Below are 57671 nucleotides of genomic sequence, written 5' to 3'. Positions count from 1 at the left end.
GGTCAGAGTGTCGTCCCAGATAAACAAGTCGCCGTTTACCCCAAAAGCAAAATCACCGGCATCGCGGTGCTCGGGCGTCTCGGTATAAATGCCAAAGGCGCCAAATTCGGGCGCGTCCAGCTCAACACTCTCGGTAAGGTAGATATTGTCCACGGCGAGGTTCATCGCCTCGGCCGGAGCCGGGCCGGACATGCTGAACAGTTGTTTAATGGTTTCAAAATCGACCCCGCCAAACTCAGCCATGGGGATCGCCACATGAGTCCACTCACCGGTGCGCTGCAAACCAAACTGATCGCCGCCGGCGGCCAGAGTTACCGAGCCGTCACCGCCCGAGGTACTTGATAGCCCAATCGTAATCGGCTCTACCGACTCGGTCTTCATATCAAAGTGCAGATAACCGTGCTTGTAGTTACGCAAGTTTTGGTCTTTGTGCAACAAACCCATGCCCCACCAGTCGCCTGGGGCAATGTCGTAGGCCAGCGCCGAGCTGCCCTCGGACGGCGCCGTGGTGGCGGTGGTCATGTTGTTCCAGATATACAGGTTGGTATTATCGCCCCAGTTTAGCTCGCTAAACACGGGAGTCGTTTCGGTGCTGACACCGTAAGTGCCCGTGGCCAGAGTATCTTCGGCCCGGTGAATTTCGGTGTAGTTGTTCTCGTACAAACGCACATAATCCACCGCCATTTTGGCCGGAAAGGATGCGGTAATCTGGCTCGGCTCGGTCAGCTCAACAAAATTCCAGCCGCCCACCGCCAAATTTAAAATAATGTGGGCTGGGTTATCGCGAAACTCCGACATGTTAGGGTCGGTGATATCCATGTTAAAAAACTCAATATCATCCACATACATGGTCACCTGCTCGGGCGTCCAATCCATTTTATAGGTGTGGAAGTCATCATTGAGGTTAAAAGGCGTCTCGATATCGGCGGCGGCATCGGCTTGCAGCCAATCGCTCCAATCGCCCGATTCGTGCCACCAGTGCAGCGCGCCAGAGACCGCGTGATTCACAGTGCCGGCATCAATGGCCGCTTTGTAACCGGCCTCCAGAATGTCCCACTCGCCGGATTTAGGCCAGCCATCGATGCCAAAGTTATTGCCCATCATCCAAAAGGCGGGCCACAGGCCATCGGCTAAGTCGGGCAACTTGATACGGGCCTCAATGGTGCCGTAGCGAAACCCAAAGCGGCCATTGGTATGAATACGGCCCGAGGTAAACTCTCTGCCCTCGTAGGCCTCGCGCTTGGCCTCAATAATTAGGCTGCCGTTCTCTAAGTAAACGTTGTCGTGGGAGGCGGTGTAATACTGCAACTCGCCATTGCCGTTGCCGTCACCACCGGTATTAAAGCTCCAGATGGAGCGGTCTAAACGCTCGCCATCAAACTCATCAGACCAAATAGGGGTACTCTGGGCGGTAGCTGCTTGCGCCGCAACGCAAGAGCCTGCAAGCACGATGGCTTGCCAAAGTGGCTTTCTCGAAATCATCATCTTTTTGTCCTGCAATTCGGTTTATAGGTTTTGTAATGTCAGGATTTTTAAAGCTTGCCTGCGAGAGGGTAGCCGCGGGAACTATCCGTTGGCACATTCCGTTGAGGGGCGTCTGGCTTGTTTTTATGACACTTTCCAGACTATGGGCAATTGCAAGAGTGCACCAGCCAGATTTTTGGCGCAACCGGCGCGAGACAAGCCGGACCCTTTTGGCGACAAATAGGATGGCGCCCGGCCGGGCTGTGACCGCCCTCTCACTCATTGCGAATTGAGCCTTAAACCTTTTTTAACAGCTGCTTAATCGGCTCGTTAAAGCTACGGCTTACTTTCAACTGTTCACCGCATTGGAGTAACACCAGGTAGTCACCTTTGCTCAGCGATTGGACGCTGGCGATACGATCGATATTTACAATCGTGGAGCGATGGATACGCCGAAACATTCGCTCATCCAGTGCTGCAACTAGCTCTTTAACAGTGCTGCGCATAATATGCGTCTCATCGTCGGCGTGAATGCACATGTAATCACCGGCGGCATCGACCCAGTCAATCGTATGCTGCGCGATCACCCGCGCCGACCCGGCATCGCGCACTACCAGCTTGGCATCGGCCAGCGAGTGCGCACTGTTTACCGGCGGCGCACTATCGGCGTTATCACTCAAGCGCTGCAGCAGGTCATCAATCGCGCCAATCAGCGGCTGCTTCACCTCGCCCCGCCCCTGCGCCGAGTGAAAGCGTTCTAACGCACGCCCTACGGCGCGAGCGAGCCGCTCTTCATCGAGTGGCTTAGGGATATAATCCACCGCGTGCAAATCAAACGCATCGAGCGCATATTGCTGGTAAGTAGTAACAAATACCACCATTGGCATCACATCATTTTGCAGTGCTTTTATCACCTCAAAACCATTTTTACCGGGCATATGAATATCCAAAAACATTAAATCCGGCTGCAACCTCAGTGTCGCTTCAATCGCTTCACGACCATTGCGACACTGGGCCACTACTTCAATGTCGGGGAACTCAGCCAAACAGGCACTTAACACCCCCAACGCTAAAGGCTCATCATCTACAATTATTGTTTTTAATAGTGTCATCACGAAGATACTTCTAGGTTGTGTAAGGGATTTGAATTTCGACATTCAAACCGTGGGGTTCAACATCGAGCAATTGAAACTGATAGTCTTCGTTAAAAAGTGTTTCCAGTCGCTCACTGATATTACGTAGACCAACGCCATGGCTGGGCACGCTAGTGCTACGCGCTTTACCAAAACCCGGGCCATTATCGGCGACACTTATTACCAGCCAGCGCTGATCGGAAACCCGGGCACTTATCTCTATTTTTGCTCCCTGCTCGGTACCGCCCACCGCGTATTTTACCGCGTTCTCAATCAGCGGTTGTAACAACAGGCTTGGCACCTGGGCCCGACCGGCCTCTCCCTCTATGTGAAAAAATAATTCTAATCGATCAGAGAAACGAATTCGCTCAATGTCAACGTATAACGACATGGTTTTTATTTCATCATTAAGGGTCGTTTTCACATTGGGGTCATACTCAAGCGAATAACGTAAAAACTTACCCAGCCGGTCGATCATCGCGAGAGATTGCTTTTCCTCTTTAAGACGCACCAATGCGTAAATTGAATGAAGCGTGTTAAACAAAAAATGCGGATTTATTTGATAGCGCAACATTTTTAACTGCGCCTCCCGGGCAATAGCTTCGGCCCTTAAACGCCTGATTTGCTCGTGGCGGGCGCGTTCAATATCTTCCAAATGAGCGGCGTGTTCTACTTGCAACAACAAGTAATAATTAAGTCCGTGATACAGCGCCGACCAACACAGGTAAATATAAAACGCACCAAAATACCAACCGCCAAATTCAGCCCAGGTTCCCGTCTCATCGGTTAACCAAATGTAGGTAACAATGCGCAATGCCGTCCACGCAAATGCCGTGAGGCCGGCGAGTAACAGTGCTAGCACCAGACGTACCAGCGCGTTTAAAGGCCAGATGGCGAGATAACAGTAAGCAAGCGCCTGAGACAGCACCAACCCCATGGCCGCCTGCAAAAACATGTGCTGAATATAAATCCACTCGGCGCGCTCATACCAAAGCACCATACCGAGAAACGGAATAACAGAGAGTCCAAACCAAAAAATAAGCTGGCCGATCCAGTACTCGCCTGAATCATCATACAAAACCGGTTTAAAGAGACGTGTTTTTTTCATGGCAGGAACCCAAGCACAGTAGCGCCCAGAGGTGCGCACTCACGGCGGTAAGTATCACCGCCGAATCCCGGCAGCCGTGCGGCTCGAGCGAGAGGGGTTAACCCGAAGCCTGCCTGAGACGTCCGCGAAGGCCCTGGTAAGCGCCGCGCATTATTTATTATTCCTGAGCATGTCCCTGCGCATCAGACGATTATCCCCAGTTTACCCCCGCTGCAGTGGTCGCAACAACTGTAACCAGAACAATCTGGGCATTAACCGGGCTAAACGCCAGATTATGCCGCTCTCACCGTATAATCCGCCATAACAACGTGAACTCTATTGCTGTAAGAATTGCCCGACAGGCATAATAGGGTCGTAGAGTCTGTTCACACTCATTAAACTTATCCGGCACAAGCCATCAATGAATATACGCCAACACTATGTATAAACTGATCGCTCTTTTTACCCTGTTATGTAGCGCGGCTTGCACGCAAAACAAAATGGCTAATCACTATAGCTGTAGCTATGAAACCACAGAAGAAGCCTACGAAAACTGCATGCAGGTCGCCAATGGCATCGATCACGAGACAGCGCATGCGGCGGGTGAGTCTATTAACGAGAAAGGCACTAAGCCTCAGGCAAAGGAATAAAGTCGGTGTCGCCCGGAACATGACCAAATTTTCCCTCACGCCAATCCGCTTTTGCCTGCTCGATTAGCTCGCGGTCACTGGCGACAAAATTCCACCACAGGTGTCGCGGACCGTCCAGCGGCTCGCCCCCAACCACAACAAACACTGCCCCCGTTGCGCTGCGCACGATGATCTCTGCGGCGGGTTTTAACACCGCCATTTGCCCGTCGCTAAAACAGCAACCATCCACCTCGATAGCGCCTGTCACAAGGTAAATAGCCCGCTCGGTATAATCGGCGTCAATTTTTAATACACCGCCCGGCGCGAGGTTAACATCGGCATAAAACAGGGGGGACTGCGTCTCTAACCGGGCGTGCGCGCCAAAACACTCCCCTGCCACAACCCTTACCCGGGCCCCATCGGCCTCAATTTCGGGCAAGCTCGCCACACTGTAATGCACAAATTGCGCAGCACACTGCTCAAACGCTTTGGGTAACGCCACCCATACCTGCAGCCCCATCAAGGTTTGGCCCTGGGCTCGCGCCGTATCCGAGCTGCGCTCGGAGTGGACAATACCGCGGCCAGCGGTCATCCAATTAACCGCGCCGGGGGCGATAAGCTGCTTAAACCCCAAACTGTCACGATGCAGAATACTGCCCTCGTACAAATAGGTTAAGGTCGATAACCCGATGTGGGGATGAGGCCGGACATCGAGCCCTGCGCCTGGGTTAAATGTGGTTGGCCCCATATGATCAAAAAATACAAATGGGCCCACCGCCCGTCGTTTGGGCGCCGGCAAAATACGACGAACCGAAAAATCGCCGATGTCGCGCATGTTCGGAATAATCACGGTTTCAACCGGAACCCCGGCGTCGCCCTGTTGGCGGCAGTCTGGGTCGGCATCAGCTAGCCTGCTCATTGGCGGCTCCTGCTAATTTATTATTGTAAACCGCGAGCACTTGCGCCCGCGGGGTCTCACACTTATGGCGTTAAACGATTGTTAGCCTTAAAGCTTATCAAAATTATCGGTTAACAGGCAGTCGTAGCGCCGCGCATCGTATTCCATTAGCGGTGTCACATCAGATTCATTAATAATGCCGCGCGCTACCGCATCGTGTAAGCGCGACTCCAGGGTCTCGCCCGTTAGCTCACCTTTTGCCTGCGCCCGGGAGAAGTTGTGCCAGCTATCACCCAGCGCCAGCAGCATCTGGTACGTAGTCTCTACCCGCCCTACCGAATCAGTGGGATCATTGCTTACGTAGACATAGCTGGCCAGCTGCTGACGCACGCTGTTGTCTTCCATAATCAAACCACCCAGCCGCCGCACAGCATCATCGGACGGCGCTTTGTACTTGCGGCCAAAGGTAAATGTAGCCAGTTTAAAGACCCAGGCGGCAGGGCGCAGCGGGAAGTTACGATAAAAATCCAACAGCGCCTCTTGAGCTTTATAAAGCGATTGCTCTAAGGCAAATTGCGCGTGGGCGTCTTCATCATCGGTACGTGGGTGCGCGCCGTGAAATTTTAAAATGCTACAGGCAATAAATAACTGACTGTGCACATCACCTAAACGCGCCGACAGTAGCTCGCGGCGCTTTAAGTCGCCGCCCAGTACACCCAATGCCACATCGGCCGCCACCGCAAATGCTGCGCTCATATGGTTAATGTGCTGATACCAGCGGCGCGAGAAATCATCGGCATTAACCGGTGTGGGGCTAAAGCGCGAGCCGGTAAAACTAAACAGCTTGAGGCGGGTGATATTGCTGAGCACATGGCCTATATGCTTCATAAACAGGCCGTCAAAGGTCTCCAACGCCGCATCTTCGTCTTCAGCTTGCAAGGTTTGCACCTCATCAAACAAGTAAGGATGACAGCGCATCGCCCCCTGGCCAAATATCATCAGCGAGCGAGTCAGAATATTCGCCCCCTCGACGGTAATGGCAACCGGTAGGGCGCGATAGGCAAACGCCGTAAAGTTACGTGGCCCCAGCTGAATAGCGCGACCGCTGACCACGTCCATGGCGTGATTAACCGAGGTGCGCATCAGCTCGGTGGCGTGGTATTTGGCCATGGCGGTCATCACCGATGGCGCACCCGAGTCGAGCCCGCGAGTGACTAATTGGCGCATAGCCTCCAGGGTATAACCATTGGCGGCCACTTCGGCGGTGGCCTCTTGCACACCTTCAAACTTGCCCACCTCCATATTAAACTGGCGACGGATTCGGGCGTAGGCGCCCACGGTTAAATAGCTCATCTCGCCACTGGCGGTCGACAGCGCAGGCAGCGATACGCCGCGCCCGGCACCTAAACACTCGATCAGCATACGCCAGCCTTTACCGGCCATAGCGGGCCCACCAATAATCCAATCCAGCGGAATAAAAACATCGACACCTTTGATCGGGCCGTTCATAAACGGCGAGCCGGGGTTATGGCGCTGGCCAATCTCGATGCCGGGATGATCGGCGGGCAACAAGGCACAGGTAATACCGTAGTCGGACTTGTTGCTATCCCCCAACAGGTGCTCCGGGTCTTTTAGCTTAAACGCCAAGCCCACTACGGTGGCAATCGGCGCCAGTGTGATCCAGCGCTTAGAGAAATTCAGGCGCAGACCGACAACTTCCTGGCCCTCAAATTGGCCTTTACAAACCACACCAATATCCGGGATCGAGCCGGCGTCAGAGCCCGCCTCCGGGCCAGTTAAACCAAAGCAGGGAATCTCGGTGCCGTCAGCCAGCCCCGGCAGCCAGCGCTGCTTTTGCTCGTCGGTGCCGTATTTCATCAACAGCTCACCGGGGCCCAATGAGTTAGGCACCATGGCGGTCACCGCCGCGGTAATCGAGCGACTGGCAATCTTGCTCATTACCCGGCTCTGGGCGTAGGGGCTAAAGTCGCGGCCGCCGTACTCCTCGGGGATAATCAAGCCAAAAAAGCCCTCGGCTTTTAAGTACTCCCAAGCTTCGGGAGACAGATCCTGATCTTCAAAAATCTGCCATTCATTAATGCGCGTACACAGCTCGTTAACCTCATTATCGAGAAAGCTTTGCTCTTTTTCACTCAATTGGGGCAGCTCGATATCGACAAACTTTTTCCAGTCGGGGCGGCCGCTAAATAGGTCTTTCTCCCACCAGGTGGTACCCGCCTCCATCGCCTCGCGCTCGGTAACGCTCATGGGCGGCATGGCTTTTTGCAACAATTTGTACACAGGCTGAATAAGTATCGGACGTCGCAGAGCCGGGACATTCAAAAACACCGTCAGCGCGAGCGTAGGCAAAAACAAAAGCCACATCCAGGCCGAGACAAACGTCAGGATAAATGAGCCGGCCACCAGCACCACAGAGCTGAGCAGCAAGGGCACTTGGTAGTAAAACACTACCGTGAGCAAAGCGATAAAGATAACGAGCGACAACAAGAACATAGAGGTTTCTCCGGTTGGTCTAGGTGCCTATACGCAATGACGGCACCCTATAACCATAGACGATTTCACAAACATTATCTTGCTACGGGCCATTACCCAGAGCAGCGTTTTAGAGCTCAGGCACCTGAATTTCACCCTGCAAATACGGCTCAACGACGCCGGCAATAAGCACCCGTGTATCCGCCAGTGTACACTCAAGCCAGCCACCGCGAACAGATAACTGCCGGGCCTTACTACTGGTGCGCTGTAGGCGCTCGGCCCAGTAGGGCATTAGGGTAGTGTAGGCCGAGCCGGTGACCGGATCTTCATCAATACCGGCATTAGGGGCAAAAAAGCGCGCCACAAAATCATCGCTACCCGGTGCGGTCACCACAACGGCAAAATCATGCAACCGCGACAGCGCCCGAAAATCAGGGTTAAGTGCCAGCAGCGCCGCCTCGGTTTTCAGCACCACCATCAACTGCACCCCGTCAAAGCAGGTCTCAATATCATCCTTTTGACAGCCCAGCGCAGAGGCAATGTGACCAACCTCAACGTCTAGCGCAGGGCCGGTAAGCCGGGCCGGAAAGTCCAACTGCCAGCCGTCCCCGTGGCGCTTAACCGCTAACGGGCCACTGGCACTGCTAAAAGCCACGTCGTCGCCTTCTAGCAGGCCTCGCTCAGCCAATACATAGGCCGCCGCCAATGTGGCGTGACCGCACAAATCGACCTCCCGCGCCGGCGTAAACCAGCGGATCGACCAAGGGGTTTCGCCGGTCACCACATAAACCGTTTCGGCAAGATTGTTTTGCGCGGCAATTGCCTGCATTTGCTTATCGGGCAAAGGCTTATCGGTAATGATGACCGCCGCTGGATTTCCGCTAAACGGACCGCGAGCAAAAGCATTTACCACATCCATGGCAAGACGCACGTTTCACCTCCTGTTCAGTCACACACCCTTTGAGTTCGGGTGTAAAGAATTGTTTTTTCGGCATCGCCGCTGTTGGACAGCCACGGCAACGGTTAGTATAAATGAGGCTAGCAATTCTTACATAAAAAGGCGCTTATAATGCCCACTAAATCTCTACCCTGTGTACTGCTTGGCACTGCGCTTAGCATCTGCCTACCCACGCTGGCGGACACCGCTGTAGAGCACTATGGCCAGCTTGCGGTCAAAGGCAACCAAATTGTCGATCGGCAGGCGCAACCGGTCTCCTTAGCGGGGCCCAGCTTATTCTGGAGCAACACCGGCTGGGGCGCCGATAAATACTACAACGCCGAAGTCGTTAATTATATTCAGGAGCAGTGGAACGCGCCCATCATTCGCGCCGCTATCGGCGCCGGTAAAAACGGCGGCATGCTGACTCACCCGGAGGAAAATATCGCCAAGGCGGAGGCGGTCATCGATGCCGCCACCGATCAGGGAATGTATGTAATTCTTGACTGGCACGCCCACCACGCCGAAGACCACCCGAAAGATGCCATTGCATTTTTTCAGCACTTTGCCCGCAAATACGGCGCGCAACCCAATATTATTTACGAAATTTACAACGAGCCTCTGGCCGACACCGATTGGGCGAGTGTTATTAAGCCTTACGCTGAAGAGGTGATCGCCGCAATCCGCGCGATCGACCCAGATAACCTTATTATTGTCGGCACCCAAACCTGGTCACAGGATGTAGACAAGGCGGCCGATGACCCTATAACCGGCATCGACAATATCGCTTACACCCTGCATTTTTATGCCGGCACTCACAAAGCCGAGCTACGGCAAAAAGCCCAGTATGCACTGGACAAGGGAATCGCGCTAATGGTGACCGAGTGGGGAACGGTTGACGCCAACGGTGACGGCGCCGTCGATAGGCAGAGCACCCAGAAGTGGCTAGACTTTATTAAACGCAATCAGCTGAGCCATGCCAACTGGGCACTTAACGACAAAATCGAAGGCGCTTCAATGCTAAAAAATGGCACAGCAGCGGACGGGGCCTGGAGTGATGACGATCTGACAGAATCAGGGCTTTATGTAAAAAGTATTGTCAAAAACTGGAGCGATATCGATTACTCCGGTGACGAGTAAAATTGTTGTCTAACAGAAAATAAAAAAGGCAGACCCTCACCCAAGAGCCTGCCTTTTAACCTTTTATGGCGGGGTTAATGCACAGCTTCCGAGCTGGCTTTAACGCTATTGGCCTTTTCTAATGCCTCCACGGCTAACGCCAGAAACATATAGTTGGTGGCACCACCGCCCATCACATACTCCGTTTGCTGCCAAAAAAACGGCCAAACTTTTAGCTCGGGTAAATCGGGACGAATAAGCGCCGTACCAGAGATCACACCGCCCGGAATATACGACCAATCGGCACGATTAACCCCATAGGCAACCAATGCGGACTGTGACCCCACGCCGGAGGCAAACGAGCTGGTATTGTTACCTGGGTGAACCCCCAACACAAAGTTTAAGGCGTTAACATAAATGTCACTGCTGGCGATATCAGGCCAGGATTTATGCACAAAGTATTGCTTAACCCCAAAGTCCTGAATTCCCCAACCTGCGCCCCAAATATGCGGTTTATAGGGTACGCCATAAGGCGTTTCAGCGGCCTGAGCCTCTACCCGCTTTTGCTGATCGACCACCGCATTATTAATCGCACTCACAAACTCTGGATTATCAACCGCCGTCATTACCCGGCCAATGGCCCAGGCGCTGTTGTCAATATCGGCCACTATTTCCGCTTTCATGCCTGTCAGCGTATCGATATAAACCTGCTTACCGGTGGCTAATATTAGCTCCGCCAAAGCAAAGGCGCGTGTGGCGGTTTTATCTGACTTAGCAAACGCACTGGTGTAAATGGCTTCAGCAGCTTCGAGTGCTTGTTGTGCCAACGCCGGGTTATAGCTTTGCATCACCCGTGATGCTGCCGCCAACCCTGCGGCGACATCCAGCTCGCGGTTAGGATTTTGTTCGGTAAACACCCAGCGATCGTCCGGTGTACCCGAGCGCCCATCTCTAACTTCGCCGGGCTTTAAGCTTGGGTGATACACCAAGTTGTCGGTTTGCGCGGCAGCATCGCCCAACATCACGTATTGACGCTTGGTAGGAACAATAATACCCCGGTACAACCGACCTAAGTTTTCATAACCACCCAACACCGACAATAAGCCGTGCTCAATTTGTTGCAAGGCATCATTTTTTCCGTCGGGTTGGTGAATTTCCACCAGCTGTTTTGCCTGATCGATACTGGTGGCGTCGTAGTTTAAACCAAACTCTTCAACCATCATCGCCAACAGCCAAGTCGTGCCAATCTGAGACTCAACCCGCAAGTCATAATCGCCCGCATCGTGCCAACCGCCTTTATTTAAACCCGGTACCGGCTGGCCAGGCTGAAATTTGGTTAAGGTTTCGGGGCCCGAAATATACCCATCAATGTGGTTGTAATCGACCGGCGCCATTAGCGCATCGTCATGGTGACACTTATCATGCCATACCCGATACTTTTCATTAACGCGCATATGGCACATTTGCACCGGCAAATAATATTCCAGCGTCGGCTGCCAGGCGTGACGCGAGTAAACATCTTCACCAATTTTAAAAGGTTGTGATTTTTGCCCGCGGTAGGCAATTTGATACATGCCAGGCTCGCGCACGTCAGAAAAGTCATAACGCAAATAGTGATATCGTAAAAAACTACCCCAGGGCTCTGGCACCGCTTCTGCCACCGCCTTAGCGCCATCGGCGCCAAGCTTTAACAACTGAACCTTACTCGCTTTGGTATCACTCGCATCCTGCTCAATCACCGCGGTTTTAGGCAAGCTCACGCCATAGCCCAACTGCGAGACCTGAATGACCGGTTGATATTGCCAGTCATCAATAACGTTGGGCGTTACCACCCACTCAATCGCATTGCGGCTCGCCTCGGCCGGTATTAATGAACGGACAATAAACCAGCCATTGTTATGGTTAGCCCGGCCGTCCCACAACTCCAGCTTGCCACCTTTTACCTGCTCGATCTGCAACCTTTGTGCTGCGGCCTCGGGAGCGACCACTAATGAGGTTCCAGTTGCCAAGGGTGCACCTAACCACTCTCCGTGATGTTCAACCACCGGGCCATTCGGCTGATTGGTAAAAATACCAGCGCTGTCATCCATTAAATACGACTTACCAAATAAATCGCCGGGGAACAGCTCGAAATTAAATCCCACCTTACCGATCCATTCATCGGGCAAAGGTTGCGATAAATCAACACTGATTTTAAAGCTGCTCCCCTCTAGCGGCTCGACGTGAACCTTATAGGTAAATTTTAGGTCGGGATAAATAATTGGGTTAAAACCCTTGCGGTTTTTGCTTTCATCGGGGTATGCGAGCGTCTGGGAAATACGTTGGTTTTTCTCGTCGACCAGCGCATCGCCCACACCGGCCGGCACTGGTGACCACTGTCCCGGCGAGGTTTCTAAGCGCAAGTCGCCATTGGCTGCCGTGCGCTCACCATGCTGAATAACGGTTACCCCCGTTTGGTGTCCATCGGGGTAAATATCCGCAAATACCGTAACATCCAGGCCGGGCATAGAGAAATAACCCCGCTCGTTAAGCTCTAAGCTTTCGGCCGCGTGCAGTGTTCCGGCAGTCAGGGCTAAGGCAGAAAGTAGCAATGCTCTCATGGCTTTTCTCTCTTATGCTTTATTTTGGTTAGAAAGGTTAACTCAACCATTGTATAGCGCCTTACCGGCGCTCGAGTTAATAAATGTAACGTTTAGTTTATTGATAAACTACGTCGCGATAACTGGGCGCTAAACGCTTCAACAACTCATTTTGCGCCTGTGTGGGGACCTTCTCGTGCTCCATGGCGCGAATCAAGTTAATCACGATGGCGTTAAACTCCGTGGCCGTATACTGGTGGCCCGCGTGAATCTGCTGCATACTGTCGCCAGTATAAGTGCAGCCGCCATCACTAACACTGCAGATATATTGGGCAAACCCAACGCGAAACTTTTCAATATCCACACCAGAAAATCGATCAACCACCCGGTCATCTTGCGAGATACTAACCAGCAGCTGATAGACAATAGCGTCAACACCTGAAGGGCCACCTAACCGCTGGTATAACCTGGACTCTGGCGAGTGCGACACACAAGACACAATCCCAGCCAGCACCACTATTAAATAGCAAGCACTTAAAATTCTCATCAAAAACTCCCCTGAATAGATAAGTACCAGCCATCCTGACTGGGTAAAGTCGCCACTTCACCCAAATCGACCCACGCGGCTACCGCCGTCACATATTTATTTGGAAACCACGCCACAAAAGCAGTTTGCCAGTCGTCTTCGCTGGCAAACGATAAGTTGTCCGGTTTGTTACGATGCTCTACCCCGAGCAGCCAATGCTTATTATAGAAAACACCACCTGAAAATTCCGCCTGCCACTCACGCTCACTATTCAAATCGCCGCCAAAGCCAACCAAGCCCCCCTGATTAGCCCGGGTATACCGGGCATTCATATTTAGCAACAAATTATAGCCAAAAAAACCACCCAAAAAGACTTTAGTGGCGGCCACGTTATAATCCAGGTCACTGTCATCAAGGGCGCCAGCGGCGGCGGGAATAAAAAAGTCATGATTTTTCTTATACTGCATACCGACACTGATTTGTGGCATGGCGGTATAGAGTACATCACCGGCTACTCTAACTTTTAACCCCACCACGGTTTGTCGAATTGTTTCATCGGTCACGCCCAGCGCCGCAGACAAAGTCTGATGCTGCAGCGTCTGGTCAGCGAGCGATAACTCAAATCGGTTTCGCCAGCTCCAGCTAGCGCCCACTGCGGTCAAATCGTAATCGGACGTGTTCACCACACTTGCAAAGACGGCACCGCCACTTTCCTCCTGCGCCCCATAACCCGACATCACAGCCATTGGCACGATGCCTCCACCGGCAGTACCTTCAATGGTGCTGGCGCCCCCAGTGGCAATAATTCTGCTGCCTTGCCCAGCCATGACAGGTAGCGACAATGCGAACATTAACGCCGCTATTAAGATCCGCTTAACCTTCATGTTGTACCCGCTCCTGGTGCCGATAACGCTTTAACCATTGCTCAAACTTATCGAATGGCAAGGCCTTGCTGTAAAAGTAACCCTGTAAGGTATTGCAGCCATGAGCCAACAACCAATCGCGGCTGGATTCCGACTCTACCCCTTCAGCGGTCACGCTTAAACCAAGCGAGTGACCCAGATCAATCGTTGATTTTACAATTTGCTGGTCGTCCGGATTGCGCTCGAGATTCAGCACGAACGATTTGTCAATTTTAAGTTCACTGACCGGCAATCTTTTTAACTGCGACAGTGATGAGTATCCGGTGCCATAATCGTCAATCGAAAGCTCTACGCCTAACGCGTGTAGTTTTTCCAGGTTTTCTAAGCTCTTTTCCGTCTCGCGCATTATGGCGCCCTCGGTCATCTCAAAACATAAACCACTACTGCTTTGAGATGACCGATGAAGTAAATGCGCAACAAATTCGCACAACTCATTGTCCAGTAAATCGAGCACCGATAAGTTAACCGACAGCTTAAAACCCGGGTACTGTTTGCTAAGTGCAGCAAGCATCACAACCGCCTGCTCAATCACCCAGCGAGTCAACAGGTTTATCTGCCCGGCACTTTCTATAACGCTGATAAACTCCTCCGGGTTAACAAACCCAAATTGTGGGTGTACCCAGCGCACCAGCGCCTCACCACCTAACGTTTGCTTCGCATTAGGCGACACTTTTGGCTGTATATGCAGGGTTATTTCTCCGGCCTCTAGTGCCGGACGAAAATCTGTTAATAGCTGTAAACGGCGCAAGTGATCTTCATCCCAGCCAAGATGATACCCCGACACTCCGGCATGACTCTGCCGCGCGTGATTAAGAGCAAGGTTTGCACGCCGCATTAATAGTTCAGGGCGCATGCCGTCGCTCGGGTAAATGGCGTAGCCGACGTTAAGCTCCGCGCGAATCTCACTGGTATTAATGTGCAGTGGCCGGCTCGAGCTGTTGCGCAGCTGCCACATACTCGCTACGCCGTCCGCTACCGTTGGCTCCGTGACAATCAATAAAAACTCATCACTACCTAATCGCACAGCTCGACCATCCGCCCCGACAAAAAGACGCAGCCGAGCGGCCAGCTCCTGCAACACCTGATCGCCGGTTTCGGCTCCCAAGGTGTCGTTAATTTGCGTAAATTTGTAAATATCGACAACCGCAACCAACGCGACCTTGTCGCTTTGGCTTGCCTCAGCGATTGCCTGCTGCAGTAACGCAAATACCTGCGAGCGATTCGCCAGCCCCGTAAGGCTATCGTGCTGGGCCTGAAACACTATTTGCCGCTCTCGCTCGGCAATGGCGTGCTGCATGCTCGTGAACGCTTGGGTTAATTCTGCGAACTCATCCTTACCCCTCGCCTCAATAGGAGAATCATAATTACCCTGAGCAATGGTTCGGGCAATTCCCGACAAGCGCTTTACCGGCTCAGTCACATTGCGCGCCAACACTAAAGCGATAAACCCGGCAATCAGTAAAAAGGACACTGCCAGTGACAGCAATTGTGTATCTAATATTGAAAACGGTTGTAGTGCCCGGGCCAGCGGTGCCTGCAAAACAGCGATAAGCGTTTGTGGCTGGGTAGCTATGGATACGCTGTTGTAGAGCACCTCACCGCCACGCCATACATGGTTGGGCTCGGCGGTTAGCAGCTCTTGCGAGTCACGCAGCTGTAGTCGTGCATCGGGCTCTAGCGTTCCACTCAGATACTCGTATCGCTGCTCTCCCTGTAGCCAAAAAGAGACATCGAGATCCGTCAGGTTTTTCAGATCTTCGCTGAGCGCCTGATCTATCTCAAAGCCAATGCCTGCCGTACCAATACGTACCGGCGCATTGATGGGAGAAAACACCACTTGATAGAGCGTGCCATCAATCACCAGAGGGGCGTACAGAGCGCCGCTGCCGGAAAGCGCGGCCGTTAATTGCGACAGCGCTTTATAACGCTCTGTGTCTAGCTCGCCACTGCTGGCCGTAAGTCGCCCATCCAGGCCTATAACAAAGGCGAGATCGGCATTGACCCTCGCGGCATGATTACGTAATGCGGAGCGAATGGTGGCGCTTTCACTACTGGCCACGGCTTGTTTAAAACCAAAATCATCGGTGAGCACATTCACCGATTGCGCCAACTGCTTTGCCCGCGTCGTCATCAGCTGCGAAAATAAGCGCCCGCCGCGATCGAGCTCGCGGTAGGCGTCGTCAATAACGGCGTCGAGAATCACCGTGCGGGTGGCAATATATGAGGAAGCTTGCAGTAGCACGACCATGCCCAGCAAGATCAAGATCAACTTAATGCGGTAACGCATCATGATGGCGGTCGCTTATCGATCAAACAGTTTTTCCAGGTCTGTTTTGGGCTGACTGTCGCGCGGGTCCGGTGCAAGTGGCGACAACGTAAAGCTCAGCGAATTCGGGTTTTGGTGAATCACGACTGACTGGACGATCGGCACGGTGCTGCGCGGGTGCTGAATTTCCAGTTGATATTGGCCAGCCGGAGCATCGATAGTCACCAGGCCGCGGCTATCGGTCAGTGCATAGTAGGGCGTGTCTAATACATAGACGTATCCGACCATAGAGTCGTGAATATTGCAGCCAAGCACCACTTGACCGGCGGTATCAAATTTAACCGGTTCGGCCGTTGAGCCATGATACAACTTAAGCTCGAAGCGTTTAGCCGGCGAGAAAGAGTACACATGATGACGAATGTCATCACTATTAGGAAAGCGTATCCAGCTACCCACCTGAACCGCAGCCACATAGGGCACAAACTCCCGGCCCACCTGATCCACCACCGCGTATGTTTCAGCCGGGGCTGTCACCGGCTCGCGGCCATGTAGCGCCACCACGGCATTACTCAGGCCATCACCCTGCGCGTCTTGCACGTGAACCTCGAGCGCGTATACCTTTGCCCCGGCACACAGCCACAAAGTAACAACCAGCCCGGCAATCATACATTTCATAGATTGTTACTCTCCACTCGCCAACATACAGGTATTGCGCCCTGCGGCTTTCGCGTCGTAAAGCGCTTTATCGGCGCGCCCAAACACTAACTCGGCGCTCTCGTCGGCGCCGGCGCGAAACTCGGCAATACCAATGGACACGGTAATGTCCACCGGTGTGTCTTTGTAGTTAAAGGCCGTTTTAGCAATGGCCGCGCGGATGCGATCGAGCACACCAAACGCCTGTTCAGCGTTTGTCTCTGGCATCACAATGACAAACTCCTCGCCGCCATAGCGACCAAAAAAGTCCACTTCCCGCAAGCGCTTGGCGATCGCACTACTCAGCACTTTTAACACCCGGTCACCGGCCTGATGGCCAAGAGTGTCATTAATATTTTTAAAATAATCCAAATCACATACGGCTAAAGTCAGAGGATGACCGTAGCGCTGAAATCGCTGTTGCTCCAGGTGGATGCGTTCATTGTAGGCCTCGCGATTTGGCATGCCGGTCAGCGGATCACTTAGCGCTTTAGCACGCTGCTCTTCAAGTACCTCGCGACTATGCGTGGCCTCTTGCTCCATTTCTCGCACACGGGCCGCCAATAGATTTAGCTGCTCGGTAACCGGGTGATCTCGCTCACTCGCGCTTTGATATTCCTGCAGCGCCGCGCGGATATTACCCAGCCGATTCTGAACCTGATGTTTCAGCGCATCAAGGCTCTCGGCGCGGGCGCTTTGGCCCTCCAACTCGGCAAATTCGCTCAGCATTTTCTGCTGCATTTGGTCACTTGCCTGCTGCCAACCATCGCTTTGCTGGGCCGCGCCTTCAATCACCTGGTAGATATCAACTAACTGCTCATTAACCTCTGTCAGGTAGCCGGTAAAGGCGCGCGTCGCGGCCATGTAGGCGGCCAACACCAAATCCCGGACTTCGCCCAGTGCTGGCAGTAAATCGGCGTTGCTAATGCCCGAGCGCAGTCGGTGTTGCAGCGCGCTAACACGCTCTGGCGCGATGGCTTGGGCCTCAACACTAAGCAACAGCTCGTTAATAATAGCGCGCAAGTTGTCGCTTACCGTTTCACTGTCGCGCAGGGTGGCGTTAGGATTTAACTCAAACAGGGCACGATCGGCTTTGACGGCACTACCACTGCCTTGCTCGGCGCCGGGTGGCAAATGCTCATCCTCTTGCCCGGGTGCGGCCGCAGCGGCCTCGCGCCCATGAGCGTCGCTGCCGGCGCCAAACAAACGTGTGAGTAAACTCGCGGGTCTGGCAGTCTCTTGTACACGCTCTGCCAGCACTTGTTCTTGCAGCTGTTCCAGCGTATGCAGCAGTTCGGGGTAAGCGTCGAGCCGGTTGCGCTGTCGGGTAGCATCCAGGCTAAGACTGCGAAGTTGCTTTTTAAGCGCTCGCTCGGGGGTTAACTGTTGCAAGCGAGCCGCCATGGCCTGCAACGCGGCGCTTTGCTGTGCGGTATTTTTATCACGATAGCGCTCCACATCCAGCAGCGACTGCTCTAACCGCTGTAGGTGCTCGCCCAGGCTGCCTTTATCGTCGGCTCGCAGGCTGCGACGCAAGGCTTCGAGCACCTGGTCTAACTCGGGATGCTGACCTTCGGCCGCGAGGCTAACCCGCGCCAGCGCTTTGGCCAACAGTTGCGACTCGGCCTGATAGGCTTTTTCTTGCTGCTCCTGGGCATCTAATGCATCGAGATACTTATCCCGCCATTTAACGGCCCCGTCGCCAGTAAGCTCAGAATCATGCATCGTTATTGTCACCTGTTACGGTCGATTGCCTCATTATAACCGGCACAAATTTCAACACCAGTTCAGAGCTGTCTAATACCCTATAAAAAAGCCCCGGTAGTGGAACACTACCGGGGCTTTTGCAGATCAGATCAGCTGACGGCGTGACTAGTTTTTCTCGGCACGGATTTTTTCAACCAGATAATCAGTAACTTGCAGCATCTCGTGGTGACCGCCCGCGCCGCTGGCGCTGACGCGATAGCGGCCGTCAACAACCAGCTCTGGCGTGCCGCTAATGCCGTAAGCACGCGCCTTGGCATCGCCCTGACGCAATTGGCTGTCGATACCGAAAGACTCAAATGTTTTGGTGAACTTGTCTTTATCAACGCCGTACTGCGAGTAAAATTCGGCAAAATCTTCAACATTCAGAATGCGCGCTTTCTGAATGTGCAAGGCATTAAACAAATCCATGTGCGAGTCCTCTAACACACCGAGCGCTTTAGCCGTATAAAAAGCGCGGGCGTAAGGCTCCATTTGCTTGGCCCAAACGACGGGAGTCTGAACAACATTGACATCGTCACCTTGCTTTTCACGCCACTCGTGAAACAGCGGGTCAAACCGGAAGCAGTGGCCGCAGGTGTAAGCAAACATTTCGCGCACTTCGATCTTATCGGCATCGTCGGTGCGCACGGGCTCGGCGATCTCCGTGTACTCTTTGCCCTCTTCATAGGTTGGGGTGGCTTCCTGAGCACAGGCGACCAAGCTAAATAAGATGCCGATTAGGGCCACGAATACGCGCATAATTTCGCTCCATTTATAAGTGTTTATCGAAACCATTGAATCACAATGACAGAGTATAGAACCACAATTGAATCGCAAGTTCCGGGACAACCTGAACGCTTAAGGACAAAAAAGGCGACCTCTGGTCGCCTTTTTTACTCGCTCACTGCGGTTAGTGCAAACCCGCAATGTAATTAGCCAGCGCCTTAATCTCGGAATCACTGAGGTTTTTAGCGGCCAGACGCATGATCATTTGATCGCCGTCGTTGGTACGCTCACCCGCCCGGAAGGCGTGCAGCTGCTTCTCGATGTACTCGGCGTACTGCCCACCCAAGCGCGGGTAGCCCGCCGGCGCGTTGCCCACCCCGGTGGGTGAATGACAGCCGGTACAGGCCGGAACACCGGTTTCCTGATTACCGGCGCGGAACGTCCGCTGCCCCAGCTCAAGAGCATCGACAACTTCACCGGAGTTAATTTTAACGGTCATTTCCTTGGAGCCAGTCAGCTGCATGGTTTGCGCGGCATAGTGCGCTGCCAGATCCTGCAAATCCTGGTCGCTCAAGCCGCTTAGCTGGCCGGTCATTTCTGGAATGGCGCGGCCAGTGGTGGCTTTATCGTCACCGGAGGCCTGATCCCAGGCTTGAATGTCCCGCAACTGCTTAAGTATGTATTTTTCACCTAGCCCCGCAATTTTAGGGAAGGTTGGCGCAGGACTGTTGCCATCGGCGCCATGACAGGCGGCACAGACAGCCGATTTGTCGGCACCGGCACTGGCATCACCAGCGGCACTAACGCTTTGGGTCAGCGCTGCGGCCCCCATTGCGAGAAGCAAAGATAAAACATGTTTTTTCATTGGCTAACCTGTGAAGTCGTCATTTTGTGTTGGCGATGTTGCCTTGACTTTGCTTGCCAGGCAGAGGTTGAGGCCCCAAAAAAGATGGCTCAACCCGGTTGCAGCCGGCATTATATACTAACTCGCGAAACTCTGAACAATTCCCCACTATAAGGGCGCCCCGATAGCGAAAAGCCATGAAGGCCAGAGGCGGCTCCGAATTTATAGGGGCACCCTAAACCCGAAACCGGTACACTGCCGACTTAGCACCCCATAAGCCGTAATGACGAGTAACCGCCATGTCCGACATCATCGCTTTTAACCGCGCACAATTTACCCAAAGTGCTCCCAGTATCCGCGAGTGTCCTCCCGAAACCGGACGTGAAGTCGCCTTTGCCGGGCGCTCCAACGCGGGCAAATCCAGTGCGATTAACACCCTGACCAACAACTCTAAGCTGGCGCGCACCAGTAAAACCCCGGGCCGCACTCAGCTGATTAACTACTTTGAGCTAACCGACGACACCCGGTTAGTCGACCTGCCCGGTTATGGCTACGCCAAGGTATCCCTGGCCATGAAGCAAAAATGGCAGGCAAATTTATCGGAGTATTTGCACGAGCGCCGCTGCCTGACCGGCCTGGTGGTGGTTATGGACATTCGCCACCCAATGCAGGATTTTGACACCATGGTTATCAACTGGGCGGTTGAGGTGAATATGCCGGTACACCTGCTGCTCACCAAGGCCGACAAGCTTAAAAAAGGCCCCGCCAACACCACCTTGCTGCAAATAAAGAAGCAACTGAAAGAGGCGCAAGTGGACGACTTAATCAGCGTGCAGATGTTTTCGTCGCTTAAAAAGACCGGGTTAGAAGAGCTTAAGGTGAAACTTTCGGGTTGGCTGTTAGAGGGCGGGCGCGAGTTGCAGCCAGAGGAACACGAGGAGTAGACTGAGGCGCAAGCGCAAACAACTGGCAAAAAAAAGGCCGATAACAATTTGTTATCGGCCACAATACTGACATCCTTGGGGGGTGATGCCAGTTACGGATCTGCATGCTATGCAATCAACCTGTAACTAAGACTAGAACGTTTCTGGTTAGTTCATCGGTAACTGTAAAAATTTGTGACCTACGTCTTAACTCCGCCACCTACAACCGCTCTTCCGAACCTGGACTCTACGCGCCCTACCATCAGCCCCATAAAAAAAGCCCCAACCATATGATCGGGGCCTGATGTCAGCAAGTAATTCTGCCAAGTTGGCATTTAGCCAATAGAGGAGGAGCTCATGAAAAAACAAACTGTTCAATGTGCTGTTACTGAGAGTCGCCTCTACCGGAAAAGTTCAGCTTTTGTTCAGGTTTTTTTAACTTTTATCGCTTTTGGCGCAAAAACCCACCAATTTAGCTCTTAATGGGCCTCATCCCAGCTGTCTCCGGCGCCGGCCTCTACCAATAAAGGTACTTTTAAGTCCACAGCGGCGCTCATTCGTTCCGTTACGCCCTGACGCACAGCCTCAAGATCAGACTCTTTAACCTCGAGCACCAATTCATCGTGCACCTGCATCACCAACCTGGCGTCCAGATCACTCTCATACAACCAATCGGCCACACTCACCATGGCTTTTTTAATGATATCGGCGGCAGTTCCCTGCATCGGGGCGTTAATCGCGGTTCGCTCCGCCGCTTGCTGCAACATTTTATTGCGTGCATTAATGTCGGGCAGATACAAGCGGCGCCCTAAAATGGTCTCGACATACCCGGTGGCGTGGGCGAGCGCCCGGGTATCGTCCATGTAGCGGGCGACGCCCGGGTAGCGCTCAAAATAGCGGTCTATGTAACCCTGCGCTTCATTGCGCCCCAGCCCCAGCTGCTTACCCAGGCCAAAGGCCGACATACCATAGATCAAACCAAAGTTAATGGCTTTGGCACGGCGGCGCATCTCGTCGGTGACTTTATCCACCTCGGTGCCAAATACCTCGGCGGCGGTGGCCTTGTGCACATCCAACCCCTGGCTAAACGCACTCAGTAGGCCTTCGTCATCCGACAGGTGCGCCATAATCCGCAACTCGATTTGCGAATAGTCTGCGGCGAGTATTTTGTAGCCCTTGGGCGCGACAAAAGCCTTGCGTATGCGCCGGCCCTGTTCGGTGCGAATCGGGATATTCTGTAAATTGGGGTCTGCCGATGACAAACGCCCGGTCGCCGTCACCGCCTGATGATACGAGGTGTGAATGCGCCCGGTAGCGGGGTTGATCATTTTCGGCAGCTTATCGGTGTAGGTCGACTTAAGCTTGGCCAGCCCCCGGTACTCCAACAGCAGCTTAGGCAGCGGGTAATCGAGCGCCAGCTCTTGCAGCACCTCTTCGGCGGTAGAGGGGGCGCCGGTTTTGGTCTTCTTTTTAACGGGTAAACCCAGGGTTTCAAATAAAATCACCCCCAGCTGCTTGGGGGAGCTTAAGTTAAATTCAGTGCCGGCAATATCAAATGCCTCGCGCTCAAGCTCCTGCAAGCGCTTTTCAAGCTCCTTGCTCTGCTCACCCAACTGCCTGGCATCCACTAAAGCTCCGTTGCGCTCGATATCGGCCAGCACCGGCACCAGTGGCATCTCGATGTCCATGAGTACCTTGCGCAGCGGCTCGTCTTGCTCTAACTGCGGCCAAATGGCCTCGTGCAAGCGCAGGGTTATGTCGGCATCCTCGGCGGCGTAGGGGGCGGCATCCTCTACCTTTATTTGGTTAAAGGTAAGCTGCTTAGCGCCTTTGCCGGCAATATCTTCAAAGTGGATGGTGGTTTCATTCAAAAAGCGCAGCGCCAGAGAATCCATATCATGGCGACCGGCAACCGAGTTGTGCACGTAGGACTCCAGCATGGTGTCCCAGGCGATACCTTTTAGAGTAATACCGTGATTGGCCAGTACATTGCGGTCGTATTTTAGGTTTTGCCCCACTTTGGCTTTAGCGGCGTCTTCCAGTAGCGGCTTCAGCTGCCCCAGCACCCAGTCGCGATCCAGCTGTTCGGGCGCCTCTAAATAATCGTGAGCCAAGGGCACATAAGCGGCGCGGCCGGGCTCGACAGCAAACGATACTCCCACAATCTCGGCACTCATAGCCTGCAGGCTGGTGGTTTCGGTATCAAAGGCAAACAACTCGGCGGCCTTTAAGCGCTCGAGCCAGGCATTAAAGTCAGCCTCGCTTAACACGGTATCGTAGTGAACACTTACTTTCTCTTTGGGCTCTGATTCACCTGCCGGAACGTCTGGGTCGGCATCCAGCTCATCGAGCCAGGTTTTAAACTCCATCTCTTCAAACAGCGCTTTTAGCGCGGCTTTATCGGGCTGGCCCAGCTCGATGTCGTTGACCTCTACGTGCAGCGGTACATCCACTTTAATGGTGGCCAACTCGTAAGATAAATACGCCTGGTCGCGATGCTCAACCAGCTTTTCGGGCATCTTTTTCGCGCCGCGAAAATCCAGCTCGCGGATTGCCTCCAGGTTGTTGTACAGGGCATCCAGCCCACCCACGCCCTGCAGCAGCGCCTTGGCGGTTTTTTCACCCACCCCTGGCACACCGGGAATGTTATCCACCTTGTCGCCCATCAAGGCTAAAAAGTCGATCATCAACTCGGGGCCAAAGCCGTACTTTTCTTTCACGCCGTCTTCATCCAACGCACTGCCGGTCATGGTATTGACCAGCGTTACCTTGTGGTTCACCAGCTGCGCCATATCTTTATCGCCGGTAGAGATCACTACCGGGCGGCCGCCGTCTTTGGCTTGCAGCGCCAGTGTACCGATCACATCGTCGGCCTCTACACCCTCCTCTACCAACAGCGGCAAGCCCATCGCTTTAACGATATTGTGGATCGGCTCAATTTGCGGGCGCATATCATCGGGCATCGGTGGGCGCTGAGCTTTGTATTCCGCAAACAGCTCATCGCGAAACGTTTTGCCTTTAGCGTCAAACACCACAGCGACTGGGCTATCGGGATAATCTTTTAGCAACCGTCGCAACATGCTGATCACACCTTTTACCGCCCCGGTCGGCTGGCCACGGGAATTATTTAACGGTGGCAGCGCGTGATAAGCGCGGTACAAGTAAGAAGAGCCGTCCACTAAGACGATGGGGTTTTGATCGCTCATAAATTTGTCTCGTGTAGCGTATTCGTGGTGCTGGTGCAGAGTCGCCCCAAAGGGGCTCAGGCCTATTCAGGCTTTTATTCGCCCAAAGCCGGCCAGGGCAAGCGCAAGGATACACCAAAGGCTCGCGCATCTCTTTGACCATTCACGCCCACCGCCATCGGTTACCGCAAGTGTTACCGATCAAAAAACGCCCACTTCACCCAGTAAAACCCGAAAAAACGAAGACTTAGAGCACACTTCTCTATTATTTTACAGATAAATCAAGAAGTGCTATGGACTAAACCGCCCACTGTGTTACCATACGTAACAGATGGTAACAGACCGCCACAAGCGGTCGATTACGATAACCGTAACGCGACACACCGCCGCGTTACGTCACCTAAACCAACGGAGGGATCTTATGAAGACCTATGGTGTATTACTGGCAGGATTACTTTTTGCCACCGGCGCAATTGCAGATAACGCCACCGAGCAAGCTGATAACAGCCTTACCCTGGCTGCCAATCAAACGGCTCAAGCCATCAATGTTAAATCAGAGCAAGATTTGGCGGACAACGAACTGAAAGTGATTGATGTTGATTTTACTGACAAAACCGACGCGATTGCCGACAAGTTAAGCGCCAAGATCAATGAGAAGTTCAACGAAAAAATGCAACAAGAGCTGAGCCTGTAACAACAGCTCAGCCTGAAGCACGACCAACTAGCGCCCACGCGTTAGCTTAGGTTGCGCGCTACAGCGTGATTGGACAGATCGATAACGATACGGAAATCGGCGTAAGATTTGATGATTGACAAGATTAATGACTGATTGAAAAGCTTTGGTTGTTCACCAAGCAGAAACCCCGCGGCGGCCAAGCCGGGCAACGCGAGTTACTGCAGAATGTGAACAGCCAACGGTTTTTTTGTCGCTACACTCCAGACTTTTCCCCCTACGCATTTGCCCCTTGCAAACAACCCGCTAATACCGCTGCCAACCCTGTCATTAAGCCGCGATAATCCAGTATTGATACGTCGCTGGCCAGCGGATCCAGGATGCCGGTGCGCAAGCCTGCACGCTCCGCTAACGCCGAAGCCGCCGCTGTGTCGGCATAGGGCTCGACAAACAAACAAACCGCTTCGCTCTGCAAGTGTTTTTCCAGCTCGTATAAGTGCCTTGCACCGGGCCGCCGCTCGGGCGTTAACGTGACATAATCGACCTGTTTTAGCTGGTAACGGGCAACAAAGTGGCGATAACCGTCGTGATAAACGGCGAACCCCCGATCTTTAACCGGCTCAAGCTGGAGCGTTATTTGCCGATCCAGCACAGCCAGCTCTTCGGCAAACTGCGCCGCTCGCCGACTAAACACCTGTGCCTGTGCCGGGCGCAACTGACCCAGACGCTGTGCCAGCTCGCGAGCAATAATGAGTGCGTTATCGGGGTTTAGCCAAACATGCGGGTCCCGATCGTGCTCGTGGGTGTGACCCTCGTGCCCTGCTTGCGCCGAGTGCCCGGCACCGCGCGCGGCAGGCCAGACAATCGCGTCGAGCTCCGCCGCCGTCACAACGGTGTGCGGGGCTAACCCCGCCAGCGGCTTTTGCAAAAAACCCTCTAAAGCGGGCCCTACCCACAGAGCTAAATCGGCGCGACGAATCAACCGCATATCCGATACCCGAAGGGCGAACTCATGGGGCGAAACCCCCGCCGGCAGCAGTGTTTGCACCTGAGCCTCGTCACCCGCAATTCGCTCGGCAATTAACGCCAGCGGCTTAATACTCACCATTAGCTGTACCGGTTGCTCGCGCGCTATCGCGCCGGACGCCAGTAACGCTAGCAATAATAGAAATCTGGCGCAGATTGAGCGGGACATAAAGTAAACCTGAATAGAATAAACCTGAGGAGAACGGCAAAAGACATAATAGTTATAGTATAACATATCGGTTATACTCAGCTCATGGAAAATACTCCCCTAGCATTTAGTACCCACAATCATCAGCACTGCGTCAGCGATGCGCTGCAGGCAGCGGTTGAGCTGTGTGCCGAGCGCGGCGCCCGGTTAACACCACTGCGCAAACAGGTACTGGCGTTAATCTGGCAGAGCCATAAACCCCTGGGCGCTTACGCCCTGATTGATTTACTGGCCGCCGAGTCCACGCGCCAGGTGGCGCCGCCTACGGTGTACCGCGCGCTGGATTTTTTGCTGGAGCAAAAGCTGATCCACCGCATTGGTGCGCTCAACGCTTTTATTGGTTGCCCACACCCGGACCACTCCCACGCCAGCCATTTTTTGCTGTGTGATGAGTGCGGGCGCGCCGAAGAGATTCACTCGCAGACGGTTAGCAACAGTATTCAGCACGCCGCCGGCGAGGCGGGCTTTGCCGTGGTGTCGCAGTCACTCGAAGTGTTTGGTTTATGCCCCGACTGTCAACCGGACAACCGCGCCCCGTGAGCCAACCCAAGGTGTTACTGCAAGCGCGCCAGTTGTCGGTGATTCGCAACCAACGCCGTTTGGTGGATTGCGCCGACCTAACCGTGCACGCGGGCGAAATCGTCACCCTGATTGGCCCCAATGGCGCCGGCAAAACCACGTTCGTGCGCGCGCTGTTGGGCTTAATGCCTTATAACCGTGGCGAGCTAGTACAGCAGCCGGGTTTGCGCATAGGTTACATGCCACAAAAGCTGCATATCGACCCCAGCCTGCCACTGACGGTAAAACGCTTTTTAGCCTTGGGGGGCGGCAAAGCCGCCGACATTAATCACGCCCTCGCTCGCACTGGCGCCGCACACCTGCCAGAGCAACACCTGCAAGCGCTCTCCGGCGGCGAAACTCAGCGGGTTTTACTGGCCCGCGCCCTGTTGCGCAACCCGCAATTACTGGTGCTCGATGAGCCCGTTCAAGGCGTCGATGTCGCCGGCCAGGCGGCGCTTTACGCCCTGATTAACGAGCTGCGCCACGAGCTTGGCTGCGGCGTGCTGTTAATCTCTCACGATTTACACCTGGTGATGGCAAACACCGACACGGTGGTGTGCTTAAACGGCCACGTCTGTTGTCACGGCCACCCGTCACAAGTGACCGCCGATCCGGCGTACCTTGAGCTGTTTGGCCATCGCGCCGAGGCGCAAATCGCACTCTATACCCATCATCACGATCACGCCCACGATGCCTGCGGCGAATTGCATCACGATCACACAGCCGATGCCGATCACCGGCACGAGCCTAAGGACCGCCGCCCCCATGCCTGAGTTTTTACTTCTGGCGCTGGCCGCGGGGTTAGGCGTCGCACTCGTATCCGGGCCGCTGGGCTGTTTTGCGGTCTGGCGCCGAATGGCTTATTTCGGCGACACCATGGCCCACTCGGCGCTGCTGGGCGTTACCCTGGGGCTGTTACTGGATATCAACATTAATCTCGCCGTAGCCGTGGGATGCTTGCTGATCGCCCTGCTGTTAGTGGCGCTGCAGCGCGGCAGGCAACTGGCCACCGACACCTTGCTGGGGATTTTGTCGCATTCGACTCTGGCGCTCGGTTTAGTGGCCATCAGCGTAATCAGCCCCGGTCGCATCAACTTAATGGGTTACTTATTTGGCGACATCCTCGCCACCACGGCCATGGATGTTATTACCATCTGGCTGGTAGGCGTGCTGGTGCTGGCGGCACTGATCTATTTATGGCGGCCGCTGCTATCGATTACCGTGCACGAAGATCTGGCCCACGTGGAGGGCGTGCCCGTTACGGCTGTACGCACCGCGCTTATGTTATTGATGGCACTGGTCATTGCCATTGCCATGAAGGTCGTTGGCGTATTGCTGATTACAGCTTTGTTGATTATTCCCGCCGCCACCGCTCGGCGCCTGGCGCGCACGCCCGAACAAATGGCCCTGTTAGCCAGCGCCATTGGCGCACTGGCGGTAATCGCCGGGCTTGCCGGATCTTTCTATTGGGATTGGCCCGCCGGGCCCGCCATCGTACTGGGCACCAGCGCGGTGTTTGTGTTGTCGCTGCTAAAAAAGCAGGCGCAGTAACCCGGAGCGACCGCCGTTTTTAACCCAAGTTCTACGCTTGGGGCGATTGTCACCAAAGTTTCACCAAATTGTCGCCTAACCGTCACCGCTGTTTTTCACACTTTGGGCCATCAGACAGCTGACATAGGCGCCAAGCCATGACGACGACTGCCCGCGAGTCTCTCACTGCAACACCCGCATCATCCTCACCTCAGGCGGCTAAGCCGACCGCTAAAACCACCCAAAGCGCTGTGATCAAAGGCCGCACTATCTGGATCTCCGATCTGCATCTGGGTTACCGCGACTGCAAAGCCGAGTACCTACTGGAGTTTCTCGACAGTATCCAGTGCGACACCCTGTATTTGGTTGGTGACATCATCGACATGTGGGCGCTTAAGCGAAAATTTCGCTGGCCCAAAGAGCATTACCAAGTAATGCTTAAACTGTACGATATGGCCAACAACGGCACCCGCGTTATTTATGTGCCGGGCAATCACGACGAGCCCATGCGCCGCTTTGCCGGCAATTTGTTTGGCCCCATCGAGATTATCGAAGAACACGAATACACCTGCGCCAACGGTAAACGTTACTTGATTATGCACGGCGATGCCATGGACGCTTACATCAACCTAACGCATATAACGCGATTTTTTGGCGACATTGGTTACGGCTTACTGTTGTTTATCAATCGCTGGGCCAACCGCTGGCGCAAATGGATGGGCCGGCCCTATTTCTCGCTGGCGGGAATGATTAAAGACAACATCAAAGGCGCGAAAGACGCCATTGAAACCTACCAAAAAGAAGCCACCGACGAAGCGCGCCGACGCGGCTTTGACGGTGTGATTTGCGGCCATATTCACTACCCCGCGCTCACCGAGAGCAACGGTATTCGCTACTGCAACACCGGCGACTGGATCGAAAACTGCACCGCGCTGGTCGAAGACTACTCCGGCCACATGCGTTTGCTGCACTTTAGCGATCAGCTGCAGTGGCGGGATCAGAAAGATTCATTAGCGGTAGGACAGGTTGCCTGATAAATAAAGCGAAGCGCGTAAACGCAGCTAAGCCTGTACCTTAATAATAACCCGACGCAGTAACTTCCTGGATGAGGCTTGCACGGGTATAAGGTAAAAAGAAGTGGATAGCGGCGAGAGTAATCGTTCAAAACGGGGAAATCCTTTTCCCCGTTTACGTCCGTTAGAGAAAAACTACCGATCTAAATAATTCATCAGCCAGGTCATCGCAGGACGGGGCGAGCCGTTGTCGTAAATCAATCCGCTACCATCAACCCATGTGCGGCCAACCACATACCCCCAGAGCGTAATGCCAACCACTGACGGGTGATCATAGAACATCGGAAACTGCTGTTGCATGATCTGCAACTGCGCCTGGTCATTAGCTTCAGCAATGTCGTATTCCGAGATATAAATCGGCACGCCGAGAGCGGCAATGTTGTTCAGATTGTTGCGCAAATCACTCAAGGACCAACCTTCCAACCCATGGGCTTGCAAGCCAAGCGCATCGACGACACCCGCCTCGACGGCGGGGCGAGCCATGGCGATAAACTCGCTGTTGTTCCAGCTCAAGGCATTGTAGTCGTTAAGAATCAGAATTGAATCCGGGCAATACTGCCGCGCGAGCTCAAACACATTTATGATCCAGTCACTACCGAACGCTTGCTCTGCATACTGAGCCGGAGCGTGGCCAGGGGTAGACTCGTTGACCACATCGATCATTTCCGTATTCGGGTAACGGGTGCAATAATCGCGAATCCACTCCTCAATTTCTGCGCGCTGCTCAGCCGGGCTCAAAGAGTCAATCCAGCTCGGGTACTGGCTGCCCCAAACAAGCGTGTGCTGCTTAAACGGAATATTGTTTTGTTGGGCGTAATTGTAAGCCGCATCTAGACCGCCCCAGTTGTACTGATCGCGCGATGACTCGACCGATCCCCACTTGCCTTCGTTTTCGGGGGTAATTTGATCCCAGTACTGCACAAAATCAGATCGAACCCCGCCAGAAGTGGTGATATTGCCCACAAAGAAGTCATGGTCAATTGCGCCGCCGCCCACGTCACCGATTACCGAAAAGTCATCGGCGTAGTAACTGGCACTGGTGCTATCGGATTCAATAATAAAATGCTGAAACGCCGTACCACTCTGGCTGTAAGTGCCGCTTAGCTGTGTCCAGCCGCTGGCCGATACCGTGGCCTCGGCCACACGGGTGTACTCCTCGTAAGTGGACGAGTCGGCGTCGTCAACGCGCTTTGCCGTCAAATAAACCGTCGCACCGGCAGACCCGGCCGCCATTTTTACCCACACAGACACATCATAGTCGTTGCCATTCGCCAGACCGGCTGGCGCAAATGTCAGCCCGTGCCAGGTATCTGTGCGGGCGGAAATCAGCGCACTCGCTGCACCACTGCGCGCCTGCTGAGTACTGCGGGTAATATCACCGGCGGTAACGGACCAGTTAGTTAAACCACTCTCCACACCACCGTTGTCGGCAATGTTATCGCCACCGGGCACGCTGGAAGACTGCTCACTGGACGACTGACTGCTTGAGGAACTCACCGACGATGACGCGTTACCGCGCTCGACGCACAAGCCAATATTGGAATCAGTTTGGCCCGGTTGCAGTATGTTATTCCACCCCGCGCCCGAGACTTGCAACATCGTTCCGCTCTGGCTCCATTCGCCATTCCACAGATCGGTCACCGTGCCATCAACAGCAATACTGAGGGTCCAATCTACGGCGCTGGCGGTGTTGTTGGTAACGTTCAGCGTGGCACAATAACCGCCGCCCCAGTCGTTGGTCAGCTCAATGCTACCCACCACATTGCTATCGGCGCCCCCATCGGACGACGACGCATCCGAACTGCTGGAGCTGGCACTGCTTGAGGAGCCACTACCCCCGGTGAACCGATACCAATTCAAATTGTGTCCAGCGGTAGAGCGAAGATACACATCGTGCGTGCCCGTAACGCTGGCAAACGCGACCGACTGCGTTTGCCAGCTTTGCCATCCGCCCGTGTTGCTCACCTCAAGGGTTGCTATGGGTTGGTTGCCCACATCGTCGAGCACAATCTCTAAGCCAGAGTTGATGTTGGCAGCGACGCGAGCATCCATACCCGTGGCACCGGAGCCAAAATCAACATCCGAGATTTTCACCCAATCACCCGGGCCCATCTCTAAATTAAGTGTGCCTTCGCTTGCAGGAGCGGCTTCAATGCCATTTTCAGTATCGAAAGTTTCGGCCTGATTGAGGGCAAACGCGTCTACCGCGGCGATCTGGGGTACGCCCTCTGGGCCGGCGACAACTGGCTGGATAGAACCGTTGCCATTAAAGTACAGCCGGTCAACATTGATCGAGCGCTGATAGGTACTGGCACCGCGCTCGTTGGCGACAGCGCGGTTGTGATAAAAGATGTACCACTGGTCTTCAAACTGCACCAGTGACTGGTGATTATTATTGTTATTGTTTTCCCACGGGTTTGGCAAAATCGTACCCTGGTGGGTAAACCCGGTGGTTGGGTTGTTACTGGTCATGTAATCGATGCTGAGGCCACCACTGGTATTCGTGGAATAGGTCAAATAATAAGTGCCGTTGCGCTTATTCATCGAGAGCGCTTCAAAAAAGTTAGGCGCGTCGATCGATATAGCCGCACCGTTAGTACTCACCATGTCATTGTTTAACCGAATGACTCGCGCATTGCCGGGGCCACCGCCACCAAAGTAAAGATAAGCCTGGCCGTTATCATCGATAAATACACCCGGGTCAAACACCCAGTCGACGTTAGCGTTGGGGGTATTGCGATCCACCAGAGGTGCACCCAACGGGTCGGTATAGGGGCCTTCCGGGTTGTCGGCCACTGCAACACCAATCGCATTCGCGCCATCGGGGTAGTACAAATAATAGCGGCCATTGCGCTCAATAAAGTCCGGCGCGTAGGCCAAATTCGCCCACGGACTATCGGATTGTGAATTCCAGATAATGCCGTGATCTTGCCAGTTGACCATATCACTGGACGAGAACAGATAATAATCGACCAGCTGGCTATAATCGGATTGGTCATCTTGATCGTGCGTTACCACCACATAGACCCGCCCATCGATGACTCTGGCAGCGGGGTCTGCCGTGTAAACATGAGAAACTATTGGGTTGTCCGCTAAAGCGCTTAGCGGTATCGCCGCGCACAGGCCGGCAAATACAGTAGAGGTTAATAACCTCGTGGGCATCAGCTTCATTTTTTCACCTATTTTATTAAATATTATGGCCGTGACTGACACATCGGCCACGGCTAAGGAGCAGTGAGCATAGAAAAATGAAGCTAGGTAAGATGGCAATTATGGCTGGGTTCTTAGCACTATGTAGGATGTGACAAAAATGCTGTCATTAATTCAAAAAATTATCCGCCAACAAAAAGAGTCTTGCGCCACACTATAAACAGCGGCCCTTTTCACGACACAGGGTTTGAAACGTTTTAGGCGTACAGCCATATTCCGCTTTAAACAATTTGTTAAAATACGAGACGTTGTTGTAACCCACCCAATAGGCCACTTCAGAGATATTTGCCTCTCTGGACTCGGACAATAGCCGCGCCGCCTCGGTCAAGCGCAGCTTCTTTAAATAAGCGGTGAAGGTAAGGCCTAGCTCCTCTTTCAGAATATCGTTAATCTTGGTCCGGTTAATCCCAAGGGTGGCAGCGGTGTTTTCAAGGCTCAACTCCGAGCTGGCATACTCAGTGGCAACGTAACGCAGCAGTGTATCTTTTTCTTTGTCTCGCTGAGGCTCGATCGAGAGCTTTTTATAGGCCATTAGCGGCTGGTCTAACTTCACCTTTTCTTTTAAGCCGCTCGTAAGCGAGCGCACATACAGCCGAACCGCCCAGACCGTAAACAACAACCAACCAAGCGCTGTGACCGCTATCGCCGAATACAGATAAAACGGCTGAGTACCCTTGAGCACTACATCGGCAATTCGCACCCGAGAAGTCTGATCCATTGGGCTCTGCAGCGAATTCACAAAAGCCAACCCCATGGTTTTATCGAGCTGATAGCCAGTATCACTGACCTCAAAGCCATAGCGATCCAGCCACCAGTAGGGTGTGCTCAGCTCATCAAAATCGATGGTGACCTCTTGCCAGTGCGCATTGCAGGAAAACGCCAGCGACGACACTCGCCGGGTTTCCGGCCGGAAGGGGTCGGTGACCTTGTCGTCAAAACTGAACAACACAAACAGCAATACATTGCGCGGGTCACACAACACCCTAAACGAGGCGTGGTCATACGCCGTAAGGTCAACCAGGCGATAGGCGAGGTCGGGCTGAATAAAATAGAAGGAGTAGTGCGTGTAAGGGAACAGCTGCTCTGAGTCCAGAGTGAACTCGTAATCAATCGTACCGACCTCGCTTTTAAGCTCCAGCCGGGTATCGCCCACCGGAGCCACAGGCTCAATGGCCGGCGCCCAGGGCAGCGCCGGATCTTTAGCCGGGAAGAGCGCCACACTCGTCCGTGATTGCAGAAAACCGCTATAGATAACCGCGATTGTCAGCATCAAGAGTATCAGTAGGGCCACCGAAGTCTTGCGATAGAATAGCAACATTTTATTTGAGTTTTTATCGGTGAACGAGCGTTATTATGTGCCAAAGCCCGCAATAAGTATTATTACCATACCATTGATGTCGACCATAAAAATAGCGGTGGTACACCTTTTCAGCAACTCGCCATTCGCAACACCTACCGCGCCTACCACTCGTACCGCTAAAGCCACACAGACGAGTTAACCCACCGGCAGCCGCTCAGCAAAACGTCCTTTTAGCTAAGCCTTCAGCCCGCCGCTGCCTTGTGCGCAGCGTCACACAATAAAACTATAATATTATAAATAAGCGCATCTATAGGTTAGTCTGTCTCCGCCGACTGACCCGGCATCACAATAACCCCCTGTGGGAAACACAATAACAATCGCAGTACCTGGCCCTTTGGGCGCTAAGGATGATTGGCCAAGCTCTCACCGGGCTCATAAATCCGATCATGATAGGGATAGCTTATGTCTCGTATAAACCGTTCTATTTTTATTCGCTCTGCACTCACCGCCACCTTAGTGGCACTCTCCGCGCAAGCACTGGCCGACGCCGAAGTCACTTACACCAACGGTAGCTGGCTCGCGCGCGTCGAGGGCAACAGTGTTTACAACGGCAACCGTTACTTTGATGCAATCAATGCCGCCATTAACAATATGGGCTCTGGCACCGTCAATATTCGAAACTCGGGCGCCAGCGGCAGCGATGGCGGCCAGGTCTATGCAATACGCCCGCAAGCCGGACAAACGCTGGATTTTCACGGCCATCAGGTAAACGCCAACGGCGGCGAGCTGGTGGTGCCCGTGTACTGCGACCGGCGCAACAACATTACCGTGCGCAATCTGCATGTGGTGGGTAACCCGCGCTATGGTGTTTGGTTCCGGGGCTGCTCTAACGTCACGCTCGAGAACATCACCATGGATTTGAGCAACAACAACCCCGTGGGCCTCGGTATCCGGGTAGACTCCTCTACCGCACCGGCCAGCAACTTAACCGTGGCCGGCAACATCAATATTAACGGCGCCAAAGGTCACGGCCTGGAAACCTACGGCATTGATGGCTTTACCATCGGCGATGTTACCGTCACCAACAACGGCGGCTCGGGCGTGCTGTTAAACAACTCGCGCAACGGTACCGTGGGCAATGTCACTGGCCACTACAACAACTACGGCGGTGGTTACGCCACGTTCCGCGTTGCCAACAACAACGGCCCCAACGTCACGGTTAACAGCGTTTACTCACGCAACTCTGGGCGCGGTTTTTTTAGCGTTTCCGGCAGTAACGGCACCACCGTTAATTATGTCGATATCGAATCCAGCACGTCCCATGGCATATTTCTCGAAGACGCCAGCAACACCCATGTGGTGAGTGGCCGCGTGGCCAACGGCAACCCCAACTGCCAACTGGTACGCACCAACAGCTCAAGCTTAAACGTATCGGGTTGCGCGCAAGTGGGAACCCCGCCGGGTAACGGCGGTGGCGGCAATAACAACGGCACCGTTAACGGCGTGTACCGGATCGTACCGCTGCACAGCAGCAAAGCCCTCGACACCGCCAATTGTGGCAACGCCGATGGCACCAACGTACAGCAATGGAGCTGGCTCAATAACGACTGCCAAAAATGGAACATTTCTCAGGTCGATGGCGACTACCACCGCATTTCTCCCGCAAATGCACCAACCTTAGGGCTGGATATCGACTCACTCTCCACCGCCAATGGCGCTAACGCAATGCTCTGGAATTACTGGGGCGGCGAAAATCAGCAGTATCGCTTTCAAAGCGCTGGCGATGGTCGCTGGAGAATCATCAACCGGCTGAGCCAGAAATGCCTCGACGTCAACGCCAATGACACCGCCGATGGCGCCAACCTGATCCAATGGGAGTGTTTGCCCGGGGCGACCAATCAGCAGTATCAGTTGATTGCGCAATAGCTAAAATACAAACCCGCAAGAGGGCGGATAAGCGCCCTCTTAGCGTATAGTTTCCGTAGAATTTATATAACTAACCATTCCACCCCAATGTGACGATTCCCGCGTAAAATATCTGCCAATACTGAATAGCCGAACATGAGGCAAAACTAAAATGGACGACTCTAAGCAAAAGATTGCACTTTTCATCGACGCAGACAACGCGCCGGCAAACAAGTTTGAGGATGTGCTCAGCGAAGTTGCTAAATACGGAGTTGTAACCATTAGAAAAGCATATGGCAACTGGAAAAAAGCTTCAATCAAACCGTGGGAAGATCTTTTGCATGAATATGCCATTCAACCTATACAGCAATACGACCTATCTAAGGGAAAAAACGCCTCCGATATTGCACTAGTCATTGATGCCATGGATGTCATGTATACAAAAGACATTGATGTTATGTGTTTTGTATCTTCCGATTGCGACTTTACACCGATGGTAGTTCGAGCTCTGGCAGAAGGAAAAGTCGTGCTGGGGTTCGGTGAGAGAAAAACACCAGAGCCGTTTGTAAATGCCTGCTCCAAGTTTCTATTTTTAGACCAAGATCAAAGCACCACTGACTCAAACCAAGAGAAACCAAAAAATATTAAATCCGACACAAAACTAATTAACTTGCTGCGCCAAGCCATTGCCGCAACCGCCGAAGATAATGGCTGGTCGGCACTGGGGCCTGTCGGATCTCACATATCCAACAAAACATCATTCGACACCAGAAACTACGGTTATAGAAACTTGAGCAGCCTGATAAAAGCCATTGATCTTTTTGAAATTAAACGAGGCCCCAATAACTCCTACCTAGTGCGGGACCTAAGAAAGAGAAAAACATAAAGCTCGATAGCCGGTACAGTCATCCTGCCAAGTTATCCCGCCAAGCCATAAGAGTTATGTAAACTTTTCATATTTCATCACATTACTCATACCTCCCTTCTATAGATTCAGTAAAAAATAAAAGCTAACGCTCGTTAGCTTTTTTACACCTAATAAAATGGTTATTAAAGGTGCAACTTCTGTAATATGATGCCTTTCTAACAGGGCATAAATTCGAATACAATCATCTATCGCTATTCATTTTTCACACCGTAACGTGCAGTGGCGCAGCCTTTGAGATAGAAGGAAATCCTTATGATGAAAAAGATAACAACAGCAACGGCCTCAGCTTTACTAGCAGCAACAATGATCAGCTGCGCCCACCACTCCGAAGACAGTGGTACAGCGGCGCAAGGCAACCCCCTTAACTTTGGCAAAGGCTTACGTACCGCCGACCCCTCTGCCCATGTCTGGAACGACGGCAAAATGTATGTGTACACCTCACACGATGAGGAGTGTCAGGAAGATTTTTGGATGAAAGACTGGTACGCGTTTTCCTCTACGGATCTACAAAACTGGGAAACTCATGGGCCATTGCTGTCGGTTGACGACTTAAGCTGGGCAGACAACTACGCCTGGGCGCCAGATGCCGCCTATAAAAATGGCAAATACTATTTAGTGTTCCCGGCCGGCACCGGCCACAAAGATAGAGTTAACCCACAAAACAGCACCAAGTGGATGGGCATTGGCATTGCCGAAAGTGACTCACCCACCGGCCCGTTTACAGATAAGATTGGTGCGCCGCTGTGGACATCGCCCTACGCCAATGACCCAAGCCTATTTATTGACGACGACGGCCAGGCCTATTTGTACGTGCACGCCAAAGACCACGATTACCATGTCATCAAAATGGCGGACGACATGCGCAGCACAAAAGGCGATTTAGTCAAAATGGACATGGGTGGTTACGAGCCAAAAATGGAAGGCCCCTGGGTATTCAAACGCGGCGATAGCTATTACTTCACCATGCCAGAAAATAACCGTGTGCTCAGCTACTATATGTCAAAGTCGCCCACCGGGCCCTGGGAATACAAGGGCGAAATCATGGGGCAAGAGCACAACAGCAATAATCACCACTCCATTGTGGAGTATCAAGGCCAATGGATTCTATTTTATCACCGTTGGTTAGACATCGACTCAGCCTGCGGCCGTCAGCGTCACAGCGCCGCTGAATACCTGTATTTTAATGATGACGGCACGATAAAACCGATTAAACGAACGGACAAAGGTGTTAGTGATTTTTCTACAAAAGTAAAATCTAATTAGTCGCCCTGATAAGCTAGATGTAAAAAAATAGCCGGCGGTGTGAACACCGCCGGCTATTTTATCGGATAGCTAGGTAAGACTAGAGGCTATCAATAAAATCATTCACTTCTTTTTTAGCCTCTTCCTTAGACTTGCCGTACTTGGACTGAATTTCTCCGGCAAGCTTTTCTTGGTTGCCTTCGATACGGTCAATATCGTCATTGGTCAGCTTGCCCCACTGGGCTTTTACACCGCCTTTCAGTTCATGCCACTTGCCTTCAAATTGATCACTGTTCATGGTAATTCCTCATGATGATTAAGCTTTAAAAATCACACTAAAACTAGTATGATTATTCCTGTTGCTTTACTAAAAACCCTTTCGAGGTTGTACATGAGGTATTGCATGTGGCGTGCCAAGCATAGGCAACCCGCTAAAAATCGGCTAAGGGCCGCGAATGGCGGCCCGTCTGAGAGGGGAAACAACTTTTTTCTGAAACCATACAGTATCGGTCTTTGTATTTATCTTACGTAAAACCTTATTTATTTGTAATTTTTACGGATAGACCGGGGAGACTGAAGTTTAATAATCGTTACTCGTTGCCACACGTTTTGCGCAAAAACTCGTCCACATCATTTAAGGTCGGCGCCAAAAAACCTAACGGGCGGCCCATCGCAGCCAAAAGTTTTACGTGCGTGACACCCTCGTAGGTTTTGCGCGTCACGGGTACGCCGGCAGATTGCAGTTTTTTCTCAAGCGAGATCGCCGACTTAGGCGTGACGGTTTCATCGTCGGCGCCATGCAAAATCAGCGTGGGAGGATTCTGGCCCCGCACATGATTGACCGTTAGCGCGTCAACCTGTTTCGATTCATCGTCACCAAAAATCTCCGTCCAGCGTTGTTTTTGGGTGGGCAAAAAATAATCATGCGGGCCGGCCAGACTCACATAAGCGTCGATAATATCGCTGGACAGCCCCACTGCATTCAAATATTTCGGATCATAGCTGATCAAGCCAGCAATCATCGCCCCCGCTGAGTGCCCCATCATGATTAAGCGACGCTTTTGACGCAATTCGCTGAGCGGCTTACTGGCCAGCGCGTGGGCGACATCTTCAACAAATACCGGGTAAGTGACCTCGGGGTAGAGCTGGTAATCGGGGACGACGACCGTGTAGCCTTTGCGGGCCAGCGCCGCGCCGACAAAACCGTATTGCTCTTTGGCGCCACTATCCCAGCTACCGCCATAGACAAACACGATCAGGCAGGCGTTATCGTTTTGCTTGGGCCGGTAGATATCCAGCTGCTGGCGTGAATGCTCGCCATAGCTAACATCGGATTCCGCTCGGTAGCCTCCGGCGCCATTCACGGTATTTAAAACATCGGTACCACTGCAACCGGCCAGTAAAACCATAAGTATTAAGCATCCGACTCGAGTGTATAAATGCGGCAAGCAACCCTCCTAAACGTTACCTCGCTATCAATCAGCGATGCTAAGCATACGTCGTGCCCACCCTTATGGATTACCTCAAAAGAAGCTCATTACACGTTTTTGCGAAGCAGCGGCTCGCCGTGAAACTCGATGCCGGCCCATCCGTGCTGAATAAAGTTGCGGATATTGCCGTGGTCGGTGCCCTCTGGATGAGCCAAAACATCATCCCGGTAATAACGGCCAAAACAGGCCAGGGTTTGCGCCTCCGTCAGACCATTGAGCTTGGCAAACGCAAAGATTTTGCACGAGCCTTCATTACTGCCGGCGGCGTTTTCCAGCTCGCCATTGGTGAACGCCGTTGGCGTGTAATCGTAAAAGGCATCGATAATGGCCATAGTTTCGGCAAACTCAATGTTAAGTGGCTCGCTGGTGAGTTGCTCTAAAAAGATATCGGGTGTCATAACTCAGTCTTCACTCGGGTTTAGGTAGAACCGCTAATTGTAGAGCCGCGACCCGGCAAGCTCAATCGCATGCCAGCTCAAAATATAAACAGGAAATACTCACAGCCGTCTTTCCCCAATGACCTGTCATCGCAAAAATAAGCACTATCACTGGTTAGAGAATGTAAAACGGCATAAAATACCGCCTTTGTAGAAAAATGAAAGACATCCTCGGGGTGGCCAGGCGGTGTTAGCCGTCGGCCTGAGACGCAAACAGTGCGGACCCGTTGAACCTGATCCGGTTAATGCCGGCGTAGGGATTGGACTATTTGCACAGCAATAATACGCCCACAGCCAGAGCCTTTGGCTGCCAAGCACTAACAACGTGCCCCAATTACGACGCTATGTTAAGCAGACCGGGTCTCCTACACATTACCGGAGACTCCACCATGACTAAAACCCTAACCTTAAGTGCCCTTACCCTGGCGATAGCCGCGCAAACCCATGCCGCGGACCAAGCTATCGAAGAGATCATCGTCAGCGCCGACTTTCGCGCCGCGCCTTTGCAGGATATCTCCACCAGCGCCAGCGTGATTGGTGCCGACACCATTAAAGCCCGCGGCGCCGAGCACTTAGCCGGCATCTTAAACACCGCCCCCAATGTGAACTTCTCCACCGGCGCCTCCCGTGGGCGGTTTTTTCAGATTCGCGGTATCGGTGAGCGCAGCCAGTTTATCGAGCCGGTCAACCCGTCGGTCGGCCTGTTAGTTGACGGTATCGACCTCACCGGTATTGGCGCTGCCGCCACGACGCTGGATATCCAGCAAGTCGAGATTTTGCGCGGCCCGCAAGGCACTCTCTACGGCGCCAACGCGCTGGCCGGCTTAATCAACATGGTATCGGGCACCCCCACCCAGGACGTTAGCGGTGAGCTGTCGGCCACCGTGGGCAACTACGAGACCTACACCACCAGTGCGATATTAAGCGGCCCTATCAGCAATGATGTTGGGTTTCGGGTAGCACTGGAGCAGCACAGCAGCGACGGCTACCAGGAAAACGCCTTTTTAAATATCGACGATAACGCCAACATCGACGAGCAAACCGCGCGCGGCAAGCTTAACTGGCAAGTCGGCGACGCACTGGCGCTGGATTTTACCGCTATGTACGTCAACGTCGATAACGGCTACGACGGCTTCTCGCTGGATAATACCCGCACGACGCTGTCCGACAACCCCGGTCACGATCGGCAAGAGACGCTGGCTTTCTCCGTCAAAGCCAACTGGCAATTAAGCGATGAGTTCCACGCCGTAGTGCTGGCCAGCAACGCCAACTCAGACACCGAATACGGTTACGACGAGGACTGGGCCTATCCCGATATCTGTGTCGATTTCACCTGTGTTTACGACGGCTACAATTCTTTTGACAATTACCAGCGCGAAATCGACAACAGCACGCTCGATGTACGCTTGGTATCGGATCACGAGGCCGGCGAGCTGGGCTGGGTGGCGGGTGCTTACTACCGCGATCAATCCGAACATTTGCGCCGCGAATACACGTATTTAAGCGAAGACTTTTTAAGCGACTTTAGCAGCGACAACACCGCGCTTTACGGGCAACTGGAAATCCCTTTTAGCCAGACGCTACAACTGGTCACTGGCCTGCGCTACGAACAGCGCGATGCCAATTACCGCGATAGCGATGGCGTTAGCTACGAGCCCAGCGACGATATGTTGGGCGGTAAACTCGCGCTGGAGTACCGCCCCGATGAATCAACCCTGTGGTATGGGCTTGTCTCGCGCGGCTACAAAGCCGGCGGCTTTAACGCTAATAGCGACATACCTGCCGAAGACCGTGAGTACGACCCCGAGTTTTTGTGGAACTACGAAGCCGGCCTTAAAACCACCAGCCAAGATGGCCGCTTGCAAAGCCAAATCGCGCTGTTTTACCAAGACCGCGATGATCTGCAAACCAAGCAATCGTTAGTACAACCCGACGAAGGCGATATTTGCCCCTGTAGCTTTATCGACTACACCACCAACGCCGCCGCCGGCACCACCTACGGTCTAGAGGCCGAAGTAAACTGGCAAGCCAGCGATATGCTGAGTTTGTTCGCCAGCTTAGGGCTGTTACGCAGTGAGTTTACCGACTTTGTAAGCTTCGCCCACGCCGAGGCTGACCCGGACAGCGGCACCCCATACGACCTTAGTGGCCACGATTTACCCCACGCGCCCCACTACCAATTTACCACCGGCGCGGTTTTCAACATTACCGACCACTGGTACGCGCGCGTCGAGCTAGAGGGCAAAGATAGCTTTTATTTCTCCAGCCGCCACGAGGCGCAGTCGGAGTCCTACGAGCTGTTAAATGCCCGCATCGGTTACCAAACGGCGCAGTGGGAAGTCGCGCTGTACGGCCGCAACCTCACCGACGAAGACACCCAAACCCGCGGTTTTGGCAGCTTTGGCAACGACCCGCGCGACGGCTATAGCACCAAGCCTTACTATCAGTTTGGCGAGCCGCGCTTAATTGCCGCCACCGCCAGCTACCGGTTTTAAGTAAACTGGCCCAAACCCAACCATCAGAGAGCCACTATGCAATTATCCGTAGAACTCAGTATGTACCCGTTTAACGGCGATTATCTGCCGCCGATTAAAGGGTTTATCGACTGGCTCAATGAGCAGCCGGGCATCCGGCTGCAAACTGTCGCCACCTGTACCATCATTACCGGCGATTACGACCGGGTGATGGACGTACTGCGCGACGGCTTTAAAGTCAGTATGGAGGAACACGGTAAAGCAGTGTTTGTGGCTAAGTTTTTACCGGGCTTTGCCGCCCTGCCCGAGCAGGACGCATGAGCGACGGCGTAACCGAGCAAGTAGCCAGCGCCTGGCAGGCGATGTCGGGCTGGGAGATCGCCGCCGTTATCTTGGCGATTGCCTATTTGTTGTTGGCCGTGCGGCAAAACAGCCTGTGCTGGTACTGCGCGCTGGCCAGCACCGCGATTTACACCGCCCTGTTTTGGGATGTACAGCTGCTGATGGAGTCGGCCCTTAACGGTTACTATATGTTGATGGCTGTGTATGGCTGGTGGCAGTGGCACCACGGCGGCGCGCGCGATACCACGCTGCCGGTGCAACGCTGGAGCGGCAAAAAACACGCCCTGACCATTGTAACCATTGCGCTGCTCACCCTTACCTCCGGCAGCTTACTGCACCAATACACCGGTGCCGCCTGGCCCTATGTCGACTCGTTCACCACCTGGGCCAGCGTCATAACCACCTTTATGGTAGCCCGCAAAGTGTTAGAGAACTGGTTGTATTGGATGATCATCAACTCCACCTCAATCTTCTTATTTATTGACCGTGGCCTGTACCTAACCGCCGGTTTGCTGGTGACTTACTTAGTGATCTCGGTGTTTGGCTTTATCAGTTGGCGGCGGGACTACAATAACCACATTGATGCCACCACCGGGGCGGCACGTGCCTGATACAATCAGCTTACAAGCGGCACTGGCCAGCTGGCGCGAGTGGCCCCTACCCATTAGCGCCCCGCCCAAAGTGCTGGGCCCGGTGCCCGGTGGGCGCACCAACCGCAACGTTAAAATCGAAGCGCCGGGTATTAACGGGCCCCTGATATTGCGCCTTAACAACCGTCGCAGCGCGGCGCTGGGCATTGACCGCGACGCCGAGGCACAAATTCTGTTTAGCGCGGCCAACGCCGGTATTGCCCCGCAGCCCTTATATCAGGACCCGCAGCACCGCTTTGCCCTACTGCCGTTTATTAAGGCGCGGGTATGGCAGGCGGCGGACTTTGCCAACACCCAACAACGAGCGCGGCTGCTGCGCCTGCTGCGCTCGGTGCGCGAGCTCAGCCCGGCAACGGCCACCCGCTCTTATCACGCCTACCTCACCCACTATATGCAGCAGCTCGAGGCCGCCAACGCCGTCACCCCAGAGCTAAGCCAGCGCTGGAGTGAGTTTGTGCCGCCACTAAAAGCCTTTGATGCAGCGCCCTGGCCGGCACAACTCACCCACCACGACCTGATCCCCGAGAATGTGCTCGACACCGGTGGCCGCCTGTACCTTATCGACTGGGAGTACGCCGCCATCGGCCACGCCGATATCGATTTATGGTGCATCGACCCCGCTTTGGTACACGAACCCTTTATCCACGAGCTAGCCCGCTGGACCAACGATTTGTGGGAGCGCGTGCTGGCCCTACCCACCAACCAACAACCCAACGCCCCGGCATAGGCTTGGTTCTGGCGCTACACTGAAGTAACGTCAATTTTTGTCAACAATCGCAGGATACGCCCCACCAAACCCGGCGCAATGCTATGATGGTCACAATGACCATAACTAGATAAAACAGGACACCACCGTCATGCTCCGACTGTATCGAACACCCAAATATTTTGTGCTGCTTGCCAGCGTAATGCTGGCACTACTCTGCACCACCGCCCAGGCCGAAGACGGCTACCGAATGTGGCTGCGCTACGACGCCATCAGCGACACCAACCAGCAACAGCAATACCGCGAGCAGCTGCAACAAATTGTCGGCAGCGCACAATCGGCCACCCAACAAGCGGCCCGCGATGAGCTCGTGCGTGGTCTCAACGGCTTGCTGGCACAAAACACCAAGCTCAGCCAAAGCGCCGATGCCAGCGGTAGCCTAATTATCGGCACCCCTGCCAGCTCGCCCGCCATTGCTAAGCTCCAGCTGGATGCGCAACTTAACGCCGTGGGGCCCGAGGGCTATATCATCCAGCGCGCAACGCTGGCCGATAACCACAAGGCCACGGTAATTGCCGCCAACAGTGATACTGGCGCGCTTTACGGCGCATTTCATTTGTTGCGTCTGCTGCAAACCCACAGCGATATCAGCGACGTTAACGTGCAGTCGTCACCCTCGGTGCAACACCGGGTGGTCAACCACTGGGACAACCTCAACCGGGTCGTCGAGCGCGGCTATGCGGGATTATCCCTGTGGGAGTGGGGCAACCTGCCCGAGTACCAAAGCAACCCGCGCTATGTTGATTACGCCCGCATCAATGCCTCGCTCGGTATTAACGGCACCGTTATTAATAACGTCAACGCCGACGCGCGCATCTTAAGCGATGCCTTTTTAGCCAAGGCCGCCGCGCTGGCCGAGGTATTCCGCCCCTACGGCATTAAGCTGTATTTGTCGGTTAAGTTTAATTCGCCCATGTTGCTCGATGACTTTGACACCGCCGACCCGCTCGACCCCAAGGTGCAACAGTGGTGGCAAGAGCGCGTTAAAAAAGTGTACGAGTACATCCCCGACTTTGGTGGCTTTTTGGTTAAAGCCAACTCAGAGGGTCAACCCGGCCCGCAAGATTTTGGCCGCAACCACGCCGAAGGCGCCAATATGCTGGCCGACGCACTGGCGCCTTACAACGGCCTGGTGTTTTGGCGCGCGTTTGTATATGCGCCCGAGCAGGGCGACCGGTTTCGCGAAGCCTACGACGAATTTAAACCGCTGGATGGTAAATTCCGCGACAACGTAATTGTGCAAATTAAAAACGGCCCCATCGACTTTCAACCGCGCGAGCCGTTCTCGCCGTTATTTGGCGCGCTGCAAAAAACCAATATCGCCCTCGAGCTGCAAGTTACCCAAGAGTACTTTGGTTTTTCCAATCATTTAGCCTATCAAGGCCCGTTGTTTGAAGAAGCGCTGCAGGCCGACACTTACGCCCAGGGCAAAGGCAGCACCATTAGCAAAATCTTAGCCGGTGACGTGTTCGACTATAAACACACCGGTATGGCCGCGGTTATCAACCCCGGCACCGATCGCAACTGGACCGGCCACACCTTTGTGCAAGCCAGCTGGTACGCGTTTGGCCGCATGGCCTGGAACCTTGATTTAAGCTCCGCCGCCGCTGCCGATGAATGGGCGCGCATGACCTTTAACAATCAAAAAGAGGTGCTAAACCCCCTTAGCGACATCATGGCCATAAGCCGCGAGGCCGGCGTTAACTACCGCATGCCGCTTGGCTTAACCCACCTATACGCTCAGGGCCACCACTACGGCCCGGCGCCGTGGCACGATAAATCTGGCCGCCCCGACTGGACTGCCTTTTACTATCACAAGGCCGATAAAGACGGCATCGGTTACGATCGCACCAAAAGCGGCTCTAACGCCATCGAACAATACTTTGGGCCAATAACCCAACAGTTTGCCAAGCCTGAAACCACCCCTGAAGATTTAATGCTTTGGTTCCATCATTTACCGTGGGACTACACCATGCAATCGGGCAATACCCTGTGGCACGAGCTGGTAAATAAATACGACGAGGGCGTCGCCCAAGTGCGCGCCATGCAAACCCAGTGGCAATCACTCGAAGGTAGCATTGACGCCGAGCGTTTTGCCCAGGTACAAGCTCAGTTAAAAGTACAACTGCGCGACGCCATTTACTGGCGCGACGCCTGCATCAGCTACTTTGCCAGTGTTAATGGTTTAGCACTGCCCAAAGGCTCGCCCGAGCCGGCGCATTCGCTAGAGTTTTACAAAAGCCAGGAGAAAATCCGCTACGTACCCGACGCCTGGTATCCATTCCCATCCGGGCACTGATGCCGCACAAAGCGATGGCCCGGCACTCGCCGGGCCACTCGTTATAAAAGCTTAGACTCAAAGCCTTATCACCCCCCCAAGCACGCTGAAACAAAACTGCAACAGTTGTTTGGCAAAATCTTACCGCTCAACTAAGCTCATAAAAGCTCATAAAAGCTCATAAAAGCTTAGGCCCTCACACTCTGGTAAGAAACTCTAGGTGCCTCTTGGTCACTAGCTCGCAAAGTCTTGTCCGATTCACCATTAAAGCTATCCCACCGTTAGTCATACTAGGCCTTACGCTTGGTTATATTCTCGCGGTGATCAACCCTGTGCCTCTCTCGGATGAATGGCGCTGGATGCAGGCTTTGCTCATACCCTTTATTGAAAGCGATATTAATTTTTGGCAATACATTACCGGCGAATACTCTTTTTTAGGGCACTCGCACTATTTAACGCTGTTGTTTATCTATATTGATTATCAAATATTCGGTCTCGACTATACCCACATGGCCTATATTGGCTTAATCGCCTACTTACTCACTTGGGGCCTTTTGGTTTGGTATTATCTTGCTCTGCATCAGTATCAATTAAACACTCAGGGTTATACCTGTTTATTGCTGCTTACGCTTGGCTTTGCCAGCCCACTATCGGACTTCCCCTGGGGGCTAGTACTGTTTGAATACTTGTATTTTTTATTCGCACTCGCCCTACTGTGTCTGTTTGACTTAACCCTGCGCCATAAATTTAGCTTTTACGGATTTTTAGTGGCGTTTGCAGCAACGGTTGTTTTTACCGAGACAATTGGCTTAATGGCCGTGCTTACCGTACTGGGCTGGAGCCTTTTGCATAGCGCGCTTAAGCAATACCCATGGCGTAAAACAGCAACACTTTGGCTTACCTTTACTCTTATATTGTTAGCGCAATACTTGCTGCTCGGCTCGGGGATAGAAGGGCGCTCCAGCTTTAGTGAGTCTGCGGTCTCGATGTTAAGCAGCCTTGACTCTGTCTTACAATCGCTGTTTATCACCTTTTCTCTGCCACTCGCTGATCAAACTTTATTGTCTGAATCGTCGGTATTTCATGGGGATTACCGTATCTGGCAGGTATTGATTGGTATCGTGGGGTTGTTAATAACGCTTACGGGGATGGGCTATTACATGTTGGGCGGCGGCTTAAAAAAGAGTCAGCTACCCCTATTGTTATTTTTATTTTCGCTGGTGGCCTGGGTAACGATATTACTGGCAAGATACCAAGACGCCGGCGCTTATATTTTTGATGCGCGACGCTTTGCCCGATTTTTTACGGTCTATTACATCGCCGCGGCAATCGGTTTATCATTAAGCGACAAAAAGTCCGGCGGTAAAGCGGCCGCCGCACTAACACTGCTGCTCGCTGTGTTTTTTTCTTACGCAACTGTCACACAACACGCCCGGGCGAAGCACGTCGAGCACTACTTCACCAACGCCGAACAGGCCATAAAAAACACGCCGACCGACAAGACGGCTTTGGCAAACTCGATTCCACGCTGCAAAACCGAGCCATGCGCCGAAACCATTGCATTCTTACGCGAGCATCAACTGAGTCTTTTTAAATAATGCTACTACCTAACCACCAACATATTCAGGCAGCAGCATCACCCTATAACAGCCTCTGAGATCAAAGCTGACACGAATTATTACCTTGCAACTTATACCCCCAAGCGCGTAATCGCGTGAATCACCCCGCGCAACTCAGCCAAACCGCGCATACGGCCACTGTAAGAGTAACCGGGCTTCACTCCCTCGGCTTTTTCTTCGTCGGCCATTAGGTGTCCGTGATCGGGGCGCATGGGGATGGAGGGCATATCTTCACCGGCCTGCTGGCGACGACGCTCCTCTTTTAAGAGCGCGCTGATCAGCCCGACCATATCGTTATCGCCATCAAGGTGATCAGACTCAAAAAACGAGCCGTCTTCTTCGCGCTTAACATTGCGCAAATGCACAAAGTAAATACGCGAACCAAACTCTTCGGCCATAGCGACCAAATCGTTGTCACAGCGCGCGCCATAAGAGCCGGCGCATAAGGTTAAACCATTGGCCGGGCTGTCTACCGTGGTCAGAATTTTACGGGCGTCTTCGGCCGTTGAGACCACGCGGGGCAAACCAAACAACGAGAACGGCGGGTCATCCGGGTGGATACATAACTTAACGCCGCTTTCCTCGGCCACCGGCACCACGGCTTTTAAAAACTCCATTAAGTTGTGGCGCATGCCCTCGGTACCAAGGGCGATAAATTGCTCGATCGCGACTTTTATAGACTCGCGCGTGTAAGAGCCTTCACCCCCGGGCAAGCCGGCGATAATGTTTTTTTCAAGCAGCAGCTGCTCTTGCTCGCTCATGGCTTCAAAGCGGCTTTTGGCTTTATCGAGTACCGCCTGGGTGTAATCAGATTCGGCGCCGTCGCGCTTGAGCAGGTACACGTCGTAGGCGGCAAAATCGGTAATTTCAAATCGCAGGGCCTGACTGCTATTGGGCAGGCGATAACTTAAATTAGTGCGAGTCCAGTCAACCACTGGCATAAAGTTGTAGCACACCGCCGCTATGCCCGCTTTGCCCACGCTTCTGATGGACTCTTTGTAGTTTTCAATCAACTGCAAGTAATCGCCACTGCGGGTTTTAATATCGTTGTGCAGCGGAATACTCTCCACCACATTCCAATTTAACCCCGAGGACTTAATCAGCTCGTTGCGGGCGATAACGTCTGCGGCGGGCCAAACGTCACCGGTGGGGATTTCGTGCATCGAGGTAACGATATGCGTTGCCCCCGCCTGCTTAATTTTCTCCAATGATATGGAATCTGTTGGGCCAAACCATCTCCAGGACTCTTGCATTGTTTTTTATCCTACCATTTTATCGATTACTATCAGCCGTTCTGTATAGGCTTTGTTGCTGACGAAGTAAACCACGCCTGGGTTAAATAACGTTAACCAAACAGGCGTGTTTTGCTGGCGCTTACTAGTGGATTCGCCCGTCGATGGAAATACTGCCATTCATTGACCGGGCCGTAACAACCACCGGTAGCCACCATAGGAGCCAAAACTCGACGATACACCAATAACTGGCGTACAGCTGAGGTATCACAGCCAGACGGCGATCAACGCCGCACAGCCTTGCGCCGACAGTAAAATAATGCCACCCCAGCTTTCAACGCACGACCGTCTATTATCTGATACTGGCAAGGCTCTGCTAAAACGTCCAGCCAAACAATTGCTCGTCCTCGTCTTGCGTGTTGTAAGGGGGTGCTCGTGATACTAACAGTGCCCTACCGAGGCTATTAGCGGTTAGCTATCGATGATAGCAGCCTGATGCCGCAATGTCGTTGCGCAAACTCTTCAGATTACACATCGATTGCCTTAAGCCGCATTTAAAAAATTAACTTTACATATAATATATACTGAAAGAGCCCATTGCGATCTTACTTCTCAGGATTTTCGCCCTACTGCTCTGCCTGACGTTTACCGCCTGCGGCAGCTCTGGCGGGGGCAGCAACCCCAGCGTAGCCCCGCTATCGTCCAGCTCATCGTCCACCGCAAGCGCCAACGCTTCCAGCTCGATCAGCTCGGCCGCCCCCGCATCACCCGGCAGCTCTAGCACAAGCTCGGGCGACAACAACCCACTTACCAGTGTTGCGCTAAGCCAGCGTATGGGCACCGGCTGGAACCTGGGTAACACCCTGGAGGCCATCGGCAGCGAAACCGCGTGGGGTAACCCCAAAGCCACCCCCGAGCTTATTAACGCTGTTAAAGCGGCCGGCTTTGATACGATTCGCCTACCGGTTGCCTGGAGCCGCTTCTCCGATGAGGCCAATTTTATCATTCAGGAGAGTTGGCTAGCCCGGGTTGAGGAGGTGGTGAATGACGCACTCGAGGCCGACCTGTACGTACTACTCAACCTGCATTGGGACGGCGGCTGGATGCAACCCACCTACGCCGAGCAGGCGTACGTTAACGAGCGACTCGCCATTATGTGGACGCAAATCGCCAACCGCTTTAACAGCTACGACGAGCGCTTACTGTTTGCCGGCACGAACGAGGTGATGGTCGAGGGCGACTACGGTACGCCTACTGAGGAGTACTACACCGTACAAAACGGCTTTAACCAAGTGTTTGTCGATACTGTGCGCGCCACCGGCGGCAACAACGCCTCGCGCTTTTTAGTGGTGCAGGGTTTTAACACCAACATCGACCACACCGTAAACTTTGCCGCCGTCCCCAGCGACCCGGCCAACGATAAACTGTTAATGGAAGTGCACTACTACGACCCATTTAACTTTACTTTAAATGAGGACAGCACCGTTACCCAGTGGGGCGACGATGCCGCCGACCCGGCCAAAACCGAAAGCTGGGCCCATGAGGATCATCTAAACGCGCAGTTTACAAAAATGCAGGACACCTATGTCGCCCATGGCGTGGGCGTTATTCTGGGCGAGTACGGCGCCATCCGTCGTGCCGACAATACCGAACACGAAGCCTATCGTATTGCCTGGAACCGAGCCGTTACCGAATCGGCCTTAGCCCATCAAATGGTGCCCGTTTACTGGGATAACGGTGTTACCGGCAATGGCGGCTTAGGGCTGTTTAATCGCAGCACCGGGGCGCAGGTGTACCCCGAGCTGATTGAGGCGATAACAAGCGCGGCAGAATAAAGCGCTATTACCCACGCACAAAAAAGGCGACTTGCTTAGGGTCGCCTTTTTTATTTCGTATATCCAAACCTCTATAACTATGCACCCGCGCTCTGGTAGCCGGAACGAGCTGGACTGCGTAAATACACCGTATTGAAGGCGTAACGTGTTATATCTCACCCGAATGGCACTTACTTAGCAGACTGTTAGCACTGAAGCCCCGGCTTTTGTCATTCCCGCGCAGGCGGGAATCCAGAGCCCCCGGTATTTAAACCCACTGGATCCCCACCTGCGCGGGAATGACGAGGCTTAAGTAAGTGCCATTCAGATCTCACCCTTCATTTCTTTACCGTAAAGGTGACGCGCTGGCGATGTGGTCGACGCGGGCGCATTAAAAAAGGGGCGTGGATTTATAAGCCCGCGTCGCCGGGCGTGGCGAGTGACTTTTTTGTGTGGGAAATAAAACCAACGCCGCCCTAGCAGGCTATTGTAAAACCCCTTACGTACTCAGGCTTTCAGGCTGGTTCGTAATCTAGGCGCCATTTTGAAGGTGTGTGTCCACCCATCGAAACGTGGCAACGACGAGTACGGGCCAGCCTGAAAGCCCCGTGGGGCGTGGTCTGAAGCGCACATCTGCCGCGCCTTATCTCTAGCAAAGGGAACCACCCTGTCCGTCGAGACAATGCACAGCAGCTGCACGCTTCAGGCCACGCTGAGCATGCAAGGGGTTTTACAACAGCCTGCAAGATTGCCAACCCCGCCACATCATGGCACAGTAAGCCACATAGCGCGTAAGGGGTATGGTTGAAAACCAAACCTGCCAGAAGGCAGGCACCACTCCCTCAGAGATAGCCAGTCAGGAAGGTGAGACAACAAAGAGCAAAGCCCAGAGCGCCGTCAGTCTTTTCTCTCCTTTTTAGCCTGCCAATCATTCGCGGAACACTTAATGTAGCGCGAGGTGGTTGATGCATTTTTATTGTTTGAAATGTAAAACCTTACTCGCCTGACTTGTGTTACACAGCAGCACCGCTATAACTCTATGAAATTACTGGAGTTTTTATTCTTTATTGGGTGCATAAAAGACCTTATAGAGTCTCGTTAAACACAAGGGCTTCTTTTTGTAGTCGTCGAATGCCAATAAATATTCTCTAAATTATTGATTTTATAAGTTTTTTGTCGAAAAGTAATAAAAAGAGACATGAGCTTGTGTTGTTTAAACGAAATTCCGCCTAATACTGTTATGCCGCTAGTTGTATATCGAGGATGCTCTAAGGAATGAAATGGTAAGTACTGGAATTTCTGAATTCACTTTTGGGTATGGTTTTTTATATGAGCAAACCCAAGCAAATTGGAGCTCGTTGACTGCCGCCCCAATATTGCCAAGTCTCCAGAAAGAGAAGGATGAGGGCTGGGATGCGCATCTGCCATTGATAGGCACTGATTTCTATTACCAATTTAAGCTCAGCGACTATTTGTCCAATGGAAATGCAAAGTATATTAAAGATGGAACTTACATATCGCCCTATTATAGGTTTTCTTTGCACAAGCGTGACTACAATAAGCAGCACAATACATTAGTTAGGCATGCCAAAAACCATCCAAATACATTTTATGTTGCGCCTGAGTTTTCAGGGATAGAAAAATTTAATAGTGCCTTTCTGAGTAGACAGCTACTATCAAACTCTAGGCTAATTCCATTGAACGAATGCAAAGAGGAGCGCAACGCTGATCAGCATCATATTACGTTCCAACCTGGCAACAGAACCTGGAAAGTCCACTCAGAGGTGAGTTCTTTTGATTCTTCCAGAAGAGGAGATGAGATAGAAGCCATCTACCGGGAGTCGTCCATTCATTGGCGAGAGATCGACGAAAACTTCGCGAAAGAGATTTTTCTTAGCGTATCAAATCGAATAACTGACTCTGAGGTGGAGTCTGCTCTAAAATCAGCGAATGAAGAACTTCTCGATATCGAGCAAAAGAATAGAAATAGGAATGGCTATCTAAGGCGTGCTGCAGACCTGCTATCCATTAACTTCGGAGTCGCACTTGTTGTTGTAGGATCTACCGAGTATAAGCAGCATAACAAGAAAAATCCGGAGCACGCGTAAATTCGCCTCTGTTTTGGGCGTTATGTGCGCGAGCAGTTTTTATGCTTCATTCGGCTATTAGTTAATATATCAGATAGCAAGATTAGATAAAAAAGGATCGTATAGTTTTGAATTCTGGGAAACACGTTACAGTACAAAACCAGATATCCACAATGTCTGCGGATGAATGGGAAGAGTTTATTGAGGAGTGGATGAGTCATAGGTCGTCAGATTATTATGACTTTGAACGACTTGGTGGCGCCGGAGATCAGGGTAGAGATGTAGTCGGCTACGTAGACAATCCTGTTGGAAACGATGTCTATATTTGGGATAACTATCAGTGCAAGCATTACGCTGCCCCACTGTCTCCATCAAAAATATGGAAGGAGATCGGAAAAATCTGCTACTACTCTTTTGTGAATGACTACCCGTTTCCAAGGAAGTATTATTTTATAGCCCCTTTGGGGATTGGAACGAAGCTTTCTAACTTACTAAAAAAGCCTGACGACTTGAAGAAAGAGCTGTTTGAAAAATGGGAAAACTACTGTAGAAACGACATAACTGAAATCAGTAAAATTGAATTAACAGATGAACTAAAAGAATATATAGGAAACCTAGATTTTAGCGCCTTTGACAAGATCGCTACAATTAAAATCATTATGGAACATAGTAAAACTCAATTTCACGTCGTGAGATTTGGAGTTCCATTACCAGAAAGGCCTATTACTCCAGAAGTTCCTGAAAACGTAGGAAACAATGAGATAACCTACGTGACAAAGTTGCTTTCTGCATACGATAGTCATGCTGAAGAAAGTATCACCAATGTGGATGAGGCTAATAATCTAAAACCCTACAAAAAACATCTAAAACGATCTCGCGAAGATTTCGCTAATGCTGAAGCATTAAGGAATTTCTCAAGAGATACTATGCCAAATGGCTCATTTGATAGCATTCAGAATCAAATTAAGAATGGGATATCTGACATTTTAGATTCGAGCCATACAAGTGGCTTTGAGAAAGTGAAAGATGCGGTTAGTGAAGCTAAAAAGCTTCAGCTTCCACTTACTCCACTAACATCTTGCCTTACAGTTAATGATAGGGGCGGCATTTGCCATCAGCTGGCCAACAAAGATGACGATGTATCATGGTGTGAAAATGAGTAATTTATCAAGTTTGTTTAATTCTCCCATGGAATCAGGCCTACGTAGTTTGACGCTTTTAGTAGCCGCTTATCCACATTATTATGATCTTGAGAGATTGGTAATTTATGACTACCTGTTAGTTCATTCTGGGGATGTTGAGAATGGTCCCAAAAGCATACACCCAGATACGCCCCACCGGTCAGGCGAGATTTTAATAAAAAGGCCAATTATCGAAAGCGGGCTCAAAAACATGATTGCCAAGGGCTTAATCGAAGCCAGATATTCTTCATCTGGTATCACGTACGCTGCTACAGAAGTTAGCTCACCATTCTTGGACTCGTTGCAAGCCGGCTATACACGAAAAATAATTGAAATTGCAGACTGGGTTTTTGAAACATTTGGCGGGTACAGCATTGAGGATTTAAAGGGACTAGTAAATGACAAACTTGACGTTTGGGGTGGTGAATTCGTCAATGAGTCCATTGTTCGTGGAGAGTTTTACTTATGAATAATGGATTAGAAATAAAAAAACTAATTGCAACAGGCATAACTTGCAATGATGCGAGTATCAAGTTTTCGTCAAGCACACACGTAATAATTGGGCCCTCAAATACCGGTAAATCATATATCTTTCAATGCCTTAAATATTTATTGGGCAGCACAAAAAAACCTAAGAAAATTAAAGAGTCCTATGATTATGATGACTGCTACTTAGAAATATTCTTGGCGAATGAATCCACAAACACCATTCGTAGAAGCTTAACCGGCGGTGATGCGTTTTTATATGAATGTAGTTACGCTGAAATCCCTGATTATATTAATGAGCCGGAAATCCTGATCGTAGGAAGGAAAGCTACGAAAAAGAATCGAACGCTTAATTCGTATTTCTTGTCAGTCTCAAATCTAAAAGACAAGAAGGTTAGAAGGAATAAGAGCGGAGTTGCCGATAATCTATCATTTTCTTTCTTAAGGCATCTATTTCTCATTGACGAGATTTCAATAATTAAAGAGGATTCTCCTGTCTACACAGGTCAAAACGGGGAAAAACCTAAAGAGGAGTCAGTATTAAGAGTTCTGCTGACAGGGCAAGACGATAGCGGCATAGAATCTAAACCAAAACAGAAGGTTATTGACAACAGAAAAGGCCGCATGGAGGTTCTTGACAGTCTGATTGATGATTACCAAAGAGAACTTTCTGAATTTGATGTTATATCTATAAACCCAGATGAGCTAGGTGAGCAAATAGAGAAGTTAGGAGCCTCAATTGTATTTGAAAACGAGAGGCTAGAAGCACTCTACGAAAGGGTTGATGTATATGAGTCAACAATTGATAGCTATTGGACGAAATGGAAGGAAAGCGAGTCAAGATTGTTAACCGTTAATGAACTCATCTCTAGGCTTGCGCTTCTAAACCAGCACTATGATAGCGACTTGTCTAGACTTGAGTCACTGCAAGAGGCTAGCACTGCTTATACTAGCTTAGACATCGGACTATGCCCAATTTGTAACTCTGAATACGATTTAGAGAATCATGACGCTTGTAGTTCAGAGGATGTTGATAATATTTTGTTGGCATCCAATGCGGAGATTGCAAAGATAGATTCATTAAAGAATGAACTTGGAAAGACTAGAGATAATCTTGCTCTTGAAAAAGACAGTTTGCTTGTGGAAATCGAGAATAGTAAGTCAAACCATAACAGGGCCCAGATAGATAAATCACAATTCATATCAGAGTTCATCAAGTGCACTGTAAATAATCTAGATACTCTGCGAGTTACCCTTAGGGATCGTAAACATGCATTTAGGTTGGTAACGAAGTTAAATGATCTAATGGATCAAAAGTCGCTATATGAAGTTGAAATCGACCCTATGGATGGTGACTATAACTTTGATGAGCTGACTACCTCTACTACAAGTGATTTTTGCATGATTGTTCAGAAGCTGCTGAATGAGTGGGGATACGGAGAAAATACGTCAGTATCATTTAGTGAGGATACCTGTGATTTAGTAATTGATGGTTATGATAGAAACCTAGCGGGTAAGGGATATCGTGCCTTATCTTATTCGGCATTTAGTATCGGACTCATGCATATATGCTTAAAAAACGACCTTCCGCATAGTGGAGTAGTAATATTAGATTCCCCTTTGTGTACTTTGCGCTCAAGGCATGTTAAGAAATCTCCAGAAATAGACAATAACGACATCATCAGCGATGAAACTAAAGAGGCTTTTTATACTAGCATTGCTAAATATAAAGGGCTTGGACAAATTATTATTTTAGATAATGATGGGCCATCCAATCCAAAATCACTTGATATTGGATATACCGAATTCACAGAAGATAGAACCGTAGGGCGATATGGTTTTTTTATCCCAAAGAGTAATCAATAGGGCTGACGGTCTAGTCAATGGAATTTAAACACATAACAAGAAGCTACAAACTGACTCCGAAAACAGTCACTTTTTGTGCAAAAAAACCGCACAAAAACCGCCAGTTTGCTACGCAGTTGAGCTTGGCGTTAAACGTAATCCAAGGATTGAACATTGAAAGAGGAACATAGGTCTTATTTGCTAGAGCTGGATTATGGGAACCGGAAGGGAGAGCGAGACTTTGTAAAGGATATTTTGTCTCGATACGACAGAAACGCTTTGGTGGGATCACTCCTTTTCGTTAATAACAATCCGTATCACTTCGAGCTTCTGTGGCTTCTAAACTTCGAGAAATCACATGAAGATTTTGATAAGTATTTGGCTAGTAAATATCCGACTACGAGAAGAGCTTATAACAGGTTTGTTGATGATCTTTTGGCCTCGATGGAGAATAAGTCGTACAACGTTATTTCCGTGAGTACTCCGGAAGACGCGGATACCAATATGACGTCTGAAACAAATGGGGCGTTTTTCTTTCCAGACAGAGATGTATTTTTTGGTGTATGGGGAAAACCAGTCACTATGGATAAATTCACAGTGTTTTTATCTCATTCCAGTAAAGACAAGAAGTTTGTAGATGGCGTCTTTAATGAGCTTCAAAAATCTGAAGTTCGTGCTTGGTATGACAAAGAGGAAATTGCTCCGGGAGAAAGTATTACTGACAAAATAAATGATGGGCTAAGGAATTGTAATTTTGGTCTTATATTTCTTTCAAGAAATTTCCTAAACGTAAAATCAGGATGGACGATTGCTGAGGCAAATTATTTTATGCAGCAGAGAATGAGAGATAGTTCAAAAAAATTCGTGATCATCAATATCGATGTTGAGCATTCTGACATGCCTCCTCTAATGCAAGATTATAGATATATCGATGCTTCAAATGATGGATTTATGGATGACATAAAGAAAGCGATTAGCCATCACCAGAAAAACGTTTAACTAACGCGTCAATTAGGACACTCGCAAGCTCGCGCCTATTACGCGGTCGATAACTAATAAAGGAATCACCTATGGAAGATTGAACGACTGGGGTCAGATACCCTCTTGGAAATCAAGCGCTGATAACGGAATTTTCGCATTAAA

At 51.9% G+C, this 57671-nt stretch carries 47 protein-coding genes and 1 riboswitch (1 of these 48 running past the window's edge); of the genes, 24 read left to right on the top strand and 23 right to left on the bottom strand.

The features are described from left to right. The 3 genes from AAC019_RS11545 to AAC019_RS11535 all read right to left on the bottom strand — a co-directional run. On the bottom strand, window positions 1-1485 hold the 5' portion of the coding sequence (locus AAC019_RS11545; protein ID WP_339899052.1) for a glycosyl hydrolase. It extends 2832 nt beyond the left edge of the window; 1485 of the gene's 4317 nt are visible here — the first part of the coding sequence; the start codon lies at window positions 1483-1485; the stop codon falls past the left edge of the window. A gap of 275 nt (window positions 1486-1760) precedes the next feature. After that, window positions 1761-2576, bottom strand: coding sequence for a LytTR family DNA-binding domain-containing protein (locus AAC019_RS11540; protein ID WP_339899051.1), 816 nt, complete (start codon window positions 2574-2576; stop codon window positions 1761-1763). A 13-nt stretch (window positions 2577-2589) separates the two neighbouring features. Further along, the gene (locus AAC019_RS11535) at window positions 2590-3705 is read right to left on the bottom strand and encodes a histidine kinase (protein ID WP_339899050.1); all 1116 of its coding nucleotides are present in this window, start codon (window positions 3703-3705) and stop codon (window positions 2590-2592) included. A 479-nt stretch (window positions 3706-4184) separates the two neighbouring features. Here AAC019_RS11535 and AAC019_RS11530 point away from each other — a divergent pair, with 479 nt between their 5' ends. Next, window positions 4185-4334 (top strand): hypothetical protein, encoded by a 150-nt coding sequence (locus AAC019_RS11530; protein ID WP_339899049.1) that lies wholly within the window; start codon window positions 4185-4187, stop codon window positions 4332-4334. Here AAC019_RS11530 and AAC019_RS11525 read toward each other — a convergent pair. The 3 genes from AAC019_RS11525 to AAC019_RS11515 form a co-directional block, all read right to left on the bottom strand. Beyond that, window positions 4312-5232 carry a pirin family protein gene (locus tag AAC019_RS11525; RefSeq protein ID WP_339899048.1) on the bottom strand — a complete coding sequence of 307 codons (921 nt, stop codon included), beginning with the start codon at window positions 5230-5232 and terminating at the stop codon, window positions 4312-4314. The two genes, AAC019_RS11530 and AAC019_RS11525, sit on opposite strands and share 23 nt — an antisense overlap. Before the next feature lie 87 nt (window positions 5233-5319). Continuing rightward, a complete protein-coding gene (locus AAC019_RS11520) occupies window positions 5320-7725 on the bottom strand; it encodes an acyl-CoA dehydrogenase (protein WP_339899047.1) in 2406 nt (801 codons plus the stop codon). A 109-nt stretch (window positions 7726-7834) separates the two neighbouring features. Further along, entirely contained in the window at window positions 7835-8635 is an 801-nt protein-coding gene (locus AAC019_RS11515) for a PhzF family phenazine biosynthesis protein (protein ID WP_339899046.1), read from the bottom strand. A gap of 138 nt (window positions 8636-8773) precedes the next feature. On the opposite strand from AAC019_RS11515, the gene AAC019_RS11510 reads away from it, so the two are divergent. Beyond that, complete coding sequence (locus tag AAC019_RS11510) at window positions 8774-9781, top strand: glycoside hydrolase family 5 protein (RefSeq protein WP_339899045.1); 1008 nt, start codon at window positions 8774-8776, stop codon at window positions 9779-9781. 74 nt (window positions 9782-9855) lie between these two features. Here the strand turns inward: AAC019_RS11510 and AAC019_RS11505 are convergent, their stop codons facing one another. The 8 genes from AAC019_RS11505 to AAC019_RS11470 form a co-directional block, all read right to left on the bottom strand. Next, complete coding sequence (locus AAC019_RS11505; RefSeq protein ID WP_339899044.1) at window positions 9856-12360, bottom strand: glycoside hydrolase family 9 protein; 2505 nt, start codon at window positions 12358-12360, stop codon at window positions 9856-9858. A gap of 97 nt (window positions 12361-12457) precedes the next feature. Continuing rightward, window positions 12458-12886, bottom strand: coding sequence for a group 1 truncated hemoglobin (locus AAC019_RS11500; RefSeq protein WP_339899043.1), 429 nt, complete (start codon window positions 12884-12886; stop codon window positions 12458-12460). After that, window positions 12886-13749, bottom strand: coding sequence for a DUF3034 family protein (locus tag AAC019_RS11495; RefSeq protein WP_339899042.1), 864 nt, complete (start codon window positions 13747-13749; stop codon window positions 12886-12888). Before AAC019_RS11495 ends, AAC019_RS11500 begins: the two co-directional genes overlap by 1 nt. Beyond that, entirely contained in the window at window positions 13739-16078 is a 2340-nt protein-coding gene (locus AAC019_RS11490; RefSeq protein ID WP_339899041.1) for an EAL domain-containing protein, read from the bottom strand. The genes AAC019_RS11495 and AAC019_RS11490 overlap by 11 nt, the downstream gene beginning before the upstream one ends. Window positions 16079-16090: 12 nt before the next feature. Then, window positions 16091-16729 (bottom strand): methylamine utilization protein, encoded by a 639-nt coding sequence (locus AAC019_RS11485; RefSeq protein WP_339899040.1) that lies wholly within the window; start codon window positions 16727-16729, stop codon window positions 16091-16093. Window positions 16730-16735: 6 nt separating this feature from the next. After that, window positions 16736-18472, bottom strand: coding sequence for a diguanylate cyclase (locus AAC019_RS11480; RefSeq protein ID WP_339899039.1), 1737 nt, complete (start codon window positions 18470-18472; stop codon window positions 16736-16738). Window positions 18473-18619: 147 nt separating this feature from the next. Next, complete coding sequence (locus tag AAC019_RS11475; protein ID WP_339899038.1) at window positions 18620-19252, bottom strand: thiol:disulfide interchange protein DsbA/DsbL; 633 nt, start codon at window positions 19250-19252, stop codon at window positions 18620-18622. A gap of 151 nt (window positions 19253-19403) precedes the next feature. After that, window positions 19404-20084, bottom strand: a complete 681-nt coding sequence (locus tag AAC019_RS11470) for a c-type cytochrome (RefSeq protein ID WP_339899037.1) — start codon at window positions 20082-20084, stop codon at window positions 19404-19406. Window positions 20085-20362: 278 nt separating this feature from the next. On the opposite strand from AAC019_RS11470, the gene yihA reads away from it, so the two are divergent. Both yihA and AAC019_RS11460 read left to right on the top strand, forming a co-directional pair. Further along, on the top strand, window positions 20363-21007 hold the full coding sequence (gene yihA, locus AAC019_RS11465) for a ribosome biogenesis GTP-binding protein YihA/YsxC (protein ID WP_339899036.1): 645 nt from the start codon (window positions 20363-20365) through the stop codon (window positions 21005-21007). A gap of 336 nt (window positions 21008-21343) precedes the next feature. After that, window positions 21344-21469: a hypothetical protein gene (locus AAC019_RS11460; protein ID WP_339899035.1), complete on the top strand. Its 126-nt coding sequence runs from the start codon at window positions 21344-21346 to the stop codon at window positions 21467-21469. Here the strand turns inward: AAC019_RS11460 and polA are convergent. After that, window positions 21466-24192: a DNA polymerase I gene (polA, locus tag AAC019_RS11455; RefSeq protein ID WP_339899034.1), complete on the bottom strand. Its 2727-nt coding sequence runs from the start codon at window positions 24190-24192 to the stop codon at window positions 21466-21468. The genes AAC019_RS11460 and polA overlap by 4 nt on opposite strands. A 400-nt stretch (window positions 24193-24592) precedes the next feature. On the opposite strand from polA, the gene AAC019_RS11450 reads away from it, so the two are divergent. Then, the gene (locus tag AAC019_RS11450) at window positions 24593-24865 is read left to right on the top strand and encodes a hypothetical protein (protein ID WP_339899033.1); all 273 of its coding nucleotides are present in this window, start codon (window positions 24593-24595) and stop codon (window positions 24863-24865) included. Window positions 24866-25121: 256 nt separating this feature from the next. Here AAC019_RS11450 and AAC019_RS11445 read toward each other — a convergent pair whose 3' ends face one another. Beyond that, window positions 25122-26039 (bottom strand): zinc ABC transporter substrate-binding protein, encoded by a 918-nt coding sequence (locus AAC019_RS11445; RefSeq protein WP_339899032.1) that lies wholly within the window; start codon window positions 26037-26039, stop codon window positions 25122-25124. 84 nt (window positions 26040-26123) lie between these two features. On the opposite strand from AAC019_RS11445, the gene AAC019_RS11440 reads away from it, so the two are divergent. From AAC019_RS11440 to AAC019_RS11425, 4 genes are all read left to right on the top strand, one after another. Continuing rightward, window positions 26124-26618 (top strand): Fur family transcriptional regulator, encoded by a 495-nt coding sequence (locus AAC019_RS11440; protein WP_339899031.1) that lies wholly within the window; start codon window positions 26124-26126, stop codon window positions 26616-26618. Continuing rightward, complete coding sequence (znuC, locus tag AAC019_RS11435; RefSeq protein ID WP_339899030.1) at window positions 26582-27412, top strand: zinc ABC transporter ATP-binding protein ZnuC; 831 nt, start codon at window positions 26582-26584, stop codon at window positions 27410-27412. The genes AAC019_RS11440 and znuC overlap by 37 nt, the downstream gene beginning before the upstream one ends. Next, window positions 27405-28190, top strand: a complete 786-nt coding sequence (gene znuB / locus AAC019_RS11430) for a zinc ABC transporter permease subunit ZnuB (RefSeq protein ID WP_339899029.1) — start codon at window positions 27405-27407, stop codon at window positions 28188-28190. The genes znuC and znuB overlap by 8 nt, the downstream gene beginning before the upstream one ends. Before the next feature lie 137 nt (window positions 28191-28327). Further along, on the top strand, window positions 28328-29203 hold the full coding sequence (locus AAC019_RS11425) for a UDP-2,3-diacylglucosamine diphosphatase (RefSeq protein ID WP_339899028.1): 876 nt from the start codon (window positions 28328-28330) through the stop codon (window positions 29201-29203). A 174-nt stretch (window positions 29204-29377) separates the two neighbouring features. Here the strand turns inward: AAC019_RS11425 and AAC019_RS11420 are convergent, their stop codons facing one another. Together AAC019_RS11420 and AAC019_RS11415 are read right to left on the bottom strand one after the other, a co-directional pair. Next, entirely contained in the window at window positions 29378-32413 is a 3036-nt protein-coding gene (locus AAC019_RS11420; protein WP_339899026.1) for an endo-1,4-beta-xylanase, read from the bottom strand. Window positions 32414-32606: 193 nt separating this feature from the next. Beyond that, on the bottom strand, window positions 32607-33722 hold the full coding sequence (locus AAC019_RS11415; protein WP_339899024.1) for an AraC family transcriptional regulator: 1116 nt from the start codon (window positions 33720-33722) through the stop codon (window positions 32607-32609). 492 nt (window positions 33723-34214) lie between these two features. Between AAC019_RS11415 and AAC019_RS11410 the strand changes: the two genes are divergently transcribed. From AAC019_RS11410 to AAC019_RS11400, 3 genes are all read left to right on the top strand, one after another. Continuing rightward, window positions 34215-35678 (top strand): RICIN domain-containing protein, encoded by a 1464-nt coding sequence (locus tag AAC019_RS11410; protein ID WP_339899022.1) that lies wholly within the window; start codon window positions 34215-34217, stop codon window positions 35676-35678. Between the two features lie 151 nt (window positions 35679-35829). After that, window positions 35830-36543 (top strand): NYN domain-containing protein, encoded by a 714-nt coding sequence (locus tag AAC019_RS11405; RefSeq protein WP_339899020.1) that lies wholly within the window; start codon window positions 35830-35832, stop codon window positions 36541-36543. Window positions 36544-36837: 294 nt separating this feature from the next. After that, a complete protein-coding gene (locus tag AAC019_RS11400; RefSeq protein ID WP_339899019.1) occupies window positions 36838-37848 on the top strand; it encodes a family 43 glycosylhydrolase in 1011 nt (336 codons plus the stop codon). Window positions 37849-37927: 79 nt separating this feature from the next. On the opposite strand, the gene AAC019_RS11395 is transcribed toward AAC019_RS11400, so the two are convergent. The 3 genes from AAC019_RS11395 to AAC019_RS11385 all read right to left on the bottom strand — a co-directional run bounded on the left by AAC019_RS11395 (window position 37928) and on the right by AAC019_RS11385 (window position 39715). Next, complete coding sequence (locus AAC019_RS11395; protein ID WP_041522041.1) at window positions 37928-38125, bottom strand: CsbD family protein; 198 nt, start codon at window positions 38123-38125, stop codon at window positions 37928-37930. A gap of 292 nt (window positions 38126-38417) precedes the next feature. Further along, on the bottom strand, window positions 38418-39236 hold the full coding sequence (locus AAC019_RS11390; protein WP_339899017.1) for an alpha/beta hydrolase: 819 nt from the start codon (window positions 39234-39236) through the stop codon (window positions 38418-38420). Window positions 39237-39364: 128 nt separating this feature from the next. Beyond that, a complete protein-coding gene (locus tag AAC019_RS11385) occupies window positions 39365-39715 on the bottom strand; it encodes a HopJ type III effector protein (RefSeq protein WP_339899015.1) in 351 nt (116 codons plus the stop codon). Between the two features lie 201 nt (window positions 39716-39916). Further along, window positions 39917-40032: riboswitch (TPP riboswitch) on the top strand. 111 nt (window positions 40033-40143) lie between these two features. Between AAC019_RS11385 and AAC019_RS11380 the strand changes: the two genes are divergently transcribed. The 6 genes from AAC019_RS11380 (at window position 40144) to AAC019_RS11355 (ending at window position 47862) form a co-directional block, all read left to right on the top strand. Continuing rightward, complete coding sequence (locus AAC019_RS11380; RefSeq protein ID WP_339899013.1) at window positions 40144-42249, top strand: TonB-dependent receptor; 2106 nt, start codon at window positions 40144-40146, stop codon at window positions 42247-42249. 36 nt (window positions 42250-42285) lie between these two features. Further along, a complete protein-coding gene (locus tag AAC019_RS11375) occupies window positions 42286-42549 on the top strand; it encodes a YkoF family thiamine/hydroxymethylpyrimidine-binding protein (RefSeq protein WP_339899012.1) in 264 nt (87 codons plus the stop codon). Beyond that, a complete protein-coding gene (gene pnuC / locus AAC019_RS11370) occupies window positions 42546-43181 on the top strand; it encodes a nicotinamide riboside transporter PnuC (protein ID WP_339899011.1) in 636 nt (211 codons plus the stop codon). The genes AAC019_RS11375 and pnuC overlap by 4 nt, the downstream gene beginning before the upstream one ends. Further along, entirely contained in the window at window positions 43174-43947 is a 774-nt protein-coding gene (locus AAC019_RS11365) for a phosphotransferase (protein ID WP_339899010.1), read from the top strand. Before pnuC ends, AAC019_RS11365 begins: the two co-directional genes overlap by 8 nt. A gap of 130 nt (window positions 43948-44077) precedes the next feature. Further along, window positions 44078-46285 carry an alpha-glucuronidase family glycosyl hydrolase gene (locus AAC019_RS11360; protein WP_339899009.1) on the top strand — a complete coding sequence of 736 codons (2208 nt, stop codon included), beginning with the start codon at window positions 44078-44080 and terminating at the stop codon, window positions 46283-46285. Between the two features lie 311 nt (window positions 46286-46596). After that, window positions 46597-47862 (top strand): hypothetical protein, encoded by a 1266-nt coding sequence (locus AAC019_RS11355; RefSeq protein WP_339899007.1) that lies wholly within the window; start codon window positions 46597-46599, stop codon window positions 47860-47862. Between the two features lie 92 nt (window positions 47863-47954). Here AAC019_RS11355 and uxuA read toward each other — a convergent pair whose 3' ends face one another. Together uxuA and AAC019_RS11345 are read right to left on the bottom strand one after the other, a co-directional pair. Beyond that, a complete protein-coding gene (gene uxuA, locus AAC019_RS11350) occupies window positions 47955-49136 on the bottom strand; it encodes a mannonate dehydratase (protein WP_339899005.1) in 1182 nt (393 codons plus the stop codon). A gap of 547 nt (window positions 49137-49683) precedes the next feature. After that, complete coding sequence (locus AAC019_RS11345; RefSeq protein WP_339899003.1) at window positions 49684-49956, bottom strand: hypothetical protein; 273 nt, start codon at window positions 49954-49956, stop codon at window positions 49684-49686. Between AAC019_RS11345 and AAC019_RS11340 the strand changes: the two genes are divergently transcribed. The 6 genes from AAC019_RS11340 to AAC019_RS11315 all read left to right on the top strand — a co-directional run bounded on the left by AAC019_RS11340 (window position 49949) and on the right by AAC019_RS11315 (window position 57527). Continuing rightward, window positions 49949-50950 carry a glycoside hydrolase family 5 protein gene (locus AAC019_RS11340; protein ID WP_339899002.1) on the top strand — a complete coding sequence of 334 codons (1002 nt, stop codon included), beginning with the start codon at window positions 49949-49951 and terminating at the stop codon, window positions 50948-50950. The genes AAC019_RS11345 and AAC019_RS11340 overlap by 8 nt on opposite strands. Window positions 50951-52209: 1259 nt before the next feature. Then, window positions 52210-53037 (top strand): hypothetical protein, encoded by an 828-nt coding sequence (locus AAC019_RS11335; RefSeq protein ID WP_339899001.1) that lies wholly within the window; start codon window positions 52210-52212, stop codon window positions 53035-53037. Between the two features lie 107 nt (window positions 53038-53144). Continuing rightward, window positions 53145-54179: an ABC-three component system protein gene (locus AAC019_RS11330; RefSeq protein WP_339899000.1), complete on the top strand. Its 1035-nt coding sequence runs from the start codon at window positions 53145-53147 to the stop codon at window positions 54177-54179. Next, window positions 54172-54666 (top strand): ABC-three component system middle component 2, encoded by a 495-nt coding sequence (locus tag AAC019_RS11325; protein WP_339898999.1) that lies wholly within the window; start codon window positions 54172-54174, stop codon window positions 54664-54666. The genes AAC019_RS11330 and AAC019_RS11325 overlap by 8 nt, the downstream gene beginning before the upstream one ends. Further along, window positions 54663-56549 (top strand): hypothetical protein, encoded by a 1887-nt coding sequence (locus AAC019_RS11320; protein ID WP_339898998.1) that lies wholly within the window; start codon window positions 54663-54665, stop codon window positions 56547-56549. The genes AAC019_RS11325 and AAC019_RS11320 overlap by 4 nt, the downstream gene beginning before the upstream one ends. 153 nt (window positions 56550-56702) lie before the next feature. Beyond that, the gene (locus AAC019_RS11315) at window positions 56703-57527 is read left to right on the top strand and encodes a toll/interleukin-1 receptor domain-containing protein (RefSeq protein WP_339898996.1); all 825 of its coding nucleotides are present in this window, start codon (window positions 56703-56705) and stop codon (window positions 57525-57527) included. Window positions 57528-57671: the final 144 nt, after the last annotated feature.

The organism is uncultured Gilvimarinus sp. (genome assembly GCF_963975215.1).
In the GTDB taxonomy this organism is placed as follows: Bacteria; Pseudomonadota; Gammaproteobacteria; order Pseudomonadales; family Cellvibrionaceae; genus Gilvimarinus.
The sequence above is the reverse complement of the archived record's forward strand: the minus strand, read 5'-3'. Positions and strand labels throughout refer to the sequence as shown.

Bases quoted from the DNA above. Each gene is read 5' to 3' on its own strand.
- AAC019_RS11510 (WP_339899045.1), top strand. From the start codon at position 8,774: ATGCCCACTAAATCTCTACCCTGTGTACTGCTTGGCACTGCGCTTAGC.
- AAC019_RS11360 (WP_339899009.1), top strand. From the start codon at position 44,078: ATGCTCCGACTGTATCGAACACCCAAATATTTTGTGCTGCTTGCCAGC.
- AAC019_RS11400 (WP_339899019.1), top strand. From the start codon at position 36,838: ATGATGAAAAAGATAACAACAGCAACGGCCTCAGCTTTACTAGCAGCA.
- AAC019_RS11410 (WP_339899022.1), top strand. From the start codon at position 34,215: ATGTCTCGTATAAACCGTTCTATTTTTATTCGCTCTGCACTCACCGCC.
- AAC019_RS11405 (WP_339899020.1), top strand. From the start codon at position 35,830: ATGGACGACTCTAAGCAAAAGATTGCACTTTTCATCGACGCAGACAAC.
- AAC019_RS11490 (WP_339899041.1), bottom strand. From the start codon at position 16,078: ATGATGCGTTACCGCATTAAGTTGATCTTGATCTTGCTGGGCATGGTC.
- AAC019_RS11500 (WP_339899043.1), bottom strand. From the start codon at position 12,886: ATGAGAATTTTAAGTGCTTGCTATTTAATAGTGGTGCTGGCTGGGATT.
- AAC019_RS11445 (WP_339899032.1), bottom strand. From the start codon at position 26,039: ATGTCCCGCTCAATCTGCGCCAGATTTCTATTATTGCTAGCGTTACTG.
- AAC019_RS11535 (WP_339899050.1), bottom strand. From the start codon at position 3,705: ATGAAAAAAACACGTCTCTTTAAACCGGTTTTGTATGATGATTCAGGC.
- AAC019_RS11525 (WP_339899048.1), bottom strand. From the start codon at position 5,232: ATGAGCAGGCTAGCTGATGCCGACCCAGACTGCCGCCAACAGGGCGAC.
- AAC019_RS11390 (WP_339899017.1), bottom strand. From the start codon at position 39,236: ATGGTTTTACTGGCCGGTTGCAGTGGTACCGATGTTTTAAATACCGTG.
- AAC019_RS11470 (WP_339899037.1), bottom strand. From the start codon at position 20,084: ATGAAAAAACATGTTTTATCTTTGCTTCTCGCAATGGGGGCCGCAGCG.
- uxuA (WP_339899005.1), bottom strand. From the start codon at position 49,136: ATGCAAGAGTCCTGGAGATGGTTTGGCCCAACAGATTCCATATCATTG.
- polA (WP_339899034.1), bottom strand. From the start codon at position 24,192: ATGAGCGATCAAAACCCCATCGTCTTAGTGGACGGCTCTTCTTACTTG.
- AAC019_RS11375 (WP_339899012.1), top strand. From the start codon at position 42,286: ATGCAATTATCCGTAGAACTCAGTATGTACCCGTTTAACGGCGATTAT.
- AAC019_RS11495 (WP_339899042.1), bottom strand. From the start codon at position 13,749: ATGAAGGTTAAGCGGATCTTAATAGCGGCGTTAATGTTCGCATTGTCG.
- AAC019_RS11380 (WP_339899013.1), top strand. From the start codon at position 40,144: ATGACTAAAACCCTAACCTTAAGTGCCCTTACCCTGGCGATAGCCGCG.
- AAC019_RS11415 (WP_339899024.1), bottom strand. From the start codon at position 33,722: ATGCTGACAATCGCGGTTATCTATAGCGGTTTTCTGCAATCACGGACG.
- AAC019_RS11395 (WP_041522041.1), bottom strand. From the start codon at position 38,125: ATGAACAGTGATCAATTTGAAGGCAAGTGGCATGAACTGAAAGGCGGT.
- AAC019_RS11385 (WP_339899015.1), bottom strand. From the start codon at position 39,715: ATGACACCCGATATCTTTTTAGAGCAACTCACCAGCGAGCCACTTAAC.
- AAC019_RS11480 (WP_339899039.1), bottom strand. From the start codon at position 18,472: ATGCATGATTCTGAGCTTACTGGCGACGGGGCCGTTAAATGGCGGGAT.
- AAC019_RS11325 (WP_339898999.1), top strand. From the start codon at position 54,172: ATGAGTAATTTATCAAGTTTGTTTAATTCTCCCATGGAATCAGGCCTA.
- AAC019_RS11460 (WP_339899035.1), top strand. From the start codon at position 21,344: ATGAAAAAACAAACTGTTCAATGTGCTGTTACTGAGAGTCGCCTCTAC.
- AAC019_RS11475 (WP_339899038.1), bottom strand. From the start codon at position 19,252: ATGCGCGTATTCGTGGCCCTAATCGGCATCTTATTTAGCTTGGTCGCC.
- AAC019_RS11530 (WP_339899049.1), top strand. From the start codon at position 4,185: ATGGCTAATCACTATAGCTGTAGCTATGAAACCACAGAAGAAGCCTAC.
- AAC019_RS11425 (WP_339899028.1), top strand. From the start codon at position 28,328: ATGACGACGACTGCCCGCGAGTCTCTCACTGCAACACCCGCATCATCC.
- AAC019_RS11450 (WP_339899033.1), top strand. From the start codon at position 24,593: ATGAAGACCTATGGTGTATTACTGGCAGGATTACTTTTTGCCACCGGC.
- AAC019_RS11520 (WP_339899047.1), bottom strand. From the start codon at position 7,725: ATGTTCTTGTTGTCGCTCGTTATCTTTATCGCTTTGCTCACGGTAGTG.
- AAC019_RS11340 (WP_339899002.1), top strand. From the start codon at position 49,949: ATGGGCACCGGCTGGAACCTGGGTAACACCCTGGAGGCCATCGGCAGC.
- AAC019_RS11505 (WP_339899044.1), bottom strand. From the start codon at position 12,360: ATGAGAGCATTGCTACTTTCTGCCTTAGCCCTGACTGCCGGAACACTG.
- AAC019_RS11335 (WP_339899001.1), top strand. From the start codon at position 52,210: ATGGTAAGTACTGGAATTTCTGAATTCACTTTTGGGTATGGTTTTTTA.
- yihA (WP_339899036.1), top strand. From the start codon at position 20,363: ATGTCCGACATCATCGCTTTTAACCGCGCACAATTTACCCAAAGTGCT.
- znuB (WP_339899029.1), top strand. From the start codon at position 27,405: ATGCCTGAGTTTTTACTTCTGGCGCTGGCCGCGGGGTTAGGCGTCGCA.
- AAC019_RS11420 (WP_339899026.1), bottom strand. From the start codon at position 32,413: ATGAAGCTGATGCCCACGAGGTTATTAACCTCTACTGTATTTGCCGGC.
- AAC019_RS11540 (WP_339899051.1), bottom strand. From the start codon at position 2,576: ATGACACTATTAAAAACAATAATTGTAGATGATGAGCCTTTAGCGTTG.
- AAC019_RS11320 (WP_339898998.1), top strand. From the start codon at position 54,663: ATGAATAATGGATTAGAAATAAAAAAACTAATTGCAACAGGCATAACT.
- pnuC (WP_339899011.1), top strand. From the start codon at position 42,546: ATGAGCGACGGCGTAACCGAGCAAGTAGCCAGCGCCTGGCAGGCGATG.
- AAC019_RS11485 (WP_339899040.1), bottom strand. From the start codon at position 16,729: ATGAAATGTATGATTGCCGGGCTGGTTGTTACTTTGTGGCTGTGTGCC.
- AAC019_RS11440 (WP_339899031.1), top strand. From the start codon at position 26,124: ATGGAAAATACTCCCCTAGCATTTAGTACCCACAATCATCAGCACTGC.
- znuC (WP_339899030.1), top strand. From the start codon at position 26,582: ATGCCCCGACTGTCAACCGGACAACCGCGCCCCGTGAGCCAACCCAAG.